General features: G+C 47.4%; 63 protein-coding genes (2 of these 63 only partly in view). 18 read left to right on the top strand and 45 right to left on the bottom strand.

What is annotated here, in order from left to right; all coding sequences use genetic code 11:
• The 5 genes from OS112_07515 to OS112_07535 all read right to left on the bottom strand — a co-directional run.
• A protein-coding gene (locus OS112_07515) for an ABC transporter permease (GenBank protein ID WAC04308.1) crosses the window boundary here: on the bottom strand, nucleotides 1–151 show its 5' end (the start). It extends 605 nt beyond the left edge of the window; 151 of the gene's 756 nt are visible here — the first part of the coding sequence; it begins with the start codon at nucleotides 149–151; its stop codon lies off the left edge, out of view.
• A complete protein-coding gene (locus tag OS112_07520; GenBank protein ID WAC04309.1) occupies nucleotides 148–1,077 on the bottom strand; it encodes an ATP-binding cassette domain-containing protein in 930 nt (309 codons plus the stop codon). The genes OS112_07515 and OS112_07520 overlap by 4 nt, the downstream gene beginning before the upstream one ends.
• A gap of 15 nt (nucleotides 1,078–1,092) precedes the next feature.
• Nucleotides 1,093–1,389 carry a hypothetical protein gene (locus OS112_07525; protein WAC04310.1) on the bottom strand — a complete coding sequence of 99 codons (297 nt, stop codon included), beginning with the start codon at nucleotides 1,387–1,389 and terminating at the stop codon, nucleotides 1,093–1,095.
• Between the two features lie 70 nt (nucleotides 1,390–1,459).
• Nucleotides 1,460–1,687: a ferredoxin gene (locus OS112_07530; GenBank protein ID WAC04311.1), complete on the bottom strand. Its 228-nt coding sequence runs from the start codon at nucleotides 1,685–1,687 to the stop codon at nucleotides 1,460–1,462.
• A 21-nt stretch (nucleotides 1,688–1,708) separates the two neighbouring features.
• A complete protein-coding gene (locus OS112_07535; GenBank protein WAC04312.1) occupies nucleotides 1,709–2,260 on the bottom strand; it encodes a DUF6448 family protein in 552 nt (183 codons plus the stop codon).
• 95 nt (nucleotides 2,261–2,355) lie between these two features.
• On the opposite strand from OS112_07535, the gene OS112_07540 reads away from it, so the two are divergent.
• The 9 genes from OS112_07540 (at nucleotide 2,356) to pseC (ending at nucleotide 8,589) form a co-directional block, all read left to right on the top strand.
• Nucleotides 2,356–3,042: an NAD(P)/FAD-dependent oxidoreductase gene (locus OS112_07540; protein ID WAC04313.1), complete on the top strand. Its 687-nt coding sequence runs from the start codon at nucleotides 2,356–2,358 to the stop codon at nucleotides 3,040–3,042.
• Between the two features lies 1 nt (nucleotide 3,043).
• Nucleotides 3,044–3,382, top strand: coding sequence for a cupin domain-containing protein (locus OS112_07545; GenBank protein WAC04314.1), 339 nt, complete (start codon nucleotides 3,044–3,046; stop codon nucleotides 3,380–3,382).
• A 97-nt stretch (nucleotides 3,383–3,479) separates the two neighbouring features.
• Nucleotides 3,480–3,728 (top strand): hypothetical protein, encoded by a 249-nt coding sequence (locus OS112_07550; GenBank protein ID WAC04315.1) that lies wholly within the window; start codon nucleotides 3,480–3,482, stop codon nucleotides 3,726–3,728.
• 122 nt (nucleotides 3,729–3,850) lie between these two features.
• Nucleotides 3,851–4,672, top strand: a complete 822-nt coding sequence (locus tag OS112_07555) for a hypothetical protein (protein ID WAC04316.1) — start codon at nucleotides 3,851–3,853, stop codon at nucleotides 4,670–4,672.
• Complete coding sequence (locus OS112_07560; GenBank protein WAC04317.1) at nucleotides 4,669–5,580, top strand: zincin-like metallopeptidase domain-containing protein; 912 nt, start codon at nucleotides 4,669–4,671, stop codon at nucleotides 5,578–5,580. Before OS112_07555 ends, OS112_07560 begins: the two co-directional genes overlap by 4 nt.
• Nucleotides 5,577–5,849: a hypothetical protein gene (locus OS112_07565; protein ID WAC04318.1), complete on the top strand. Its 273-nt coding sequence runs from the start codon at nucleotides 5,577–5,579 to the stop codon at nucleotides 5,847–5,849. The genes OS112_07560 and OS112_07565 overlap by 4 nt, the downstream gene beginning before the upstream one ends.
• Before the next feature lie 9 nt (nucleotides 5,850–5,858).
• Nucleotides 5,859–5,984 carry a hypothetical protein gene (locus OS112_07570; protein WAC04319.1) on the top strand — a complete coding sequence of 42 codons (126 nt, stop codon included), beginning with the start codon at nucleotides 5,859–5,861 and terminating at the stop codon, nucleotides 5,982–5,984.
• Between the two features lie 1,085 nt (nucleotides 5,985–7,069).
• Entirely contained in the window at nucleotides 7,070–7,471 is a 402-nt protein-coding gene (locus tag OS112_07575; GenBank protein ID WAC04320.1) for a WxcM-like domain-containing protein, read from the top strand.
• Complete coding sequence (gene pseC / locus OS112_07580) at nucleotides 7,468–8,589, top strand: UDP-4-amino-4,6-dideoxy-N-acetyl-beta-L-altrosamine transaminase (protein ID WAC04321.1); 1,122 nt, start codon at nucleotides 7,468–7,470, stop codon at nucleotides 8,587–8,589. Before OS112_07575 ends, pseC begins: the two co-directional genes overlap by 4 nt.
• A gap of 38 nt (nucleotides 8,590–8,627) precedes the next feature.
• Here the strand turns inward: pseC and OS112_07585 are convergent, their stop codons facing one another.
• Nucleotides 8,628–10,157 carry a radical SAM protein gene (locus OS112_07585; protein WAC04322.1) on the bottom strand — a complete coding sequence of 510 codons (1,530 nt, stop codon included), beginning with the start codon at nucleotides 10,155–10,157 and terminating at the stop codon, nucleotides 8,628–8,630.
• Between the two features lie 285 nt (nucleotides 10,158–10,442).
• On the opposite strand from OS112_07585, the gene OS112_07590 reads away from it, so the two are divergent.
• Both OS112_07590 and OS112_07595 read left to right on the top strand, forming a co-directional pair.
• On the top strand, nucleotides 10,443–12,242 hold the full coding sequence (locus OS112_07590) for an ABC transporter ATP-binding protein (protein WAC04323.1): 1,800 nt from the start codon (nucleotides 10,443–10,445) through the stop codon (nucleotides 12,240–12,242).
• Nucleotides 12,243–12,337: 95 nt separating this feature from the next.
• Nucleotides 12,338–13,255, top strand: a complete 918-nt coding sequence (locus tag OS112_07595; protein ID WAC04324.1) for an SDR family oxidoreductase — start codon at nucleotides 12,338–12,340, stop codon at nucleotides 13,253–13,255.
• 4 nt (nucleotides 13,256–13,259) lie between these two features.
• On the opposite strand, the gene pseI is transcribed toward OS112_07595, so the two are convergent.
• From pseI to OS112_07695, 20 genes are all read right to left on the bottom strand, one after another.
• Nucleotides 13,260–14,309 (bottom strand): pseudaminic acid synthase, encoded by a 1,050-nt coding sequence (gene pseI / locus OS112_07600; GenBank protein ID WAC04325.1) that lies wholly within the window; start codon nucleotides 14,307–14,309, stop codon nucleotides 13,260–13,262.
• Nucleotides 14,310–14,333: 24 nt separating this feature from the next.
• Nucleotides 14,334–15,368, bottom strand: coding sequence for an ATP-grasp domain-containing protein (locus tag OS112_07605; protein ID WAC04326.1), 1,035 nt, complete (start codon nucleotides 15,366–15,368; stop codon nucleotides 14,334–14,336).
• Nucleotides 15,365–16,051 carry a metallophosphoesterase family protein gene (locus OS112_07610; protein WAC04327.1) on the bottom strand — a complete coding sequence of 229 codons (687 nt, stop codon included), beginning with the start codon at nucleotides 16,049–16,051 and terminating at the stop codon, nucleotides 15,365–15,367. Before OS112_07610 ends, OS112_07605 begins: the two co-directional genes overlap by 4 nt.
• A gap of 13 nt (nucleotides 16,052–16,064) precedes the next feature.
• Nucleotides 16,065–17,000, bottom strand: coding sequence for a class I SAM-dependent methyltransferase (locus tag OS112_07615; protein WAC04328.1), 936 nt, complete (start codon nucleotides 16,998–17,000; stop codon nucleotides 16,065–16,067).
• Entirely contained in the window at nucleotides 16,990–18,036 is a 1,047-nt protein-coding gene (pseG, locus tag OS112_07620; protein ID WAC04329.1) for a UDP-2,4-diacetamido-2,4,6-trideoxy-beta-L-altropyranose hydrolase, read from the bottom strand. The genes OS112_07615 and pseG overlap by 11 nt, the downstream gene beginning before the upstream one ends.
• Nucleotides 18,033–19,349 (bottom strand): aminotransferase class III-fold pyridoxal phosphate-dependent enzyme, encoded by a 1,317-nt coding sequence (locus OS112_07625; protein ID WAC04330.1) that lies wholly within the window; start codon nucleotides 19,347–19,349, stop codon nucleotides 18,033–18,035. The genes pseG and OS112_07625 overlap by 4 nt, the downstream gene beginning before the upstream one ends.
• Before the next feature lie 2 nt (nucleotides 19,350–19,351).
• Nucleotides 19,352–20,629 (bottom strand): GNAT family N-acetyltransferase, encoded by a 1,278-nt coding sequence (locus OS112_07630; GenBank protein ID WAC04331.1) that lies wholly within the window; start codon nucleotides 20,627–20,629, stop codon nucleotides 19,352–19,354.
• A complete protein-coding gene (locus OS112_07635; protein WAC04332.1) occupies nucleotides 20,626–21,612 on the bottom strand; it encodes a Gfo/Idh/MocA family oxidoreductase in 987 nt (328 codons plus the stop codon). The genes OS112_07630 and OS112_07635 overlap by 4 nt, the downstream gene beginning before the upstream one ends.
• A gap of 176 nt (nucleotides 21,613–21,788) precedes the next feature.
• The gene (locus OS112_07640) at nucleotides 21,789–22,739 is read right to left on the bottom strand and encodes a glycosyltransferase (protein ID WAC04333.1); all 951 of its coding nucleotides are present in this window, start codon (nucleotides 22,737–22,739) and stop codon (nucleotides 21,789–21,791) included.
• Between the two features lie 27 nt (nucleotides 22,740–22,766).
• Nucleotides 22,767–24,575: a hypothetical protein gene (locus OS112_07645; protein WAC04334.1), complete on the bottom strand. Its 1,809-nt coding sequence runs from the start codon at nucleotides 24,573–24,575 to the stop codon at nucleotides 22,767–22,769.
• Nucleotides 24,576–24,627: 52 nt separating this feature from the next.
• A complete protein-coding gene (locus OS112_07650) occupies nucleotides 24,628–25,566 on the bottom strand; it encodes a phosphoglycerate dehydrogenase (GenBank protein ID WAC04335.1) in 939 nt (312 codons plus the stop codon).
• Nucleotides 25,563–26,333: a 3-deoxy-manno-octulosonate cytidylyltransferase gene (locus OS112_07655; protein ID WAC04336.1), complete on the bottom strand. Its 771-nt coding sequence runs from the start codon at nucleotides 26,331–26,333 to the stop codon at nucleotides 25,563–25,565. Before OS112_07655 ends, OS112_07650 begins: the two co-directional genes overlap by 4 nt.
• The gene (locus OS112_07660) at nucleotides 26,330–27,082 is read right to left on the bottom strand and encodes an SDR family NAD(P)-dependent oxidoreductase (GenBank protein ID WAC04337.1); all 753 of its coding nucleotides are present in this window, start codon (nucleotides 27,080–27,082) and stop codon (nucleotides 26,330–26,332) included. Before OS112_07660 ends, OS112_07655 begins: the two co-directional genes overlap by 4 nt.
• A gap of 15 nt (nucleotides 27,083–27,097) precedes the next feature.
• Nucleotides 27,098–27,874: an SDR family oxidoreductase gene (locus OS112_07665; GenBank protein WAC04338.1), complete on the bottom strand. Its 777-nt coding sequence runs from the start codon at nucleotides 27,872–27,874 to the stop codon at nucleotides 27,098–27,100.
• Nucleotides 27,843–28,526 (bottom strand): HAD hydrolase-like protein, encoded by a 684-nt coding sequence (locus OS112_07670; protein ID WAC04339.1) that lies wholly within the window; start codon nucleotides 28,524–28,526, stop codon nucleotides 27,843–27,845. The genes OS112_07665 and OS112_07670 overlap by 32 nt, the downstream gene beginning before the upstream one ends.
• 16 nt (nucleotides 28,527–28,542) lie before the next feature.
• Nucleotides 28,543–29,346 (bottom strand): aldolase/citrate lyase family protein, encoded by an 804-nt coding sequence (locus OS112_07675; protein WAC04340.1) that lies wholly within the window; start codon nucleotides 29,344–29,346, stop codon nucleotides 28,543–28,545.
• A 23-nt stretch (nucleotides 29,347–29,369) separates the two neighbouring features.
• Entirely contained in the window at nucleotides 29,370–30,050 is a 681-nt protein-coding gene (locus tag OS112_07680) for a hypothetical protein (GenBank protein ID WAC04341.1), read from the bottom strand.
• Between the two features lie 108 nt (nucleotides 30,051–30,158).
• Nucleotides 30,159–30,764 (bottom strand): SIS domain-containing protein, encoded by a 606-nt coding sequence (locus OS112_07685; GenBank protein WAC04342.1) that lies wholly within the window; start codon nucleotides 30,762–30,764, stop codon nucleotides 30,159–30,161.
• A gap of 4 nt (nucleotides 30,765–30,768) precedes the next feature.
• On the bottom strand, nucleotides 30,769–31,575 hold the full coding sequence (locus tag OS112_07690) for a methyltransferase domain-containing protein (GenBank protein WAC04343.1): 807 nt from the start codon (nucleotides 31,573–31,575) through the stop codon (nucleotides 30,769–30,771).
• 224 nt (nucleotides 31,576–31,799) lie between these two features.
• Nucleotides 31,800–32,864 carry a Gfo/Idh/MocA family oxidoreductase gene (locus OS112_07695; protein ID WAC04344.1) on the bottom strand — a complete coding sequence of 355 codons (1,065 nt, stop codon included), beginning with the start codon at nucleotides 32,862–32,864 and terminating at the stop codon, nucleotides 31,800–31,802.
• Nucleotides 32,865–33,379: 515 nt separating this feature from the next.
• On the opposite strand from OS112_07695, the gene OS112_07700 reads away from it, so the two are divergent.
• Nucleotides 33,380–33,997, top strand: a complete 618-nt coding sequence (locus tag OS112_07700) for a putative sugar O-methyltransferase (GenBank protein ID WAC04345.1) — start codon at nucleotides 33,380–33,382, stop codon at nucleotides 33,995–33,997.
• A 6-nt stretch (nucleotides 33,998–34,003) separates the two neighbouring features.
• On the opposite strand, the gene OS112_07705 is transcribed toward OS112_07700, so the two are convergent.
• The 12 genes from OS112_07705 to OS112_07760 all read right to left on the bottom strand — a co-directional run bounded on the left by OS112_07705 (nucleotide 34,004) and on the right by OS112_07760 (nucleotide 47,498).
• Entirely contained in the window at nucleotides 34,004–34,759 is a 756-nt protein-coding gene (locus OS112_07705; GenBank protein WAC04346.1) for a class I SAM-dependent methyltransferase, read from the bottom strand.
• Between the two features lie 177 nt (nucleotides 34,760–34,936).
• Entirely contained in the window at nucleotides 34,937–36,502 is a 1,566-nt protein-coding gene (locus OS112_07710; protein WAC04347.1) for a radical SAM protein, read from the bottom strand.
• Nucleotides 36,503–36,521: 19 nt separating this feature from the next.
• Complete coding sequence (locus tag OS112_07715; protein WAC04348.1) at nucleotides 36,522–36,998, bottom strand: acyltransferase; 477 nt, start codon at nucleotides 36,996–36,998, stop codon at nucleotides 36,522–36,524.
• 206 nt (nucleotides 36,999–37,204) lie between these two features.
• Nucleotides 37,205–39,097 carry a polysaccharide biosynthesis PFTS motif protein gene (locus OS112_07720; GenBank protein ID WAC04349.1) on the bottom strand — a complete coding sequence of 631 codons (1,893 nt, stop codon included), beginning with the start codon at nucleotides 39,095–39,097 and terminating at the stop codon, nucleotides 37,205–37,207.
• A gap of 83 nt (nucleotides 39,098–39,180) precedes the next feature.
• Entirely contained in the window at nucleotides 39,181–40,116 is a 936-nt protein-coding gene (locus OS112_07725; protein WAC04350.1) for a GDP-mannose 4,6-dehydratase, read from the bottom strand.
• Complete coding sequence (locus tag OS112_07730; protein WAC04351.1) at nucleotides 40,113–41,102, bottom strand: SDR family NAD(P)-dependent oxidoreductase; 990 nt, start codon at nucleotides 41,100–41,102, stop codon at nucleotides 40,113–40,115. The genes OS112_07725 and OS112_07730 overlap by 4 nt, the downstream gene beginning before the upstream one ends.
• A 100-nt stretch (nucleotides 41,103–41,202) precedes the next feature.
• Nucleotides 41,203–42,285: a glycosyltransferase family 4 protein gene (locus OS112_07735; protein WAC04352.1), complete on the bottom strand. Its 1,083-nt coding sequence runs from the start codon at nucleotides 42,283–42,285 to the stop codon at nucleotides 41,203–41,205.
• A gap of 11 nt (nucleotides 42,286–42,296) precedes the next feature.
• Nucleotides 42,297–42,998: a methyltransferase domain-containing protein gene (locus OS112_07740; protein WAC04353.1), complete on the bottom strand. Its 702-nt coding sequence runs from the start codon at nucleotides 42,996–42,998 to the stop codon at nucleotides 42,297–42,299.
• Between the two features lie 21 nt (nucleotides 42,999–43,019).
• Nucleotides 43,020–44,108 carry a DNA topoisomerase IV subunit A gene (locus OS112_07745; GenBank protein WAC04354.1) on the bottom strand — a complete coding sequence of 363 codons (1,089 nt, stop codon included), beginning with the start codon at nucleotides 44,106–44,108 and terminating at the stop codon, nucleotides 43,020–43,022.
• Nucleotides 44,101–45,903, bottom strand: a complete 1,803-nt coding sequence (locus OS112_07750; protein ID WAC04355.1) for a DNA topoisomerase VI subunit B — start codon at nucleotides 45,901–45,903, stop codon at nucleotides 44,101–44,103. Before OS112_07750 ends, OS112_07745 begins: the two co-directional genes overlap by 8 nt.
• Nucleotides 45,890–47,146 (bottom strand): histidine--tRNA ligase, encoded by a 1,257-nt coding sequence (gene hisS, locus OS112_07755; GenBank protein ID WAC04356.1) that lies wholly within the window; start codon nucleotides 47,144–47,146, stop codon nucleotides 45,890–45,892. Before hisS ends, OS112_07750 begins: the two co-directional genes overlap by 14 nt.
• Before the next feature lie 37 nt (nucleotides 47,147–47,183).
• Complete coding sequence (locus OS112_07760; GenBank protein ID WAC04357.1) at nucleotides 47,184–47,498, bottom strand: ABC transporter permease; 315 nt, start codon at nucleotides 47,496–47,498, stop codon at nucleotides 47,184–47,186.
• 51 nt (nucleotides 47,499–47,549) lie between these two features.
• Between OS112_07760 and larB the strand changes: the two genes are divergently transcribed.
• The 3 genes from larB to OS112_07775 are packed head-to-tail and all read left to right on the top strand — an operon-like array spanning nucleotide 47,550 to nucleotide 50,180.
• The gene (gene larB, locus OS112_07765) at nucleotides 47,550–48,326 is read left to right on the top strand and encodes a nickel pincer cofactor biosynthesis protein LarB (GenBank protein WAC04358.1); all 777 of its coding nucleotides are present in this window, start codon (nucleotides 47,550–47,552) and stop codon (nucleotides 48,324–48,326) included.
• Nucleotides 48,323–48,829: a nicotinamide-nucleotide adenylyltransferase gene (locus OS112_07770; GenBank protein ID WAC04359.1), complete on the top strand. Its 507-nt coding sequence runs from the start codon at nucleotides 48,323–48,325 to the stop codon at nucleotides 48,827–48,829. Before larB ends, OS112_07770 begins: the two co-directional genes overlap by 4 nt.
• A 55-nt stretch (nucleotides 48,830–48,884) precedes the next feature.
• Nucleotides 48,885–50,180, top strand: coding sequence for a hypothetical protein (locus OS112_07775; GenBank protein WAC04360.1), 1,296 nt, complete (start codon nucleotides 48,885–48,887; stop codon nucleotides 50,178–50,180).
• Between the two features lie 217 nt (nucleotides 50,181–50,397).
• Here the strand turns inward: OS112_07775 and OS112_07780 are convergent, their stop codons facing one another.
• A complete protein-coding gene (locus tag OS112_07780) occupies nucleotides 50,398–50,583 on the bottom strand; it encodes a hypothetical protein (GenBank protein WAC04361.1) in 186 nt (61 codons plus the stop codon).
• A 109-nt stretch (nucleotides 50,584–50,692) separates the two neighbouring features.
• Nucleotides 50,693–51,442, bottom strand: coding sequence for a metallophosphoesterase (locus OS112_07785; GenBank protein WAC04362.1), 750 nt, complete (start codon nucleotides 51,440–51,442; stop codon nucleotides 50,693–50,695).
• A 216-nt stretch (nucleotides 51,443–51,658) separates the two neighbouring features.
• Here OS112_07785 and OS112_07790 point away from each other — a divergent pair, with 216 nt between their 5' ends.
• Nucleotides 51,659–52,132, top strand: a complete 474-nt coding sequence (locus OS112_07790) for a hypothetical protein (GenBank protein ID WAC04363.1) — start codon at nucleotides 51,659–51,661, stop codon at nucleotides 52,130–52,132.
• A gap of 216 nt (nucleotides 52,133–52,348) precedes the next feature.
• On the opposite strand, the gene OS112_07795 is transcribed toward OS112_07790, so the two are convergent.
• The 4 genes from OS112_07795 to OS112_07810 form a co-directional block, all read right to left on the bottom strand.
• Nucleotides 52,349–52,624: a hypothetical protein gene (locus OS112_07795; protein WAC04364.1), complete on the bottom strand. Its 276-nt coding sequence runs from the start codon at nucleotides 52,622–52,624 to the stop codon at nucleotides 52,349–52,351.
• Nucleotides 52,624–52,857: a hypothetical protein gene (locus tag OS112_07800; protein WAC04365.1), complete on the bottom strand. Its 234-nt coding sequence runs from the start codon at nucleotides 52,855–52,857 to the stop codon at nucleotides 52,624–52,626. Before OS112_07800 ends, OS112_07795 begins: the two co-directional genes overlap by 1 nt.
• Nucleotides 52,858–53,632: 775 nt before the next feature.
• A complete protein-coding gene (locus OS112_07805; GenBank protein ID WAC04366.1) occupies nucleotides 53,633–53,953 on the bottom strand; it encodes a hypothetical protein in 321 nt (106 codons plus the stop codon).
• A gap of 208 nt (nucleotides 53,954–54,161) precedes the next feature.
• Nucleotides 54,162–55,331 carry a redox-regulated ATPase YchF gene (locus OS112_07810; protein ID WAC04367.1) on the bottom strand — a complete coding sequence of 390 codons (1,170 nt, stop codon included), beginning with the start codon at nucleotides 55,329–55,331 and terminating at the stop codon, nucleotides 54,162–54,164.
• 93 nt (nucleotides 55,332–55,424) lie between these two features.
• On the opposite strand from OS112_07810, the gene OS112_07815 reads away from it, so the two are divergent.
• Both OS112_07815 and OS112_07820 read left to right on the top strand, forming a co-directional pair.
• Nucleotides 55,425–56,015 carry a hypothetical protein gene (locus OS112_07815; protein WAC04368.1) on the top strand — a complete coding sequence of 197 codons (591 nt, stop codon included), beginning with the start codon at nucleotides 55,425–55,427 and terminating at the stop codon, nucleotides 56,013–56,015.
• A gap of 2 nt (nucleotides 56,016–56,017) precedes the next feature.
• Nucleotides 56,018–56,857 carry a hypothetical protein gene (locus tag OS112_07820; protein ID WAC04369.1) on the top strand — a complete coding sequence of 280 codons (840 nt, stop codon included), beginning with the start codon at nucleotides 56,018–56,020 and terminating at the stop codon, nucleotides 56,855–56,857.
• A gap of 451 nt (nucleotides 56,858–57,308) precedes the next feature.
• Here the strand turns inward: OS112_07820 and OS112_07825 are convergent, their stop codons facing one another.
• On the bottom strand, nucleotides 57,309–57,399 hold the final stretch of the coding sequence (locus OS112_07825; GenBank protein ID WAC04370.1) for a mechanosensitive ion channel. The gene runs 767 nt beyond the window's last position; the window shows 91 of its 858 coding nt (coding positions 768–858); the start codon falls outside the window, past its right edge — the gene reads right to left on this strand; its stop codon occupies nucleotides 57,309–57,311.

The following is a 57,399-nucleotide window of genomic DNA, read 5'->3' on the forward strand; positions in this document are numbered from 1 at the left end:
GCCGGCCCCCCATCAGGAACGCAAGGAACATAAAGAGCGGCATGAAGACCCCGAAGATGAGCACCGGGCCTTTCATGTAATAGATCCGGATATCCTTCTTTGCGATCGCCCAGGACCGCCGCACCTGTTCCGATAATCCCGCGGGATTCATAGTTTTCCTCCCTTTGTCAGCCGGAGAAACGCTTCATCGAGCGACGGGGCCAGCGTGTTCAGCGTGACGATACCTGCACCCTGCTGCCGGCTGAATTCCACGAGCGAACGGATAACGACATCCCGGTTCTCTGCGGTAACCTGCCACTTGTCCCCGGTCCGCTCCGCACTGGTCACGCCGGCAATTCCTGCAAGGGCATCTGCAGGCACCTCACGGTTAAAGCTCACTTCGATGGTGTGCAGCCGGTTGATCGCGGCTTTGAGTTTCTCCGGTGCATCGATAGCCGCCATCGTCCCAGCCCGGATAATGCCGACCCGGTGGCAGAGCCGGTTTGCCTCCTCCATGTTATGCGTGGTGAGAAAAATTGTCGTGCCCTGTGCGTTCAGGTCGCGGAGCAGGGCGAGGATCATCCGGGTGCTCTCGACATCGAGGCCGCTCGTGGGCTCATCGAGGAAGAGGAGTTCCGGTTCATGGATCAGTGCCATTGTGAGGATGAGCCGCTGCTTCATGCCTTTGGAGTACGCCTCCACCTTCTGGTCCTTGCGTTCATGGAGCCCTACCATGCCGAGCAGGTCGTTTGAACGCTTCTCTGCCCGGGTACGCGGAAGACCGTACAACTCGCCCATCAGCATCAGGTTCTGCCATGCGGTCAGGTCCGCGTAGGCGTTCGATGTCTCCGGCACGACGCCAAATCCCTGTTTTGCCAGGACAGCCTCGGCCCGGATGTCATGGCCGAGAATGGTGGCGGACCCGGCATCGGGCGGAATGACACCGGTCAACATCCGTGTCGTCGTGGTCTTGCCCGCCCCGTTCGGGCCTAAAAAGCCGAAGATCTCTCCCTTCCTGACATCGAACGAGATATGGTCCACGGCAGTGTTCCTTCCAAAACTTTTCGTCAGCCCTGAGGCGTGGATGACATCGCTCATGGTTCGTTCATCGCCTTATACGTCCTCGCGGATACCGAGCAGGACCATCCGCTGATCACACCGGATCCCCCGGTTCTCATCCTTTTTCACTGAGACGAGATTGTGGGGTTTGACAGGATGCTCTGTCGTCCCTGCAGTGATGACGCCCTTGCCCTGCAGGACAACGAATACAACAGCATACGGTTCCGGGTGGGGCGCGATAACCTGACCGGTCTCAAGGCCGACGATGACAAGGTTCGAACCTGCGGTCTTCATCAGGTCTTTTTTGACCGGGCCTGTAGCGGAAAATTCCGCCAGTGAGCATAAATCCATTCTTTTCACCACAATGCTATAGCAAGGTAATTTACAGCACACCTGAAATATCCTCACATTGAAGACTTCGTCAGAGTACTTCAATTTTGATGATTTGCACAGGGCAAAGATCCGCAGCATCCCGCGCACAATCGTTCAGATCCGCCGGAGGATTACCCTGTGCAGGATCCCCGTTGAACCTGAATCTCTCAATTACCTGGCTGAACGTATCGTCAGGGTTCTGCTCGAAGAAGCCCGGGCAGGTGTCCCAGCAGGAGCCGCAGCTTACGCAGGTTGATCGATCAATGGTGACGATCACGACGCCCCTTTCCTGAAAAAATCAATGGTGGTGGGAGCCCCCTTCCCCGGTCTGGTCTTCGCCATGGCCGTTCCCGCCTTTTACATTCATGTAAAGGTGATGGGAATAGACGACCCATCCGATGAATGCCTCGATGAATTCCCGGCCTGCAGCAACATCGTCCACATCGTAGTTCTTCTTCTCCATGACGTGGCGGAAACGATGGGTCAGATCTTCCTCAACGGTCTTCAGGATAACGTCAATTGTCTCCTTGGGATTGCCGGTCTCGATTGCCTTCTCCGCTTTCGGTACGACCGGGCCCTCGCTCAGTCCCGCGGGTTTCATTCCGGTATATGATGCGCCCTCGCCGGCACGATGGAGGCGGATGGCGGTCTCGAAGAACCAGTCATCGGCAACATCCTGTGCATCCTTCCCGGCTTTTCGTGCACGCAGGGTCCGGGCAAATACCTCTTTCAGTTCCTTCTCGGATTCCCTGGGAATCCAGATCAAAACATAGTTGAGATTCCCGGTCTCCAGCGCTTTCTTTGCGGCCTTGACAACAGGCCCGTCCCTGGTATCGCAATGTGGTGGCATTTTCTCATACCTCCTCAGGATCACCCGTTCATGGGTACCCGGACACAATAAAGATAATCCCAAACGGAGAAGGGGATCGTGAAGGTGGGATGAACATGGCAGATCCAAAAGGAGCGATCCGGCAACGGGACGGGATGACCTATGCGGTCACAACCCGGATCCCGGCAGGAATTGTGACCCCGGATGACCTTGAGACAATCGCAAGGGCCGGGCGGAAGTATAAAGTACCGATGCTCAAGATCACGAGCGGCCAGCGGATCGCGCTCATCGGCCTTGAACCGGACGATGTGGAGAGGGTGATTGCGGATCTCGGCACCCTTGCAAAACCCGAGACCGCACCCTGCGTCAAGTTCGTACAGGCGTGCCTCGGCACAGATATGTGCAGGTACGGTAACCAGGACTCCATCAGCCTTGCCAAATCTGTCGATGAATTGTTCAAAGAGCAGACCTTCCCGGCTAAGATCAAGATCGGCGTCTCGGGCTGCCCCCGGTGCTGCGGTGAGAGCCATACCCGGGACATCGGGATTATGGGGACGAACCGGGGCTGGACAGTCTTCTTCGGTGGCAACGGGGGGACCCGGCCGCGGTTTGGCAACCTGATCACCAAAGGCCTCACTGCAACTGAAACGCTGGACTGTGCGCAGCGGCTCGCGGAATATTACCGTTCTAACGCAAAATCGCACGAGCGGACGGCCCGGTTCATGGAGCGTGTCGGTATGGAAACGCTCAAATCCGAACTGCTGACATTACTTCCCTATATTCAGGTTGAGAAGGCGAAATGAGATGAAAATCACTGAAGTTGCAAAGGTCGTATCAGGCCCGAACCCGCACCATGTGGATGCACGGAAGATTTATGACACACCGCACGCGATGGCGGTGGTCATCACGCTCAAACCCGGAGAATCGTTGAAGAAGCACATCACACCTGTTGATGTCTTCTTCTATGTGCTGGAAGGGACCGGCATTGTCGAGATCGGCAACGAGCGGGCAGCGTGCACGAAGGACATGCTGATTGAGAGCCCGGCGAAGATCCCGCACCGCTGGATCAACGAGAGTAAAGCGGTCTTCCGGGTCCTTGTCGTGAAGGTCCCGAAGCCGACAGAAGAAACGAAACTGCTCTGAAGAAACACCTTTTTAAGCCGGTCCGCGGAGCGGGTGCGAGTGCGCCAAAGGTGCACGAAGCAAGCGCAGCGGGGCGGCGATCGATATGCGGAGCCCTTTGGATTCGGGCCGGGACGCAGTACGGTCGAGACTGTTCGTCTCCGCTGCACTCCGGCTCGCTGGCGCTCACCTCCGTTCCGCTCCGCTCACAGACTCGCCCTGCTCTTTTCCCCGGTTGATGCGACACGATGACGCCCCCGGCTTGTCACTTCGTTCCTGCGCCGGCGGCTACCCTTTGCCCGCTCCTCGCATCATGCTTCGCATCGTGCTCGTCGCTGCTGATGCGACAACCTCAGACGCTCGGTGACTCACTCGCACGACGCACAGGGGCTCGGACTCGCTGCGTCGCAGCTCGTTACCTTCGCGCCCTGTCGCGGTGCTCGTTCGGGCCGCTGGGCCGTATTTCCCCGCCGCCCGTGCTTTGTTCGCTTGCGGGGATGGGCAAGCATCCCCCCGCTCACAACCCTCCGGGCCGCACTCCTCCCGCCCCTGAGGGGACGGGCAGTCGGGTACGAGAGCCCTGCCTCCGGCAGCAGGGAGCGGGTCCGGGAGGGGAGGACAAAGCGACGGTTACCGAACGCCTCAGCGGGCGGTCGCTCGCTTTGTCGGGCGGGTCCTGTTCTGGCGATCGCGGGCCGGCAGGACACCGGGGATCTCCTGCAGGCGCGGGCGGGTCATGGCCACACGGCGCGGTTACAGGGCGTCCGCGACGACCTGTCGCGCTGTGTGCCCGGGCGGGCCAAGCGTGAACAATTCTGCGCAAAATCGTTATTTCGTAAATCGGACAACGCAGCGCCTTTACTTTCACCATGCGCACGGCGGTGGCTTATAAGCGCTCACGTCGATAAATGTATGGTGAAAAACACCATGAGACCAACAACACAAGAAGATGTGACCTTCGAGCACATAGGGGCTGCGCGCCTCTACAACGGCTCGGTCCGTATCGATGTCAAGACCATGCAGGCGGTTATCCCCGCCGGTGAGATCCGCAGGCTCGAAGAACGCTGGCCCGCGACGGTCTACGACATCTCGGACGTAATGAAGAACGTGGACGCGGCCCCGGTCGGGAAGGCATGGATCACCCGGTCCGGCAAAGCGGTGATGATCCTCATCAACGATGTGCAGTATGTCTCCCCGCTCGCACAGGTAAAAGGCATGCTCAAGGGGGAGCGGAAATATGCGAATGTCTCGGCCATGCGCAAGGCCCGGACTCTCACAGCCTCACCCGGGCCGGAAGGGGTGCCCGCATGAAGGCCGCCGATGTGAAAGCACAGATCAACGAGCGGATCATCAAGGCGCTCGCCGAAGGAAAGATCCCCTGGCTGAAACCGTGGACGGAGAACGGCCCGCGCAACCTCTTCAGCGGCAGGGCATACACCGGGCTGAACCGGTTGATCCTCGGGCTCATCCCCTATCCTCTCCCCTTTTGGGCAACCTACCGCCAGTATCTCGCCGCAGGGCTGCAGGTCCAGCGGGGAGAGCACGGATTCGGGATCATCTACGCAGGCCGGACGGTCAAGACCGAGACGGCGACCGATGAGAATGGCGAGGAGACCGAGAACAAGAAACAGATCCGGTTCCTCAAAGCCTTCGTGGTCTTCAATGTCGCCCAGACCGATTACAAGGAGAGGGGCTACAAACTCCCCGAGGTAAAGGACAAACCGCAACTCCTCGGCTGCAATGCCGTCATCCAGGGCTATACCGGCCGGGAAAAGATCCCCGTCACCGCAGGCGACCGGGCCGCATACAGTCCGGGGACGGATGCGATCACCTGCCCGGAGATCGGCCGGTTCAGGACCTCCGAGCACTATTACGCGACGATGTTCCATGAGTGCATTCATTCGACCGGGCCCCGGCTGAACAGGTTCAGGCGCACCGATCCGGTCTGCTTCGGCTCCGACACTTACGGCCGGGAGGAACTGGTCGCCGAGATCGGGAGCGCCTACCTTGCGGCCCTCACCGGGATCGACTCCTCGGCCGTGATCCGCAATCAGGCAGCCTACCTCCAGAACTGGGCAGCCGCGATCAAGGCCGATGCCGATCTCGTGATGTATGCGGCGGGCCGGGCAGAGAAGGCAGCGGATTTCATGATCGGGGCCCCGGCCCCGGTCCCTGCCGGGGCAAGCGGGACAGATGCAGCGGGAGGGGCAACGGCATGATTAAAACCATTTTTGATGCCATGCCGGTCAAGGTCCTCGAAGAACTCGAACGCATCGAGACCGCGATCCCTGACATGGAGCACAGGGCATTTGTGCTGCAGGCCAATGCGCAGGATCTCCGCATGCAACACGATGAGATCATCGCATCGTGGAGGGCACGGGCCGAGCGGGAAGGGCTCGACAACCTGATCGCGGAACGGCAACGGCTGGAGATGATCGCATGGGCCTGCGATCCCCTGCCAGCAGGGATCCGCACAGCGGGGCCGTGAGGCGATGGCATGCGGATCAGCAACAAGATGCTCAAGCAGCACCGGCGCAACCAGATGACGCTTCCCGGGATGCTGAAAAGCCTGTGGCGCTGGCTGCGGATGGGCCTGAAAAGAGTCTACCTGCGCTATGTCTGAATGGTGGCCCGGACAGGGACACCATGAGACCAATCAAAGAGCCCTGCCGGGTTAGTACACTATCGACGCCCGGCAATATCTTTCTTGGCAACGTCGGCCCGCCCGGCCTGCCTGCGACGGGCCGCGATCCCGCGTCCCGTACCCGCGTCAGGCCCGCCCGCCCATCGGTTCATCGGGGCCTGCTGTACGCTCGTCGCGTCTGCGGACTCGTCCCTACGGACTCGTCTCCGGCCGCTCCTCGCTGCCTCTCACTGATCCCGCGGACGGGCGGAGGGACGAGCACGGCCGCATGCTCCCAGAAGGGAGCCTCTCGCAATAATCAGCGAAGCCTCAGCTGAGCTGGCCCGGCCGCAGCGGCCCGAGCGAGCGGATGCGAGCGAGTCACTGAGCGTACTACATGCAAGGATTAACAGCGACGAACACGATGCGGAGCATGGTGTGAGGAGCGGGCCGGGGCAGCAAGCCCTGAAGCGAGCGAAGCGAGTGAAGGGGTGCGTCTCCGTCTGCCCGATCAACCGGGAAGAGCAGCGAGGTGATGTGAAGCGAGAACGAGCGAGCGCGGATTTGTTGGTTGTGCGCCCGCGAGGATTCGCGAATATGACCGAGTGTCAGTATATCAGCGAGGGAGGCCCCGGTTACAGGGCGTCGGTGACGACCTGTCGCGGGCCGACCGAAGCGCCCTGGACACCGAAGGTCTTTGCAGGGCCCGGGGGTAAGTCTAGGGAAGCCCACGCGGCAAGGGGCGGGGCCCCGTTAAGCGTTCCGTAAAACGTCCGAAATGACACCCTGTTCTGAATGACCGGAAGAAGTTTAAAATTGCAGAGCGTATAGTAAAACAAGTAATCACTATCGCGAAATTTCCTCAAAAGCGCGATTAGTGTCGGATTTGAACATAAAGTCCCAAATCACGGCTGGGGCTTAAACTAAAATCAGATGTTTCTGAATGCGGTACCTGTTGAGGCCAATTTCTCTCTAATCCCTTTTTCCCGTAATCTGCTTCACCCAAGCCAACCTTCCTAATTTATATCCTCGTCCGGTATTCAGGGTAGATTATTTCCGCTTGACAGAACAACATTTTCTTATACATGATCTTTGAAAAATTGCCACGTGTAAAGCATGTGCGGGATGATGGCTGGCTGTGTGAGCTGATCTCCATGAACTATCATGACCAGCCTTTTTCTGATATTCATTCCTACATCGTATCTATAGTTCCACACCAGACAAGGGCAAACCACTACCATAAAAAAAAAGAGGAATGGATTGCTCCTGCAGCAGGAAAAATTGAGATCGCTCTTGAAGATATCCGCTCCAAAGAAACTCAACAGATTGTGCTGGATACAAAAACAAAAGATTATTCAATAATTCATATCCCTCCTTTTATTGCACACTCAATCAAGAACACCGGGAACTGCGAAGCAAGCATTATCGTGTTCAGCAAAACCCCTGAAGATAAAAATGATACCATTCCCTACGAGGTCAAGGAATGATCCCTTACGGACACCAATCGATTGAACAGGATGATATCGATGCAGTTGTCAGGGTCTTGAAAAGTGACTGGCTGACTACAGGACCGGCAGTGGATGAATTTGAAAAAAAACTCTGTTCATATACCAAGGGGAAATATGCAGTTGCCGTCAATAGCGGGACAAGCGCGCTCGATGTTGCAGTCCAGGCACTGCAAATCCCACAGGGATCTGAAGTAATTTCGACCCCATTCACATTTGCTGCGACAAACAATGCCTTGCTTTACAACGGTCTGAAGCCAGTGTTTGCGGATATCCGGAAAGATACACACAACATAGATCCTGACTGTATTCGCAAAAAGATTACCCCCAAGACAAAAGCGATTATTTTTGTCGATTTTGCAGGACACCCATGTGACATTGACCAGATACAGGAGATCGCACAGGAACACGATCTCTGTCTTATCGATGATGCCTGCCATGCTCTTGGTGCATCATATCATGGTAAAAAGGCCGGCACATTTGCAGATGTCAATGTATTCAGTTTCCACCCGGTGAAAGCGATTACCACCGGTGAAGGGGGTGCAATACTGACGGATAATCCTGATCTTGCTGAACGGATGCACCTGTTAAGAAGTCATGGCAAAAAAGACTTCAAGGAGCAGGAGAATGAGGAGCAGGCCTGGAAATATGATATGGTCCTCCTTGGGAAAAATTACCGGATGAATGATATTCAGGCAGCTCTTGGCATATCTCAGTTGGCTAAACTTGACCGGTTCATTAAGAGAAGAAATGAACTTGCATCCCGTTATAACAAATTACTCAAAGAAATTTCATTCATTGATCTGCCGGAAATAAAAGAGGGAGTTATCCATGCATGGCACCTTTATACAATTTTACTCAATAGTGTCGACAGGGACACGTTTTTCAGATTCATGAGGAGAAATGGAATCGGCGTGAATGTCCATTACATCCCGACATACCGGCTCACGTATTACCAGAAACTACTCCATACAAATCCGAAAAAATTCCCGGTTTGTGAAGACGTATTTCACCGGATTATCACCTTACCATTATATCCTGGCATGAATGAGGATTCGCTTGAATATGTGACCGAAAGAATTCGCACGTTCAAACTATAAATTTACGGACTGATAGATATTTTAAAAGTCAAAGAAATTTATCCGTCTGAAGAGATCTTCACCGTCCCTTTTTTATTGAGTTCATAATCAATAGTTGCTTTCCTGTACATTGGGATTATTTTCCCCAGAAACCTGCGCAGATCGAAATATCCATTATATAAAAATGGGACAAGCCTATGATGCACTATCGCCCGGATTATCGGAATATGATAATTACTATCAATTTGTCTCTTGTTATCCTCAAGGGCATTTTCAACCACGATTTTCATCATTTTCACAATAACATCTGGATATGGGGTGAAATTGATGCTCAGTTTCACCGCGTCTCGATCTGATATAAAATCAAGATAGGCATCCTCGTTTCTGATCAGCCCGTTTTCAATACACCAGCGGAACAGTCTTGACCCCGGGTATGGAGTGGTGATAAATACTGCACTATCGGTGATGCGAGCGTCCCTGATTGCATTTATTGTATCTGCAATCGTTTCACGCGTCTCACCAGGACTGCCAACCATGAAAGAGCATGCAGGAGTAATATCTGAAGCACCAATTAGTGAATAAGCACGGATATTAATATCCCGGGTCATGCGTTTACCCAAGATATTGAGAATATAATCGTTGCCGGATTCAAATCCGTATCCCAAGGTGAAGCAGTTGGAATTTTCCAGAATTTGGATCAGTTCCGGAGTGATGTAATCTGCTCGGGTGGAACACTGGAAATATGCATCAGGAAAATTACTGTTCATTGCCTCAACGAATTCCTTAGCCTGTTTTGTATTGAATAGGAAGAGGTCCTCCCCCATCTGGAATATTCTCACACCATAGGTGTTGTAAAGGACCTCAATATTTTTCATGATATAGTCAATTGAATGAACGTGGAAGCCCTTGTGCTCAAATTCATGAACACAGAATGAACAATGATCAGTGCATCCTCTCGCACCGATAACGACCAGCGCCCGCATCGGAGGGGAGGTTTTCTTTGTTTTTTTCAGGAATGCATCCAGCTTTGGGAATTTTTTGGTGACCGTGACATAATATTTCATATCAACAAGATCATAGGCCGGAAGTGGAATTTCATCGATTTTTTTGAAAAAAAGATCTCCGGGATTTGAAATAATTTCTCCATTTCTTTTATAAGACAAGGCAGGGATTTTTCCAACAGGGAATTCACCTGATAGATGATCAACCAGACCTGCTATTTTCAGTTCACCATATCCGGTAATTACATAATCCACCCCGACATGGTTCAGAAGCAGGTTAACATTATCAAGAGCGATATGCCCCCCAATGACAACCGGAACTGACGGGAATGACTGTTTTAAACCTTTTACCAGTTTTTTTACAAAACGGTACGCGGTAATGATCGCACTGACCCCGATTAAATCCGGATTAAATATTTTCAGTTCTTTAATTGTACTCTCATTTGACTGACGGGTTTTTGCAATATCGATTATTTTTATTGTATGACCCAGATTTCTAAGGTGCGATGCCAGGTACATGATACCAAGCGGAGGAATGTAGTTTGGGGCATAGGTGCGAGAGGGGGTGCTGATGAGAACAATTTTCATTAAATGATATTATCGTGCCAGCGTATACCTTTTTTTGGTTTTTCAACCCGGGCATCAGCAGTTTCAACCTGCTCGAAAATCATGAATATAAAATTTGAAAAACAATACTCCGCTGATGACCGGCTCTGAATCCATGCCATATCCATTATTTAATTAGTCAACAGGTTTAATAGTAAAACAATACGTCAGCACCACATACCCGCTTGCTGTATTCCTGACGGTTGCCATGAACCTGAGTATTGAATCAGAAACATTTTGAAATAATCAAAACAAACGGGATGCCGGATGGATACTGATCAGAAATCGTTTTCTGTAATCTGGTATTTTCTTTCACCAAATAAGTTGAGGTTATTCGGTCTTTTCATTATCGGAATAATCGCTGCCCTGTTAGAGTTTGTCAATATCGCCCTGCTCTACCCGATGCTCTCGATCAGCACAAACCAGCCGTTCCCGCAGGATAGCTTAATATTCAGGGCTCTTTTCATTTTGGATAGCGTATTTGCGTATATACTTCCCGTCAGGGACCAGCTGGTCGAGATTTGTATTCTATTCATAATTTTTGCAATATTTTCATGGCTGGTTGGCCTACTCTATATAAAGTACTCATCAAACCTGATCGCCGATATCACGGTAAATACAAAGACACAGGTGTTCAACTCGATCATTGATGCCGATTACCAGTATTTTGTTGATCACAAGCAGGGCGATATCATATTCAAGACGCACCGTGCTCCGGCTTATGTTAGTGAGGTACTGAGCAACCTGACAAAACTGTCAATCGATATCCTCCTTTCAGTCTCCACATTCCTCCTGCTCGTATCGATCTCGTGGAAAGGGGCCTTTGTGCTTCTTATCGGTGGCGTCATCTATTATTTATTTACCCGATATCTGAGTTTGAAAATTTCTTATCTGACCGGGCAGGGGAGGTATATTCTTGGCCAGAGAGAGACGGTGATCCTGAACGAATCGATTTCCGGCTCTAAACAGATCAAGGCATTTGATGTCACGGGAGTCTGGAAGAACCAGTTTAAGGAGACATTAACAGATTTTTACAACCTGTGGAAAAAAGATTATTTCTGGTCGCAGATCCCATCGATTACACTGTATTTTTTAATTTTTTTTACCATCGGTGGTGTAATAATTATTATCAAGATCTACTATACGTATGCATTCATTGATTACCTGCCCCTGTTGGGCACATTTTCATTAGCAGTGCTCAAATTATTGCCACGAGTTGCGAATTTTGGCAATTACCAGATGGGGATCATGGGTGCCCTTCCGAACCTGGTTGAAGTGAAAAAGGTTCTGGAGGATCAGTCATATTTTACAATTAAAAACGGCAAGCGCCCGTTCAGTCAAAAAAACCCCGGTATTATTTTTAATGATGTCAGTTTCAGCCATAAGAACAGGGATGAAATATTCAAGGGATTGCACCTCTCCATTGAGCCAGGTAAAACCACGGCGGTTGTTGGTCCTTCCGGTTCCGGCAAATCGACCCTGATAGATCTCCTCTTACGGTTATATGACGTTGATGCCGGGGCGATCACAATTGACAATATCAATATCAAGGATTATGACCTGCATTCTCTGCGGGGAAAAATCGGGTTCGTCAGTCAGGAGACCTTCATATATAACGCGAGCGTGAAGGACAACATCACCTTTGGACAGGAATACAAGGATGATGAAATCATACAAGCCTCACGCCTTGCCAATGCTTATGAATTTATCCAGCAATTGCCTGAAAAGTTTGACACGCTGGTCGGGGACAGGGGCGTAAAATTATCCGGTGGCGAGCGACAGAGAATTGCAATCGCCCGTGCAATGATCAGGGATCCGGAAATATTAATTCTCGATGAAGCCACAAGTTCGCTCGATAACGTGTCTGAAAAGGTAGTACAGGATGCCATCAACAACGTGGCAAAAAAATGCACTACAATAATCGTCGCTCACCGGCTCTCGACAGTAAAAGATGCAGATATTATTTACGTTCTTGAAAATGGCAGGATTGCAGAGAGTGGGACACATGATGCCCTGATGAGCAATAAAGGAAAATACTGGGAGTTATATACCCGACAGGTTGAATGAGGATAAAATGGAAAAAACGAATGATAATTGTCCATCAGGTCTTTATCTGAGAGTGAAGATTACCATAGAGAGATAGATACCGCGTGAAATTACCTATGATTAAAATTCTTATTACCGGATCAAATGGGTTTCTTGGTTCGAATCTTGTCAGTTATTTCTCACAAAAATCAAATTATAGAGTGTTTTCAACTTCCCAGAAACGATCTGTTGACCCGGAACTGAATGATTTTATTCAGGGAAATCTGTTGGATATATCATTTGTTAATCATCTTTTTTCTACGGTGCAACCGGATATCGTAATTAACACTGTCAGCCTTGTTAATGTGGACCAGTGTGAAGAGAATCCGGATCTTGCAAATGCTGTAACGGTGGTCACAGCAGAAAACATTGCACAGGCATCAGATCGCTATCGCTGCCGCCTGGTATACATATCGACAGATCATCTGTTTGATGGTAAAAAATCGATGTATACAGAGGGGGATATTCCGGCGCCGGTCAACATATATGGGAAAACCAAACTCCTTGCCGAAAGGAGGACATTGAAGCATGTTGCAGACACGGTCATCGTCAGGACAAACTTTTTTGGATGGAGCCCACCTGAACACCCTCCAACATTCGGTGAATGGGTGTACAACAACCTGAAGGAAAAAAAGCCTATGACCCTCTTTACCGATTATTATTTCACTCCAATAGAGGTCACATATCTTGCGGAAGCAATTGAGACCGTTGCAACATCATCCTTCTCAGGAATCATCAATATTGCCGGATCCGAGCGATGTTCAAAATATGAATTTGGGATTGCGCTCGCTGAGGAGTGCGGTTTTGATTCTGGTCCGATTACGCCTGCCACCATTGAATCAGATTCGTTCAAAGCCCCACGTCAGCAGGATTTATCGCTTTCAACAGAAAAATTCAGAAAATTATTTAATAAGGAATTATTTGCGTTGCGTCAAAGTATCAAAAAATTCTGCAGGGACAGAGAAAACAAGGATATGCAAAATAATAAATTATAAGGTGTTATTCAACCAAATCCCATGACAATGGTGTGCCTCTTTTAATATCTTTTTTTGCCTTCTTTCCGATAATCTGATCCTGATATTTTGGAGGTAATCCATGTCCTGGCCGTATCGAACGTACATTATGTTCAGAGAGAATTTCTCCTCTGGCAATATCCCGGACCACAAAAAGCGATCTTCGGTATAACCGGCTCGCTTTTTCGTGTTCAGTCACTTCATATGAGACTTTTCCAAGTGCACTTTGGGTTGTCCGCACCGCATCAACCATTGCCTTGAATTCCTGCGGTTCAAGAGAGAATGCACTATCCGGTCCCGGTGTGCTCCGGGAGAGGGTGAAATGCTTTTCGATGATGCAGGCACCAAGCGCAACTGCCGCTAACGGAACAGCAATTCCCAGCGTGTGGTCGGACAACCCAACCGGAACATCGAAGTATTCTGCCATGTGGGGAATAGTGCGCAGGTTCATCTCTTCCGGAGAAGCAGGATATGCACTTGTGCATTTCAGGAGGGCGATTTGGTTATTCCCCGTCTCGCGGACTGCATTGACAGCGTCCTCAATTTCCAATAACGTTGCCATCCCGGTTGAAATGATGACCGGTTTACCGCAACCGGCAATTTTTTTGATTAAAGGGATATCAACAACTTCAAATGATGCAACCTTGTATGCGGGTACATCCATTTTTTCGAGAAAATCAACAGATGTTGTATCGAACGGTGTAGAGAAGAGATCGAGCCCGATATTATTTGCGATTTTTTTCAGTTCCGGTTGCCATTCCCATGGCGTGTAAGCTTCATTGTAAAGTTCATAGAGATTCTTACCTTTCCAGATTAAACCATCACCGATCTGAAAATAATTTTCTCTACAATCAATAGTCATCGTATCGGGAGTGTAAGTCTGAATTTTTACTGCATCAGCTCCGGCATCCTTCGCACTCCTGATCAATTTTACGGCTTGATCGAAATCCTGATTGTGGTTTGCAGATAATTCGGCGATGATATAGGTCGAAGTCCCGGGTCCAACCAATTGTTTGTTTATTTTTAATGCATTCATATCAACACAATGCCGCTTCTTTTCTCAGGTTTTATCATATTTCTGTTTTTCCGGCATCCATTCAGGAATAGTTTCAAATCCATTTCCAAAATCGATAAGTTCGGATATATATCTTTTAAAACGGACTCTTCGGGTGGATGATCTCCCGATATCCACTGATCCCTTTAAGACGAGATCCAATGACCATTCAACATCGTTAAACCCGCAAATAGCTCTTGCTGCAGTCAGACTTGAAAATCGCGGATTTACTTCAAGTAATTTCACGCCTTTGGAACTTTTCCGGACCTGAATGTTGATACTGCCATGCGGTGAAATGATCCTTGCGATGTTTTTTCCGTACTCCAGAACATCAGGATCATCGCAGGTTTCCGCATACCATGATGCCCCGGTCAACCCGAGTGATCTCCGAAAGGCTATAGCTTGGATCTGTTGATCATCTGAAAAAATTCCAATAGAATATTCACCGAAATCATCATCTATGTATTCCTGAACAAGGGGGAGATCACAGTAAAGGAGGGCAGTTTTCAATTCTTCCGTATTATTCGCAATATGCACTGATTTTGATCCTCGTGAAATCCGCTCTTTAACAACTACCGGGTATCCGGTTTTTTGAATCAGTTTTGATACAGCCCGAATATTTTTTCCATCGGCATACAATGCAATGTTGATTTTTTTATCCAGGGCTTGCATGCTTCGGAGTTTATCACCGTATGTTCGTATGATCGATGCATTCTGACAAATGAACGGTATTCCATTAGGTAATTGTTGTATATTCCCGAATTTACTTAAAAAAGAGATTTCCTGTTCACTGGCAGGAATGAATGTATCGATACAAAGATCCGAACAAAGCCCGTCAATTTCTTTGACATAACTTTGTTCCGTGGCTGGCGGAACAACCTGAAATGAATCAACAAATAATTTTCCGATCCCGTTATCTTCAATGTCACACCCGTGACATGCAATTTTTCGTTTGCTTAATTTTAAGGATTTTACAATGGCCTGCCCGACATCCCCCCCGATTGCACTTACCAAAACCTGAAGTTGGGATTTATCTTTCATTGAAGTACCTGAACCAGATATGCATTCTCCGGATCATGGATCCGGGCATCCTCTATTACCTGCCGTGGATCGTATGAAACCCTGAAAAACTGTACGTCTCGTGAAGATATATCAAGTTCTGCAAAACACGCACCTTTTTTTCCATCACGGGGCTGTCCGACCGACCCGGGGTTGATGATTAGCTTTCTACCGATATGTTTAACCATGGGATAATGAGTATGCCCAAGCAGGATGATGTCATCATTGCAGGACTCGAACCGGTTCCAATCGGAAAAATCAGGATAGACACGTCCATTGAGAGGATCCCAAGGAGATCCGTGTATGAGGGCCAGGGATACTCCGTCAATGTTGAGATGCAATTGCACCGGGAGAGCAAAAAGCCTCTCTTTTGAAGTTACAGACAATTGCTCTGCCGAACGCTTCAGAGCGGAACCGAATGCTCTTTGATAATCATCAGGGAGTGAGTCTGAAGATAATAAGTCAAGAAGGATCTGATCGTGATTTCCACGGACACTAGTCACCATATCTGCTGGCATCATTTCTATGCATTCGTTAACAAAGGAGTAATAACCTGCAAAATCCCCCAGAAAAAGGATACGATCCACCCGCTCAATCAGACAGTCAAGCACTACCTTTAACGCGGAAGAATTCCCATGAATGTCAGAGATCAGACCCAATTTCATTTCAAAGTCCCGTTCAGTGTGTGTCCGTATTTTTCAGTTGTGCATATACCAAACAGCACCGTCCAAGAGAATGCTGTGCAAAACAGGAATACAAATTGCGTCGCAGCGAACATGGTATAGCCATTTCAAATAATTTTCTTTTCTGATGACACATGGATCCAACTTTTGGATCTCTGATATAATTGTCCCCCATCAGAAGGAACAATTCCATAGGGAAGTCTGTTGTCTTTTCAATTACAGAAAAATCCTGTGATTCAAGAAATTTTTGAAGAGAATCCATTGAGAAATAGTTAATGTGGTCGGGAATGGACGGCCACCAAGGGTCTATTTCGAGATTTTCCTGCGCAGTCATCTGAAAAGATGAAAAATCATTTGGTACATTAACGAATACAATTCCACCAGTTTTTAATAGTCTTTTGACGGTATTCATCATTTTCTGTGGATTTGTAGCATGTTCAAGAACCCCAAACAGGGTCACAACGTTAAAGAAATGCTGGTAATTCGGGTACTCCGCAATAAAACCATCAAGCGTACTATTGAATACCTTCATATTCTGGATTTCATATGCAGCATTCTCAGAAGGTTCAATACCGACACAGTCCCACCCCATCTTGTTCATGTATTTTAAAAAATAGCCTGATCCACAACCGATATCACAGATTTTTCCTGATCCTTCTGGAAGATATTTGGAAAGTATTTCATTAACATCATTGTAAAGGGTGGCATTCATCCACTGCATTTCTGAATCTGCTTCATCGCCACCATCAAGGTAGTGTTTTAAATTCCTTCCTTTCGCCCCCCGCCTTATCTGGTCAAAATAAGTCCTCTTATAATAATCATCGATGTCCTGATCTGAGGGGATGGGATCAAGATGTTTATAGCCACAGACATTACAATCGATGATTTTCTGACCATTTTTCTGATAAATAATGGTACCTTCATGAGGCATTTCGTTCACCAGTAATACATTCAATTACACGCTTACTGCCACCACCGTCAACCAGAATCCTTCCTTTCTCTGCCATTTGCTTACGCAAATCTTCTGACTTAATAACATCCATTAGTGCCAATGAGATATCATCTGGTTTTAGTTTTTCAAACCAGCCGAGATTCTTAATAACACCGAATTGATCTAGTATTTCCGAATTTAAAACTTGGTTTTGTGCATGATTAATTGTGATACCTGGCAGACCCATAAACGCCAGTTCAAGATTTGTGCTTCCCCCTGCAGATATCGCAAGATCTGCCCATGACATCAGTTCTGGCATATCTCTGGCATTCACAATTAGATCTCCAGTGAAGTGACTCGAAATGATTTTTTGTTGCATTTTTTGATTGTTTGGATTATTTTTTGCAACTATTACTTTTACCTCAATCCCATTAACAGTTACACTTCCCAAGGCGTCAAGTACCATTGATGTCACATTTTCTGGGTCTGAACCACCCAGAGAGACGAGGATTTTTTTTGCTATCCGGGGTATACGCCGGTGCCAATTTTTCCATTTTAAAAATTCCTTTCGGATTAAAGCAAATTGCGTACCGAGGATCAATTTTGTATATACCGCTCGTTTTTTGTAGTAAGTATCATTTGCATATATATTCTGATTCAAAACAAGATCAGCAGAATAATAATCAGCATGCCCAAAATCATCAATGAAAAGAATTTTAAGTCCATTATCCTTTAATAAACGCTGAAATTCTGCATCAAAAAGATATCCATCAACAACAACCCACTCTGCTCCGTTCTGCTCTGCAATTTTACCGGTCTTGTAAGCATCTTCATGACTTCCGGCCTTGGTTGAATGATAGATAATGTCCATACCATCAGCATTGATCGACTCTTCTGCTGAGGGGGTGGTGCCTGCCATAACAAATGTCACTTTCCCACCCTGCTCCTGCCATCCCTGTGCCACTGCAAGACACCGCATCACATGCCCGGTGCCAATCGCTGTGCTGGCATCTGCACGGATAATGAGATTGCTCATGTCAATCGGTGGAACCCGGAATGTGCCGCAGGTCCTTTAAGCATACTCATAAGTGTGCCTTTATCTAGAGCTTTAGAAATGGAGATCATCGTATCCCCGGTTTCATCGAGATACCTCTGGATATGTGCATCCGTGTGAGCGTAACTCGCATCGTATGATTTTCCGGCAAGGAATCCCTTCTTTAGCATATTCTGAGTGAACAAAGTCTGTGCAGCCAGACTCTGGTCGCATTTAAATGAAAAATGACTTAAGGGGGGAATGCCCCCCACATCCAGTTCAAGTCCTGCAACTGCAGCCGCCTTCTTCCAGCCTTCCTGCACTTTCCTTCCGGATTGTATCAGCTGGTCCGGAACATTGCACCGCTGATATTTTGCTATCGTTGCCAATGCAGCAACCGGTCCGATGCGCTCTGTCCAGTAAGTGCTGCTGATGAAGGTGTCCTGAGCTGCCTGCATAGTATCCTCCTTTCCGATGATTGCCGCCATCGGATACCCGTTACTCATTGCCTTTGCGAATACAGCAATGTCGGGTTTGAGGTTATACAACATATGCGCACCACCGGTTGTCAGCCGGAACCCTGCAGAGACTTCATCAATAATTAATACCGCCCCTGATTCTTCTGCAACTTCCCGGACTTCTTTTAGAAAGCCCGGATCGGGTTCGTGGTCCTTGGTGGGTTCCATAACGATCGCCGCCAGTTCATTGCTGTTCTGTGACTGTATTGCACGCAGTTCCTCAGGATGATTATAGCGGAACGGTAAGGAAGTCCCTAAAAGTCCACGGGGAACCCCGGACGGGTCCAGTCCCGGGAGAAGATGCCCGTCAAGAGCGCGGTCGTTTGCAAGATTTGCAGAAAGGTACCAGTCATGCCACCCGTGGTAACCGCAGAATGCAATCTTATCTTTTCCCGTTTGGGCACGTGCGATCCGTACGGCAACCGCCATCGCCTCCCCACCACAACGGGTATAACGGACCATTTCCGCCCAAGGATGGAGTTTAATCAACACTTCAGCAAGTTCCACTTCCTCAGGGCAGTTCAGGGTGCACATAGACCCGTTTTTTATTGCTTCCGTCACAGCTGAGTCAACATCGTCATCGGCATAACCCAGCGGGCAGGCACCAATGCCCATGATACACATGTCGATGAAGTGATTCCCGTCAAGATCCCAGACTTCATCCCCCTTGGCACGCTGGTAATACGAAGGCCATAAATCCGGCAGGAACTGTTCGCTGCGTTTGGACAGGAGCTGGTTCCCGCCGGGGATTATTTGCTTTGCTTTTTTCCAGAGTTCCGGACCTTTATTTAAGTGCATCACTATTCACCGGTTTTGTCCTTGGTATTTAATATACTCATTATGAATTTCTCTCGATCAGGGGCAGCATTGACGCCTGTCAGAGGTTCGGTCTTTTCAATACCGAAACCGGCATTTTTATAGCAGTTGATTGCTGCCATATTCTCTGATACCACCCCCAGGCAGATTTTATGAAGATTCATTGTGGAAAATGCATAATTTACAACAGATTTCACTGCTTCTGTGCATATGCCTTTGCCCCACCACACCGGATTTCCAATCATAATCCCGATTGTTGCCTCCTTTTTATCAAAAAATATTGGTTCAAGTTTGACATTTCCTATATGAATATTTGTTTCCTTTAAAAAGATTCCAAAAAAAACACATTCTCGACTTTTCCACTTTTCAGCAATATACAGTTTCAGTTCATTTACCGATGTGTGCTTGGTTTCCAGAAACCGGTTTACTTCCGGGTCATTCAGCCACTGACAATAGGTCTCAGAGGCGTCTGTGGGCAGAAGCTGTCGTAAATACAGGCGATCTGTCCGCAGTACAACACTTTTTGCATCATCAATCAAGGATATGAAATATCCTTCATTTGATGCAATATGCTGATTGATGGTGAGAAGATCCGGATGCGTATTAAGATAATCGAAAATATCCTCCAGTCCGAAAATATCGGTTCCTATTCCTTCGAATAGTTTACTGATAAACAAAAAATCTTCACGGGTATCCAGAGTGAACCGGTAAATCGGATATTTTTTTGGAGCATACACATTTTTCTTTTTCATGGAAAGACTATTGCGGATATATGGGGTTACGTGCTCCCTTTCAGAGCCCAGTTTTGCATTTTTCCAGGCATCCTCAAGGGATTGAAATGAGAACACCTCAATGTCAAGACCATCTGGATAGGTATATTCCAGTGTGTTCGTAACATAATCATACCCCCCTTTACGGTATTCCCCGATAACATAATCGATAACCCGGGGGTCATGCAATGGACAGTCTGCCGTTACCCTGACAATTTCGCTGATGGCATACGATTTTGCACATTGGTAAAAACGGTCAAGCACATCATTTTCCGACCCCCTGAAAACTGGGATTTTCTGGCGATTGCAAAAATCAACTATTGCATCATCTTCGGATTTTTTTGTCGTGGCAACGATTGTTTTATCAAGATATGCAGCTTTTGAGACGCGTGATATCACGTGCCAGAGAACCGGCTTGCTATGAAGATCCAGCAGCACTTTTCCCGGTAGCCGGCTGGATCCCATCCGTGCCTGGATAATTGCACCGATCATTTGGGGAATACACCCTCACTCATACTCTTTGCTTCAAGAGCAATTTTTAAAATTTTTGCAGCATTGACGATGTCGGATTCCGGAATGGTTCTGTTTCTGATACACTGCATAAACATCTGAATTTCCTTAATATAGAGATCATTGATATCAAAGCGATCCTTATACGAGAATATATTTTCTTCACCATTCTTGAAATCCACAACCCGGTCGCCAAATACCCACTCGGTGGTACTACCGTCCCGGTAACATATTTTACATTTTCTGGAGTATCGTTTCTGCAGGTAATCCGAATGAATCGTCACCAGTTTATCAGCATATCTGAAATGAAATGACGCGGTATCTTCTACATCGATCTCAAAGTTGCTGTACTGCCCGAAAGTGCAGAGCACTGAGTCCGGATAGCCAAAAAGCCAGCAGGCATAATCAAGTTCATGCACATCGTCAAGGATAATGCCTCCACCCATGGATCTGTTTGCGCTGTATACTTTCCGGTAGTCAACTCCGGGCCTCCAGGTCGGCATGTGCGATCCTGACTCAATCTGGGCGAATGCAACTTTTTTTGGATCTACGTTCTCTTTTAAAAATACGAGTCCTGATTCAAAACGGAGATTAAAACCCCCCATGGTAATTAATCCCTGTCTCGATATGGAAGTGAGCAGCTCCGGCACTCCTTCGTAAGTGTGTGACAGTGGTTTTTCAATAAAAAAATCCAGACCCGCATCGACGACCTTCTGCGCAACAGGGATATGCAGGTGATTCGGGGTGCAGATGAGTGCCGCATTATAAGATTCGTGCTTCAATGCTGCATCGAGATCATAGACCGGGGCATATCCCTTATCCCTGCAAAGTACGGTCAGATTTTCACGTGCCACATCATGAATGCTGACTTTTGCACCCAATTGGGCACAATTTTGTGCATGACGGCGCCCAATCGAACCGGCACCGATGATCAAAATTTTTGGCCTGTCTTGCTGTTCATCCATCGAATGATTCCTCATGAAGATAACAATATTCAGATTCTATTTTGGTTTTTCTCAACAGTACATTGACGGGTTTTGTCATAAATTAATAGCTGGGAAAAATTATAGTGAAAAAACCTATGACGATAAGTCATTTTATCAACCAAAAGTAAGGTTGATAAAAAACAAAGAGCGGCAAATTATGCCTTCCTGAAATTTTCATCCACTTGCACAAGATCGCCGCGAATAATATGATAAATCCCTTCAAAATTCCCCCGCGCAACCAAGAAACCATTCCGGTTCCTCTCCCACACGCTTTGTAACAGGTTGAGCAGAACCTCGCCAATTGCAGACCAGTAAAACAGCACTACTGACAATTCGGGATTTTTCTTCACAAAGTGATAGCGGTTGATGACTGCCATTTTTCCCAGCGTTATATTCTTCGCGGGGTTAAACGGCGGGGGGTTATGTGTGACCCTTGCTTTATGAACAACGAATAATTGGTATTTTTTAAACACACGATAACTAAACTCTGCGTCCTCATGATATGCCCAGCCGGAATACCATTCGTCATATTTATAACTGTTCAGGATTTCCCGCCTCCATATTGTCGCTCCGCCGCAGAGCCATTCACATGGAATATCCTGGCTGGCTGGAAAGGCGCTGGTGCAGAACCCGGACCTGAGCACTTTTCCTGATACAGGGTTACCAATGCAAAATATTCTCCGGATTATCCCTGACAGCGGCTTCTTTTCCGGAATATTGATTATGTTGAATCCGACCCCCCCCGTATCCGTTGGACACTGCTCCCAGAAACTGAGCATTGCTTCAATTGCACCCGGTTCAAGCTCAATGTCGTCGTCAAGGTAACCGCTCAGCGTGATATCGTCATGCAGTTGTTTTATCCCTTCATTCCTCTGTCTGGTCAGCGATGGCGGGGAGACATGAATATAGGTATCATCGCTGGAAAGATACTCCCGGATCTGTGATTCTACCGGCTTATCACTCCCGTCGACGATCACCACTTGGGAGGGCCTGATCTCCTGCGCATTGATCGTTTTTAATAATTTAATCAGTAATTCCGGCCGGTTCCTCGTAGGAACAATCAGGGCCAGCCGGTGTCTGAAATCGGTCTTATTAGGAATATTCATACCATCCTGCAATTTGATTAAAAGAATTCACATGAGGAATTCCTGAAGCCGGTCATCAGTGATCCTGGCAATATACCGGTCGATAAATTCCTGGGATGCCCGGAGTTTTGGTATGTATTCTGCCGGGTCCATTGCGTACATCATTGTGATGGCGTCTGCTAATTCCTTTTCTGTGCGAACGGTCCATGTAAGGCCTGAAAAATCGAACAGAGGATTGACACTGATGATGTCAGACTGTGCCACATAGAATACCGGTATTCCCATTTTCAAAGCTTCCAGCGCGAGTGTGCTCCCACGGTAAATTACAGCATCAGTGGCGTCAAGATCCGCCCGAACCGAATCGTTTTTTGAGATTGAGAAATTGCTGCACACCCCAGCATCAAAGACAAGATTTTTTTTGAAATCCCGGTAAGGCAGCGCCGGGTGGGGACGGATGACAACCTGTATAGTATCGTTGTCGTGTAGTGCTTTAAAGGCAAAATCTGAAAGATTTACGGATTCGGTGAGGACTCCTTCCGGGGTTACAAGCACGGAGTTATGGCGGATCCGTTCTTTTGCAGCAAGGGAAAACAGATGAGCAAAGCGAAGCCCGCAGCCGGCTTTCACCCGTTCTGGATCAAAATTACCTTCATGGATCAGGAATTCACGGGTCACGTCACCAACCGTAACTATCCGATCCGGCATGGGGATGAAATCCTTTTCCCGGCTGCTGATAATCATGTTTAGGGAGGATTTCGAGAGTGCCGCGTGCTGGTAGCCGATAATTTTTGTAGCAGGAGAAATGTCTCTCAACGTCCCAAAGCACACTTTTTCCCATGGATTGTTCTCATAGGTTGTTGTAAATGTGTCAACCGTTATCGTTTTCACAAGTCCTGTAATAATCGAAGAATAAATATACTGTTCAAAGATGTGAAGACGAAACTCCTTTGCCAGTTCCTGTCCGACAACCCCGGTCACATCAAAACCACAACACATGATCCGATCAGTGAGCACAATCCGGTTTTTCCTGATTGCGAGGAGGGCATGGATGGGATCTGCAAATGATAAAAAATATTCTTCAGGAATGATAAGATGATCCTGCTCACCGGCAATTTTCCGTGCAATTTCACGGTAATTGCCGATTGCTCCCGCGAGAATGAGCACGTTTTTATAGCGGGAAATGAAATCGGGAAGCGTCCCGAAAAATGAATCATGGTATTTACTTCCCATGATTGAACGTTCGTAAAATCCGGATCGGACTACGTAATATCGGCCGTCCCTGTCGATCTTTTCCCGTACGCGACGGGAAAAATACCATCTCGAGATGAGGATCTTTCCCCATATCCTGAATACGAACCGGACCCGGCTTGTGATCCCGGAGAATGCATCTGCAGCTGCATGAAAAAAGGATTCAAAAAAACCGGTATGACGGATAAACCTTCTTGAGTGCTCTTGGCAGTACAGTTCAAGAGAGGGAAGAATTGTCGGGGGCGGGTTGATGATAATCAGATCCCTGTCTTCTCTCTTTTCTAAAAACCGTAATAGAGATACAAGAAAAAAGATGTCGGGCAGCAGCTGCGAGATGAACTTGTTCTTTGACGAAACAAATGTCGCCCACCAGGTGCGGGAATGGTATTGTTTCCCCAAGCCGCCGATAAGGTCAATATAATTTTTCACATATTCCTGCCGGAACTCCTCATTCTGGATCAGATCAAGGGGAACCTCACGGGCACCGCCCGATGCAAGCAGCGTGATGAGCGGTGCACTTTTTTCGCCGGGATACAGAAAATCTGGATTTTTGTACCTGCCCAGTATATCCTTTACTTCCCGTTCATTTCGTGCAATTATTACATCCATATGCATTCCGGTAATCTGGACAGATTTGAGATTGTGTTTGGCCGTCGGCAGCCTACCGCCAAATCGGCAGGTTAAGGTTGTTTAAGAGATTTTCAACCGACTCACGCTCCATTTCAGCCCGGGACTCCTCCGTCAGGGTTGATATATGCGGGGTGAGTACCACATTTTTAAGCGTGCGGAGCGGACCATCGTAGGGTTCATTTTTAAAAACATCCAATCCGGCACCACCAAGTTGCCCGGAACGGAGATTTTCATAAAGGGCGGTTTCATCAATGACCTGTCCCCTGGACGTGTTGATAATAATTGTCCCTTTTTTCATTGTTAAAAACTCTGACGGTCCCAACCTGAACGGGTTTTCAGATGAGAGGGATACATGGAGACTGATCACATCGCTTGTTGTGATTAGGGTTTTTAGATCCACGATCCGTACTCCGTGCAATTCAGCCCATGAATGATCCGGGTAGAGATCATACCCCATGACATCCGCATGGAAAAGCCTGATATATTCTGCCACCTTTTTTCCGATTCTTCCAAGCCCGATAATACCGATCTTCCGGCTTGAAAGGTTATGCCCGGCCTGTTTATTCCATTGCCCGGACTGAACGACTGCCGTATGGTATGTCAGGAGGCGCAGAAGATCAAAGATCATGGCAATTGTCATTTCAGCAACGGGTTCGACCACAACACCGGGTGTATTCAGGATGGTAATTCCCTGTCTGCGTGCATACTGCTGGTCGATAGTATCCGTGCCAACACCGCTGCGGCTGATGCATTTCAGCTCGGGCAACTGCTCGAGAACTTCACGGTCATAGGGTTCAACACCGGCAATAATTCCCTGGCAGCCATGTGCAAGCTCAATTATTTCATCACGGTTGAGCCGGTGGCCCTTTCTGTTGTACACGATTTCTGCACCGGACTGTTCAAGCATCCTCACCGGCATGTCTGAATACTCCCCGAAACTCTGGAGTGCCACGAGAATTTTCACGGTCATAGGGAGAGGATCCTTTCGTAATATTCACGCTGCACAGGATCAGTCCTGAGAACATGTTCGACGACCGCAACATCATCCGGTCGGTCCACTCCATGTGTCTCGTCGTTGATTATTACGCTCCGGATTGAAAACCCATGTTCCAGAATTCTCAGGAAGTCAACTGATTCGGCAACCTCCAGCTGAGTCGGTGACAATGCCGTAAAGGTTGACAGGAAACTGCGGGAAAATGCAGAAACCCCTGTCTGTCGGTAGCAGGGGGCATGGTTATCGACACGGAAATAGGGTATGGGAGCACGGGAAAAAAACATGATGTTTCCCTGCAGGTTGACTGCAGCCTTGACGATATCAACATCATTGAGATCGTTCCGATCCCTGATCAGTGATATCAGGTTGGTGCAGTTCACGGACGGATCGGAAAAAAACGGATCAATGAGTTGCCTGATAACCCCGGGCATGAACAGGGGCTCATCCCCCTGTATCATGACAATAATGTCGGCGTCCACACCATGGGCCGCTTCTTCAACCCGGTCCGTGCAGCGCTCATGGGTTGATGCTGTCATGATCGCTTTTCCCCCGTACCGGTGAACTGTATCCATGATTTCATGATCACAGGTCGCAACATATACTTCATCCACAGCATCTGAAAGCAGTACCCGACGCCGAACATGCTCGATCATGGGCAGATCGAGGATACGGGAAAGCGGTTTGCCGGGAAACCTTGAGGCAGCCATCCGGGCGGGAATAATCACCGCGACCTTTTTACTCATTGCGGCAGCACTCCGCAATCAACATTGATGCACTGGCCGGTAATCGCGGATGCCGCGTCAGATGCCAGGAAAAGACATGCTTTGCCGATCTCCTCACCAAGCGGAAGCCGCCTGAGCGCAGCATTTTCAAGGGCGAACTTTTCCAAATACGCCTGAATATCCCCACCTGCAGCCGGAGAATGTGCATCCTGCAGGGCTCCAAGAAGACCCGGCGTGGAAATATATACCGGGCAGACCGCATTAACCCGGATTCCCCGCGGCCCGATTTCCTTTGCCAGTGCCTGGGTAATTCCGTTGACACCGAATTTCGACGCGCAGTATACCGAGTTGTTAGCACTCCCGCGCTTTCCGGCAATACTTGAGATATTGATGATGGACCCGTTTTTCTCAAGGTGACGGGATGCTACCTTACAACCAAAAAATACACCTTTGAGATTGGTATCGATCATGGTATTCCAGAAATCCTCGTCCACTTCCCCGACCGGGCGCCATGCAGAAAATCCGGCACAATTGATATACGTATCAAGCTGCCCGGTCCATGCAAGGGTCTTTTCCACAAGCCGGATTATTTCGGATTCAGATCTGACATCCGTTTTAAAGAACCGTGCCCGTTTACCAAGCTTTTCAGCAATCCTGGTATCTGTTTGGGCACCAATCGTCACATGATATCCATGCTCATAAAAAACCCGCGTGATACTCTCCCCGATTCCCCGGTTTCCACCTGTGATAATAGCTGTTTTTCCTGTCACGATCTATCGCTTCCTTTAAATCGTCATCGCGGTAAATCCGCCATCCACCGTTATCTCGGCACCCGTCACGAAGGTCGCTGCTTCTGATGACAACCAGAGAACGGCCCCGCACAGTTCATCCGGCCTGCCGTACCGTTTCATGGGCGTATGCCCGAGAATCGCCCGGTTCCGGTCTTCATCGATGAAATGCCTCCTGCTCCATTCCGTGGGAAAAAATCCAGGCCGAAGGGCATTGACCCTGACATTGAACGGGGCCCATTCACGGGCAATATTCTGGGTCAGGTTCCTGATGCCGGCCTTTGCCACAGAATATGTGAACGCTTTTGAGAGCGGCGGACCGGCCGAGGCTGAAGAGATATTAATGATCGATCCTTTCTTCTGGTCGACCATGTATCTTCCAAAGACCTGACAACCGAACAATGTCCCTATAAGATGGACATCAAGAATGGCATGCCATTCCTCAGCAGTTATGTCAAAGAAGGGTGTCGGTGCATTGATCCCTGCTCCATTAATCAGGATATCAACATCGTCAAACTCAGATAGGATTTCTGCCAGCACGGATTCATGATTTTTCTTGTCCGTTACTTCAAGAAGGAATGGTGAGGCGATCCCCCCCCATGACCGTATGTCATCCACAACCGCATTGATACTTTTATCGTCACGGTCAAGGATGGCCACCTTTACTCCAGCGTGTGCAAGGGAGCGTGCCATTTCGCTACACAGGTACCCACCGGCCCCGGTGATTGCGGCAACCTTGCCTTCAAGCCCGAATAATTCTGTCAGATAATCCATCGCGACCACCATTCATCAGGTTTTTTACGATATATGCTTTTATTTCATATAAATCCTTGAAACATAGAGCTGGGACATCGTGGAAGTCATACCCGCTGATCCTGCCGATGAAAATGCACCCAGATTCCCTGGCCGAAATGTAATCCTCCCTGCTGTCACCAATGAACAGGATCTCACCGCAAAAGGCATTCTCCCTGCGTGCAATTTCTTTTAACATGATTGCCTTTTTCATCGGGGCCCCGTACACTTCCTTAAATATACCGGCAATACCTCTTGCAGAGAGAATCCGGGATAATTCATCGAACGGCGTCGCTGATGCGAGATAAAATGGAATTATTTTATTAAGGTCTGTTATCATATCGAGAGCCCCGTTCACGTAGGGGCATTTGGTAATTTTCTCCCGGGTCATACGTGCATATTCATCAGCCCATTCCGCTGCCAGATTCGGGGAATAGTGCTCGTGCATTATGTGTTCCATGATGTAGCGGAATTTTTCATGACGGCCAACCGCATTATGTGCCCTGTGATATTCCATCACCTGATCATAAAATTCGGGATATGCAGAAAAAAGATCAGAAAAAGCCTGATGCTTTATCTGGTTTGATTCGACAACAACACCGTCAAAATCGAGTACAATTGCCCGGATTGCCATGAAGCCCTGATTCTCGCTATTGTGCCTGCCTGATAATGTTCCCCATATTTTCACTCCATTTCCAGAGCAGGAATACATCGGACGCAAGGACAATTAATGTGTAGCCGGCGTCTTTTGCAGTCTTTATAGATTTCAGATCGGGTTCTGTAAGCTGGGTTCCACAGGCTTTATTGTGCCCTTTACAGGCTGCAATAACCTTTTTTCCTGCGGCAGTCACGAGGGGGTTGTCCAGTTGTCCTGGAATCCCCAGTGATCCTGAAAGATCGTAGGGACCTATCATCGCCCCATCAACCTGATCGCAGGAAAGGATCTCGTTAATGTTATCGACTCCTTCAATGGATTCAATCTGGACAATGACAGTAGATGCAGAATTCCATGAGTTTACATATTCATCAAAATCAAACCCATAACCCTGCGCACGTGAGATCCCGAAACTGCGCTTCCCCAGAGGGGAATACTTGGACCAGCGGATAATGTCCTCAACGTCCTGCGGTGTATCAACCATGGGAACAATGATGCCATCGGCTCCCGAATCGAGCAATCGCTTGATCATCTCCATATTATGGGAGGCAATCCGCGGAAGACAGAGAACCCCGTTTGCATGCGACGCTGCTATGATCCTCTGGGACTGTTCCTGACTGATGGTGCTGTGCTCTATATCGATTCCGATAAAATCAAATCCCGCACGGGTCATAATCTCGGTGATCTGGGGATGTGCAATAGAGGTCCATCCGCCAAAAACACATTTATTGGTGCGTAATTTCGATTTGAATGTTGCACGGGCTTCATTCAGCTGTTTTAAGGTATTCATTGCTTTCATGATTATCAGAGAGAGAACAAATATTAGAATTCATTTTTCGCAGCATCGCGGAGAAACATCTGTACAGTCTCTTTTGAGTAAGGGTGCACAATCATTCCTTTGATGATATCAGGAGTGACAGTGACGATATCTGCCCCGGCTTCTAACCATTCGATCACATTGAGCACTTCGCGGGTCGAACCAATAATAATCTTTGCGGGTAGCTTCTGATAATCGAGAACTTTTCGCAATTTCCGAATCTCGTCACAGCTGCTATATCCCATATTGTTCACCCTCCCGCCAAAGAGGGAGACATATGTTGCACCGGCCATTGCGGCAAGCAGGCACTGCTGGGCACTCATCATGGCAGTGGCATTCACTGGGATTTTGTAATGTGACTGGAGTTCATGAATTGCTGCAAGATTTTCCAGCTCTCCCTCGGGGCCATGGATGGTAATTTTTACATTGATATTTTTTGCCCACCCAGCATATTCCCGGGCCTGCCGGATCATCTTTTCGTAATCGTTCGTGGTGACCTCAACAGAAAGTGGATATGGATCAATTAAACGGGCAATTTCGATCGAACGCTGTTTTATGGCTTCCTTCCCGCCGGTTATCCCGTCCTTTATGAGGATGGTCGGGTTGGTTGTCACTCCCCGTATGATCCCCATTTTCATATATTTCTCAATCTCACTGATGGTCCCGGTATCCAGAAATATTGCCATATTTAAACCTCTCGTTTCATTAGTATTTTTATAGCATTGTTAAATTATTTTCCGGTAAAGAACGTTCATAATAAAAATCAGGAAGATATTTACGATTTACAAAGGAAATCAGGCTTTTTTCTGGGTTGACTCCCACTTGTTTTCGATCACTTTCATACGGGGATCCGAGGCTATAAGATGCCACAACACTCCCTGGAATGCCTCTGAATGAGGGGTGATCGTCTCGGGATTAACCGTAGGAATGATGACACACGCATCAGCAACCTTTGCGGTATAACCACCATTTCTTCCAACTATTCCGAGAATCTTTGCTTTCTTCTGTTGTGCATACTCAAGGGCCCGGACAATGTTTGCACTGATATTTTTCTCAAGATTGCCACCACCAACGGAAAAAACGAATACTGCATCACTGGATCGCAGGTTGCTCCCTTTAAGCCATTCTGAAAAAACCGTATCCCATCCTTCATCATTGGTCCGTGCCATCAGCTCAGATACGTTGTCAACCGGAGAATATGCTTCAAAACCAGCAAGTTTCCTGAAATCATTCACTGCATGGGATGCATTTCCGGCACTGCCACCCACACCAATGAAAAAAATGCGCCCCTTCTCTTTACGAACCGTTTTTAAAACCCGGATTATTTTTTCAATTTCTGCGGTATCGATCCTATCGACAATCTGTTTGACTTCATCAAGATACTGTTCTGTGTAGGACATTATTTCACACCCCCTTCTTTTTTGCAGCAATTCGTACAAACGAACTGAGCTTATTGACCTGGAGGAACGTCTGGAAATCCTTTTTTAATTGTTCATCATCGCGATCGAACATCGTTTTAATGAAACGGGGGAATCCTTTGTTAGGATCCCTGCGGTACGCCTCCTCAACGATGTTAAAATCCAGCATTCCGGGTGTGCTGAACTCGATGAGCTCAAATCCATGGCGTTTGAAAATTATCTGCAGCCCTTTCTGGGATAACACGTTGATCCGATCGAGTGGAAACACACTTTCGGAATGGTTCCAGAGCACCTGAAGATCAAAACCGCTAATCGAAATAGTTGTGATAAAACAGAGTCCGTTATCACTGATCATTTCACGCATCCGCGTCATCAGCGCATCCACATCGCTTGTGTAATCAATCACTTCGAAGGCTGTGATGATATTGGGTTTCTGTCCCGGCTCTTTCTGCATATCGTCTTCCCGCACAATCCTTGTGTTATTTTCAGGGCTGGTATACTCCTCAAACTCTTCCGGGTCAAAATAGGGGTTGACGATTATCTTGCCGGAAAAATTTTTGTTTTTTGCAAGTTCACGGCTGTAACTGATATTTTTTGAATTGATATCCGCAACAATTTTCTTTCCGGACAGATATTCGTCGGCCGTATCAAGGATCCACTGGAACCTCGGGATGTAAATCTTCTCCTTTCTTTTTTTGTCCGTGGTCTTTGTCAGCGTTTCCTGCCAGTAATGCGATGATCGGGATGCAAGGAAGTGGTTCCTGATCTCACGGTCGTCCGGTCGCGGGGACATATATACTGTACCACAGTTGCCGCATTCAAGGTACCCGAACCCAAATTTTTTAAAGGCCTTTTTTGTTAAACCGGATCTGCATGCCGGGCAAACGACATTTTTAAGACTTTTTTTGTTTTTGAACTCTGATTTCAGATCCGCCATGTTCAGTGAGAGGTACTGCTCAAATATCCGGTCTGGTTTGAATTCTCTCTCCTTAGCAGTATCAGTGAAAACTACATTTTTCATATGGTTTTATCCTCCTTTACGCTAATGGCATTCCCGTCAACAATTTTCTCATCCCGGTAAAGGGTATCGATCAACTCCATCACCCGCAGGGCATCATATGATGAGCTGTTATCGACTTTCTTGTTCCGGAGGATATATTCTGAAAACTGTTCCACCTCAATGGACCAGGACAGATCCTGGTCGAAATAAATCACCTCTTCACGGGGATTACCCAGAGCAAAAGATTCATCCTCGAACTGCCGTTTGCCGACAACAAGGGTTTCTCTGCCGTAACTGCCGGTTTTTGAGAGCAGCCCTTGCACAATCAGGTAGGCCTGCTCGAGAAATATTTCAATCTTGAAGCAGTGCTTCCATAAGGTAGCTGATGAATGGAGGGTGGCCACCTGACCATCCGAATTCCTCATGAACACAAACGCGTTATCCTCGACATCTGCTTCCCAGAACATCCGCGAGAGAAATCCCTTAATCTCCTGATAATCCCCGCAGAAATAACGGAAAAGATCGAGCATGTGGATTCCCTGGTCAAGAAGAATGCCACCACCGGATATCTCTTTCTGGTTGCGCCACGATGAAAGGTAATTTTTCCCACCGGATTTGCCATATGTGCCTTTCAGGAAGAGTATCTTCCCAAGCCGGCCGCCTTCAATCATCTTCTTTGCTTCAAGAATTCCCGGATGATAACGGTGATTGAACCCGAACATCAGTTTGAGATCCGGATTATTTCTCTCGGCTTCGATCATCATCTTAATATCATCAAGATTTTTCCCGGGTGGCTTTTCACAAAAAACATGCTTTCCGGCATTCAGGCTTTCGACAACAATGGTCGGTGAAAACGAGTTAGGAGTACAGATAAAGACAAGGTCAATGTCCGTTTTTAACAATTTTTTATAATCGGCATATCGTTTACATTTTATCGTATCATCCGTGGCCATCAGATTCTTGTTGGTATCACAGATTCCCGCAAGCTGGAGTTTAGGATTCTCTTCGACAATTTTTTTTCGGATTTTACCCATATAGCCGTAACCAACGATCCCGGCTTTGAGTTTATTTGATTTAGTCATCAGAGATGGATACTCTCCATTTTCTAGTATATTTTAGTGCGACATTATTTTAGGTTTGTGAGACTTCCTGTTTTGAATGCGACATAAAAGGAGAATGTCCTAATAGCATCTTGATAAGGATTGTGGTTACTCAAAAGATTTTAAGTTGCGACAATCATATGTGAGATAGATTTCAGATCCAGGGGGATTCTCTGACCATGTACGATGCCATTTTATCAATATTGTATGATAAATATTTTCTTTCGTTTTCCGGACATTCAGAGGTCACATCGAGTCACTGGCAGCAGGTTGGATCTCAGCAGGTAACAAAGGACAAGGATCTCTGGCTCGTCAAAGGTCAAGGATTTGGGAATTTTCTGGACAATAATATAACGAACCAAATCTTTCACGCACCGGAACTGATCCTCTCGGCAAGACTGTTGCAAACCCACCATTGTCCTCAGAAAATCTTTCAGGCAGGAAAAAGGGTTGCAGATTCACAGAATCGCCTATGTGAATTTGATTGTGTCAAACAGATGCTTTCGGTGTCCGCGATTATACAACAACTGAAAATTGACCTTTCATCCGAACATCCCTTTACTGATAAGGGAATAACGGTTGCCTGTGTCATTGGCGATGGTTATGGATACTTCACTTTACTTTTAAAAGCCCTTGACCCGGATCTAAAAATCATCACGGTGAACATTGGGAGAACATTGTTGTTTGATGTCCTGTTTGTAAAAAAAGGGCTGCCACAGGAAGAATCGCGCCTGATTGATGCCTTAAACTCGATGGATCCACTGGTTTCCCTGAATTTTTGTGAAGCGGAACAGTACGAGCTCTTACACGGTATGCCTATCGATCTGTTCGTCAACATCGCATCCATGCAGGAAATGAATCCTGTTGTAATAAATACCTATTTTGAGTACATGAGAGCGAGCAGGTCTGAAAAGGTATTTTTTTATTGCTGCAACCGGATTAAAAAAAATCTTCCGGATGGCACCATTACCCAGTTTTCTGAATACCCGTGGGGTGATGCCGTCATTCTTCTTGATGAACTATGCCCGTGGTACCAGGAATTTCCGGTGACAACTCCCCCATTCTGGAAAAATTTCGACGGCCCCACCCAGCACCGGTTTGTCAGATTAAAATAAGGGTGCCTATTTTTTTTTCATAACAGAACGGATCCACCACCTGTCAGGACCTTCCTCATCAAACCGGTAGGTTTCGAACAATTTTTTCCTCATAAAATCATCTGATTTTTCAGGAAACAGTGCCGTAAATAACCGGGACTCTGCTCCGGAAAGGAAGTTACGGATATCTTTAACAAGTTTTATCCCGTCCTGTTCTGCAATCAACAAATCCCGCAGCTGGCCATAACCCGTCTGATGAATGACCGAAAGACCGGTTTTATCAGCAAGTGCTAAGAGGCTTTTTTCAGTGTACACCACGACATGCGGTTCAAGGAGTGATTTAAATGTGTCATCCCGTTCGGGAAGATCAATGAATACGTACCCGCCCGGTTTGACATGGCTGATAATGTCTGACAGGAACGGCAAGGGATCAGGAACATGCTCCAGGACATAACAGATAGTCACAAGGTCAAATTGCCGGTCCCCAATACTGGCAATATCGGGAAATCCTGAAATCCCCCTCTTTTTTAACCGCTCAAGATTTTCCGGGCTGGGATCAGTTGCAAAAAAAGCAATCTGATCAAATCCCTGTTCTTTGAAGGCTTCATAGAGGAGACCATGCCCGCTCCCAACATCCAGAATTTGCGCATCGCCAGGGAGACGAATATGCCGCGTGATATATCTGACTCGTTCTTCTGCCTGGATCTTGTAGACAATCCCCACATCTTCAGATGTCGTCCAGACTGTTTTATAGTAAAGATCGAGATCCGACTTGGACGGCATCGGATGGATAAAAATCAGCTTGCACTCCGAGCATTCGTAAAGATCCCTTTCTCCAAAGAGAGGATTTTGGTTTTTATAGTGGGAGATATAATCAACCCGTGTCTTCTTCTCACACAACGGACAATAAAGATGCATCAATTTCATTCTGGCTTCTGCATGTTTTTTGCTTTGATCCTGCTACTTTGTTGACAGATAATGTTCTTTAAATTTTAAAGAGAATGTTTTGAAATCCCTCTTCTTTAGATAATTAAGAGCGCTGATAGTATGCGAAACAATCAGGGGTCGTCCTACACCAAATATTTTATTGAAAATAATTGATTTGATATTCAGATAATTAAGAAGGATTTTTGATGTGAATGAATCCGAAAAAACGGCTTTTTTTACAAGCGTTTCGTTTGCATAATTATTGACAATTAACCATATTATGTTTTTCAGAATTTGAAGTCTGGAATAGGGGAATAATCTGGATTTAAAACTCCAGTTCTTTGTAGTTCTTTCAATTAATGCATCCATATTTGAATCTGATGGTTTTATGTGGTGGTCTTCAATTGCTTTCAGGGTCAACGGGTAATTGGGAAAATATTGCATTGAGTAAATATTGACCAGCAAGGGATGTGGTAAATCATACAGCAGTTTGATAGTGTCTTCCAAATCTTTCTCTCTTTCGTAGGGGCTATCCAGAATGAAATCATATTTAACATTTAATTTCCGCGAGGTAAATTCCTTAACAAGAGCAATAATCTCTTCATTTGTTCCGGGTCGATTATATATCTGGTTTCTTACATAATCCGAACCAGACTGGATCCCGAAAAGGACCGTGTCCAATCCGGCAGTAACAAGTATATCCAATATCTCCGTGTTCAATGATTTGGGATGGTACATAACGAAAAAAGGCAATCCGATCTCGTTCTTATATTTGATTGAAAAATCCGACAGCCACACTTTATCAAGCGAGAATCCATCATCAGCAAAAAGAATATATTTTGTATTGCCTTTAGTCTTTGATAAGAATTGCTTGATCTCAGAGATTACACAATCCACAGATTTCCTTCTTGTATAAGAACCCAGAGGTTTATATAATGATTTCAAAATACTATTTACACAAAATGAGCATTTCCACGGACACCCGCGGGATGATAAGATATAATAATTCGAATCCAAAAGAGTGGTATCATTTTTCGAAATATTATCATTATCGATAAAATAGTAATAGTCACTTCCATATAGCGGATACGGCAAAGAGTCCAAGTCCTGGATCAGAGGCCGGAGAGGATTTTTGATAATTTCGTTGTCCTTTTTAACCCATAAATTGTTGATATGGTCAAAAGATTTTCCATCTCTTATTGCTGTGACAAGATCAATAAATGCCCCTTCTCCCTCACCAACACAGATAATATCTGTATCATCAACACAACTATCGGGGTATATTGTCGGATGTATCCCCCCCCAGATGATTTTTATTTCAGGATTTTGTGCTTTTATCAGTCTTGTTAATTTTCGAGCAATTTTTAAATACGGTGACAAAATCGTAAAAGAGACAATCGCAGGATTCAACTCTTTGATCAAATCAAGAAAAAGGGTTTCTTCTTTTTTGCTGGGGAATTCAAAGGTGTTGGTATCACAATTTTTCAGAAATATTGTATACGGTCTGATTCCATCGATTTTTTCAAGCAATGGGTGTAAAATCCTGACCGGAAAATTCTGATACCGGTATAATGCTACAAAGACAACAGTAAGTGTCATGAAACCTCCAGATGCATCATCATGATCTCTCTCCAATTTTTTTTGCCGGAACTCCCGCAACTATCGAATATGGTTCAATATTCTTTGTTACCACCGCTCCGGCAGCAACTACAACACCGTTTCCTATGTTAACATCCGGAAGAATAATAGCATTTGACCCTATCCAGACATCATCGCCAATGATAATTGTACCGCTTGAATGTCCTTGGTTTATTATTAATTCATCTCGTTTTTTATAATTGTGGTTTGCTGCCCGTATTATTACATTTGATGCAATGAGTACGTTGCTCCCTATTATTATCGTTCCTCCACAATCTGCAATAACCATAACATTTGTACTCAATCCTACATTATCCCCAATAGTGATGACCGCATTTTGCCTTCGTGCTAAAATCCGGCAGAATATATCGTGTCTGAAGTTTTTGCCGACTTTTATGTTACCTTCTATCCGTGTGGTCAATTTATCAGCGATTTTTCTTAGGATCGTATCAATCATAATCTCACCGGTGAACTGATTATTCCAAGTATATTTATTATGGCATCGCGCTATATTTCCACATTTTTTTAGAGAGACTCATTGACATGTATGTGATAATAATAACACTTAAACGGATTAAAACATGTGCGGGGCGGGTTATTTTTTTCCATCGGCCTCCATTCATATCCAAATAAACCTCTTAGCTCTTCCTAGGAATCATTATTTTATGAAAGTAATAACGTCTGCAGCCGATCTATCGCTTTCATATCCAGGTACTGGTCAATTTCACCTTTTACGTATCGTTCGAGAAATGCTTCGAACTGCTCATTGGTGATTTCATAGAGCCAGTACCGAACCAGTTTTTTCAATTCCATGTAATCATGTGCAACAAAATTCGGATAGCGGTTGAAGTAATATTTTCCCCCGATATCACGACCGGCGACATTATAATAAATTGATTTTACTTTCGCACCCAATGCCTCAGCATTTGTCGATGTATAGGCAACCGATATTACAAGATCGGAAAATGCAATTACATCAGTTGAAAAAATGCAGTCAGTTTCAGTCTTTCTCACAACAAGACAACGGGGATGGTTTTCGAGTTTCTCATACACCGGGGCGAGCTCCGGAGTTGCAGATAAGGGCTTTTTTTCCTTAAAAATTATATTTATATTGGGAAACTCATCAAGAAGCATGAGTATCTCTTCACCAAACCGTATACCATCGCTCACGGTATTAGGTGCCCAGTCTGCAAAACTGTTATCAAATATTCCAATGATTGTTCCCTTGAGTCCTTTTGATTGTATTTTTAAAGACAATAAAGAGGGTACTTTTCCTTCACGAATCTCCCTGATCCTTTGTGATGCCAGCACCCCGACAGGCACATAATACCCGATTGAATTCCGGTTATTTGAAAAATATCGAATTATCTTATTTCCAAATACAACAGCAAAATCTGATTTCATGAATGTATGAACAGTCGCTATAGGAACGGTTTCATCATATCCGCTGACATAATCGGCCGCGGAATTGTCCGGATATACATACCATGTCCTGCATCCGTTCCTTGAGAACAACAGGCTTTTCGAGATCGTATCGGGCAATAAGATTGAAATGTTATTTTTAATTTTATAGCAATCAAAAAAAATATTCCATTTGATCACATCGGTAAAAATTCGTCGGTTGGTCCGAATTATCACAGCATCTTCACGAAGTGAATGATAAAGGCATCGTATCCAGGCCGGAAAAGTTTTTGTCAAAAAGGGCATTAAAAATTCTTTTACACTTAATTTCTCTCGTTTGTGTAAAAAATCAAATGTGATAAATCCCTTTTTTTCTATATCTTTGGCAAAACTGGCATGGGCAGTTTCATCAATGAAAAGACACTGGTCCCGGGGGAAAGCATACCGTTCGTCGATGAGATAATCGATATAATGATGATTATATCCGAAGAGTGCAGGGAGATTCGCGTTGATTCCCACATGGAACTCTTTTGATGTTTTTTTCCTGAAGGTGAACCATTTGACTTTCCTTATAAGAATTACCATAGGGTAGAAAAAGATGAAAAAATCCCTGAATTGAGAGATAAAATTCCGGATTTTTACACCGGCACCAGAAACATTAATTATTTTTTGATTTGTAAGTAAAGAAACCGAAAAATCTGAATATATATGATAATAACGTGCGGGATAAAACGTGACTTCCTGTAAACTCATCTTGGAAATCTCATTGATTCGCAATTGATTGTCATATATTTTCTGGAGATCAAGAAGCAGCTCCTTTTTATACATATATAAAATTTCATCGGAATTAAAAAGGCGCCGGGAAATTTCGATTGATTTGCATTCTGAAAAATATCGATCAAATATATAGTCCAAGTGTTTATGCGCGTATACCCCGGCATCCATAAAAAAAGTATAATTAAAAATCTGTTTTGACAAATTGACCAGTCTTTTCTGATCAATAGTATCTTTTATTTGAGACTTTTTTACCAGCGCGTCGTCGATTTGAAAATAATAAATACAATATCCATTTTTAAGATACTGTTGCACATAGGGATAATATGCATTATTTATTTCCTCAAAAATCACTATTTTTCTGGTTTCTGGATCTGTCATTCTGACTTCCTTTTAACAGAATTATGGACATATCTTTTTCTGCCATTGATACAGCGTCACCTCTTTTTTTAAAAATACGCTGCTCATTGATCTCTGATAAATGCCTTCGTCTTCTCAATCCCTTCATCCAGCGAGGTCTTTGGCTCCCACCCAAGCAGCCGTTTTGCTTTAGATCGGTCACAGATAAGTTTCGGAATCTCGCTCTGCGGGTGGATGTGCTTAACGTGTTTAATCCTTGATTTGTCCTTACAGATCATGGCCGCAAGATCATTGATTGTCACATCTTTTCCGAATCCGGCATTAATGATTTCCCCGGTACACCGGTCGCTCATCGCTGCACGAACAACAAAGTCCGCACAGTCTTCCACATACATCAGGTCTCGTGTCTGGGTCCCGTCACCGTATATATTAAGTACGCCTACGTTCAGTTCGTTCTGGATAAAAACCGAGACCACGCCACCTTCACCCGTGGTCTTCTGGTAGGGACCATAGGTATTGAAGGGACGGAGAATTACGGTCGGAAGACCATAGGCATGGTAGTAGGACTGTACCATGTTCTCACCGGCAAGTTTTGCGCCGGCATAAGGAGATGCAGCTTTTGTGGGATGCGATTCGGATATTGCGCTACCGCTAAATGCTGCAGTGTCGTACACCATGCATGTGCTCATGAACACGAACCGAGCATTGATTTTTTTTACTTCTTCGAGAAGGTTGAAGGTGCCGATCACGTCATTTTCAAACACCTTGCGGGGATTGTCAATACTCTCCTGCACGATGATATTTGCAGCAAGGTGGATGACCACATCAAATTTTTGTTTGAAAAGCGCAGAGAGCATCTTTTTGTTCTTGATATCCCCGACTTTAACTTTGAGATAAGGATTTTTGGAGAATTCAGAAAGGTTATTCAGGCTGCCGTTGGAGAGATCATCGAGCACCCCTATGGAATGCCCGTCATCCAATAATCGCTTAACTACCCAGCGACCAATAAAGCCAGCGCCACCGGTTACCAGCACCTTCATATGCCTGCCTCATCCAGCAGCCCTAGGATCTCCCGTTTTGAAAGTGTTTTCATCTGTGCTGAATTTTTTATCGCAGTGATCCGGGAATACCCGGAATAATTAATGTAATCGATCATCTTCATCTGCGGGAAGATGACGTACATGTCCTTTCCTTCATATGCCCGTGACATCTCTTCTTCGGTCATGATCTCCTCGTACATCTTCTCGCCGGGCTTTTTTCCGATAATCTCCTTTTTCGCATTCCCGTACTTTTGGATCATCGCATCGGCAAGGTCATTGATGTTGACTACCGGCATTTTAAAGATAAAAATTTCCCCGCCTTCTGAGAGGATACCGGCTTTCAGGACGAGATCGATTGCAGTATTCCGGGTAATCATGAACCGTGTCATCGCAGGATCGGTGATAGTGACCTTATGGTCATTCTGGATCTGCTGTCTGAACAGCGGGATAACCGACCCGCTTGTGCCGACAACATTACCGAACCTGCAACAGGAAAAGATGGTGGTTCTTGCACCGTAATCATTGGCAGCAGTCATCAGTTTTTCAGCGAGCAGTTTTGTAGTACCCATGGTGTTCGAGGGATTTGCCGCTTTATCGGAACTCGTGAAGATCACTTTTTTCACGTTCTGGCTGATGGCGGCCTGTATCACATTCGCTGTCCCGATAATATTTGTCTCAACGGCATCAAGAGGATTGTATTCGCATTCAAGGACATGCTTGTATGATGCCGCATGAATAACAATATCAATTCCTTTCAGGGCATATTGTAACCGGTTAAGGTTCCTGATGTCCCCCAGAAGGAACCTGACTTTTTTTGCCGTTTCACCGGCAAACTTCTGTCTTAAGTAAAAAAGGCCGTTCTCATTGTTATCAAACAGCCGTATAACCTTGGGATCATACTCCAGCAGCTTTTCAATGAGTGCCTGCCCGATACTACCAGCAGATCCAGTGATTAAAATGCTTTTATCCTGATAAAAATTCTTCATCGTAAACCTGCGATATGATTTTCTATATGTTTCTCTGAAATTGATAAAATTCTTTCCTGTGATACATACCAATGGTGGCAGAAATATACTGCATGCCTTATTACCTGATCAGCAACCTGTGGACATTAATCAGCTGTTCTATCAATATACGGTGATCATACCGTTCAAGCACTGTGATTCTGCCCTGCTTCCCCATCTCTTCGCGCGACTCCGTATTATTGTGTATCCAAACAACAGCATCATGCAGGGATTTTACATCCAGTACAGGAACGATAAGTCCGTTTTTTCCGTCTTCAACAATCTCAGGACACCCCCCAACATCTGTGGTTATAGCCGGGATGCCGCAGGCAAATGCTTCCATCACCGATGTCGGAACCGCCTCTGTGTGAGTGGGTAATACAAGACAATCTGCGGCATTCATCCATGTTCGCACTTCTTCAGGGATCTTTTCACCGACGAATCTGCAATTATCAGGATACACAGGAACACTCCTACCTGAACCGACAAATATGAACAGGAGATCCGGGCACTGCCGTGCAACTTTCAGGAGTTCATTGATTCCCTTTGACGGGTGAAGTCTTCCTACGAACAGAAAAATGGTCGCTTCTGCAGGGAGACCAAGAGATTTCCGTGATTGTTCTTTAGAGCCGGGTGAGAAGAATTCTGTATCAACCCCGGTATGGATCGCGGAGATGGTCTCAGGGTTACCACCGATATCAATAAGGACACGCCGCATCTCTTCACTCGCTGTGACAACATGCGCCGCATGCTTCAGCATGGCGTGGGTGAGTGCCATGTTGAAGCGGTTTTTGAATGGATAAATCCGGGCATCATCCCCATGGAACTTGAGAACAAGCGGAACATTCTGCCTCCTGAAATAGGCAGGGATCAGGCTGCTATGAGGGATATATTCCGCCTGAAGAATATCCGGAGTTGTATCCCGTGCCAGAACCATTGACTGATAGTAAAACGGCACATAGCCAATGACTGATGAAGAACTCTTGACGGCTTTTTTTACAGCAATGCCACGGGTTTCAAGGTCCCTGACCATCTGCCTGATGAAACTTCCCCGCCAATCGCCGTCATATGCCGGATACATGTTCGCAAAGAGGCCGAGAGTGTAGTGTGTCACTTGGTCACCCCATTGATGCAGATACTTTTTTTGTGTTCCCGCAAGGTGCATTATCCATAAGCTCACTTCACCAGAACGAGTAGCGAATATCCGCCAAACATTCTCACAGTAAAGTCCTGGGCAACTGGAAATAATAACCGCCTCGGGATTTTCAGGAGCCGATCCTTCATACCATAGTCCCTTGGCAGGGAATATCCCGCAGTATAGGAATAATCGATTATCTCATAACCGAGATCGCGCAATACCTGCAGTGCCAGATCCTTTGAAAAGAAATGCAAATGACCGACTTTTTTCCTCTGCCCGAGTAAAAATTTCTGGTGCATCACTGCCAAGACGAACATCTCAAGGGGGATATGGAGAATCTTGTACCGGCTTTTTTGTTTTAATTCGCGGAGGAACTCTAAATAATCTTCAAGATGTTCAATGAGATCGATGAGCAGAATAAGATCACAGTTAGTTCCCCTTTCCTCTGTGAAATTTTTGAGGCGGAAGCACAATCGTTCATTTTTCCGCTGCTGGCACAATTCGTATGCCTGCGGGGAGATCTCGTAACCGGTAAACATGCACGAAGACGGCATCAGTTTCTGAAGCTGGTTCAGTATTTCCCCGGAGCCGCACCCCACTTCGCAGATGGTCTTTGGTTCGAGCCGGTGCTTCTGAATTATCTTAAAGATCAGGTCCGCTTTCCAGGGAGCATCCTCCACATCCCACGTGGGATTGTGTTTTTGGTATTCACCATCAAGGTACATGTCACCGACGTTCATCCTGCCTCCCTGAAATTTTGATTAAATTATCCCCATCTCACTCAACCGTGCCGGCAGATACTTCTTTGTCACAAAGTCAAGCCCGCGGGCAGCGAACGCCTGCTGTTCTGACTTCAGTCCCATATCAATCTGCAAATTTATCTGTTTTTTCCAGTAATCGTTGGCAAACCGTGGATCGGTCAGTTCCGCATTCAATGCTTCCACATCTTTCTCTGACAGTTTATCGGAAGGAAGGTTGTAGTCACGGATATCGCTCGGCTGTAACCCCAGGAATTGTGCCTTTGGCGTTGCCAGCATCTCTGACATGTGGGCGCTCTTGATCGCCCCGTACGCAACCGAAGCATAAATCCGGTATGACCACGGGTCCCCATCCGTAAAAACAAGGACCGGGAGGTCCCATGTTGTGCTGATCTTGTTGAGCATTCTCCGGGTTGAGCGGGCCGGCTGACCTTTCAGGTGGACGAGTATTGCATTGTACTCTTCATCAAACCCGTTCTCGATCAGCCGGTCATACATACCGCCGGTTTCCAGCGCGATTACAAACTTCGCATCATGGTCCACAAACTCGATGTTTTCAACATTGTTAGGGATCGTATATCCTGCCTGCCCGACATCATCCTGGCAGTGAATTGATCGCAGTCCCCTGCGCGTCTCTTCCTTAATCCTCATCGGGCCGTAAATAGACGCCCCATTCTCCTCTGGGTGGAGGTGGAACCCCTCGCGCGGGACCTCGGAGATGATCTCGAGGTCTTCGATAAGGAAATTACTTTCCTCTTGCGCGCCGAACTTTGCCCGCTTCCAGCCTTCAGAAATGTAATACATCTCTCTTAACGTTGAAGAACGGTTCTCGATCAGCTGCTGCTTCACAAAACCGATCACGTACGCCATCTTTAAAAGATGCGTCGCGCTCTTCGCGGTCGCCGCTGTACGCAGGCTCTCTTTGTCCCCGTACTTCCAGACCTCGCTTGCATCATCGTACTCGATATTGTATTTCGTGCGCGTCGGAAGGGAGATAGAGGGGATCTCACCTGCCTTCATCTGGTCGTACCATGCCGAGGCAATGGCAAGCAACGCTTTCATCGACTTTTTGTCAAGCTCGTCTTTAGACATCGAGATCCACCACCATTTTCTTATTGTCTTCGATGCCCCTGATGTCCAGCATGCCCCCGCCTTTACCACTGTATGTAACACGCCATATTTTCTGGGGCGGGACAACAACCTTCCAGACTTTTGTAAACTGTCCTTCCACATCGGTCACGAAGTCAGGTTTGGGGCTTGCACCGGCAGCATTGTCATGCGATATGTCATACACAGAGATCTCACCGTCATGACCGGCATAGTTTATGACCTCGATGATCACGTTTCCATCGCGCGTCGATTTTTTCGCGATCAGCTTGCGCATGAGTTTTCCTTCAATCGGAGATGTTTCGACAAGTGGTTTTTCCACAATCTCGCTGACCTTTGCCGCAAGCTCCGGAATGATCGCGCACACCGCACGCGCCCTGTCCTCGGCAAGCTTGTTTTTGTCCCTGCGGGAGAGGAAATTCTTAAGGTCACGCCCGAGGTCCTGCAGGGCGAGCACGATCTCTTTTTCGATCTCGGGAATGCTCGCGATCGCGTCCTTACTCTCGCTGGTGAAGGGAACGTTTGTTGATGCGACATGGACAAGGATCAGGATTGGTCCGACTGGCAGGCCCTGCTGGGAAATGTTGTATGCTTTCCAGTTAACATTTGAAATACATCCCGTAATCGCGCATGCGCCCTGCTGGTACATGAGGGGAACGCGGTTTGCAAACCGGAGGATTATTGCGTTACCTTCCGGCGGCAGTTTACCCCCGTATCCTATTGCTGCCTCAACCATGAACGAATGGCCGGAGAAGACCGAGCTCGGGCGGGTACGGGCAGCAACAAAGTCCATCTGGAACTCCTTATCCAGCCCGCGGCGTATGAGTTCCTCTCCAATTGGGGAGAGACACTGTGATGACGGGGGGGCGGGGACCGCAACTCCCTGCATTGCCCCATGCAGCGCCTTGAGGTGATCAGTTGAAAGCCCCTTTACCTTAACCGTCCCTTTCAGGCCAGCCTTATCACACATCTCCTGCGCGGACTTCTTGCCCACCCGGCTGAAACCCTCCACAAGGAATTCGAGGAGTTTTTCTTCGCTGGCAGCCGCCATTCGCTTCAGCTGCCCGAACTCAATCCCGTGCGGGTGCGGCTGGATTGCCTCGGGACATGCAATCACTTCCTGGCTTACCCGCTCAAATGTGAACGATTCATCATCGAGCTCCACCCGGAACCGCGCGTGGGGGTTCACAATCGAGGTGTACCTGAGATACTCAAGGAGCTTCTTCTTTGCTGACATTGTGCTCTTGAACTCAATCTGCACACGCGTCCCATGGATCCGGTCCCAGTCATACTGCTTCTCTGAGATGATGTCAGGTTCGTTGGTCTCGATTTTTATCTGGATCTCGAATCTGGATGCAGGTTCCTTCCCACCAGTGCGCGAGATGACAATCGTGGGAACGCCGCTTGTCAGCTGAGCGTAGAGCACTGCTGCCGAAATGCCAATCCCCTGCTGCCCGCGCGTCTGCCGGATCTGGTGGAACCGTGATCCATAGAGCAGCTTGCCGAACACAAAGGGAACCTGGGCAGGCACGATCCCGGGGCCATTGTCTTCCACGATAATCCGGAAGATATCGTTGCCGGTCTTTTTGATGCTGATATAAATATCAGGGAGTACCTGCGCTTCCTCGCAGGCGTCAAGTGCGTTGTCTACCGCTTCCTTGATGGTGGTAATTACGCCGCGGGTTGGTGAATCAAAACCCAAAAGGTGTTTATTCTTCTCGAAAAATTCTGCGACACTGATGCTGCGCTGCTGCTTGGCAAGCTCGTCAGCGAGCACCATGTGCTGACACCTCGGCGATTGCCTCTTTTAGTTCCATAATTTTCTGCTCGCCGGTCTGAAGGTTCTTCACCGTCACGTTCCCTTGCTCGGTCTCGCGCCTGCCAATAACAACAGCAAAATCAGCCGACTTTGATGCATGGGCGATCTGGGCGCCAAGCCCGCGCTCCATCAGGTCCATCTCTGCCCGGATGCCAGCTGCGCGGAATGCGCGGGCAACTTCCAGCGCGCGCTTCCGGCCCTCATCCGTACAGATAACCGCTACAACCGTGTCTTTTTCGTGCTTTAAATCGCCAAGCGAGACCATGACCCGGTCAAACCCGATTGCAAACCCGCATGACGCGGCATCGTCGCCCCCGAAGAGATGAGCAAGGCGATATGCCCCGCCGCCGAGGATCTGGTTCTCCGCACCCAAGTTCGGTGCAAAACATTCAAAGACCATTCCCGTATAATAATCGAGGCCCCGAACGATCCCGAAATTCAGGCTGTATTTGACGTCATATGCATCCAGCAGATCGAGTGTCTGCCCGATGCGCTCTTGTTCCGGGATCATGCCGGTAATCCCCAATACCTCATCGAGCGTCCGGGCTTCTATTAAGTTTTTTAAATTATTTCCGAGATCGTCAAGGAGGTGAGGGTCATCGGCAGTTTTTTGCAGGGTACGTATCGTCGCTTCCAGCTCGTCAAAGTTCCTCTTGTCAAGGTGCGCCATGATCTGCCGTTGGGCAGTGAGACCGAGACCATGGAGCAGATTTTTTAATAACGAGAGGTGCCCGACCTTGAGGTCATATGAAACTCCTGTCGCGTTGAGCATATCTGCGGCAAGCATGATCACCTCGGCATCGGCAAACGCGGTATCCGCCCCGATCAGTTCGACACCGAACTGCCAGAACTGCCGGTACCGCCCTTTTTGCGGGCGTTCGTACCGGAAGCAGTCGGCATAATAACACCAGCGGATGGGTTTTGGCGCAACCTTCGCCTCGTTGACATACATCCGTATGACTGCAGCCGTGATCTCCGGACGCAGTGCAAGCTTCCTGCCTCCTTTATCCTCAAACACGTACATTTCCTCAACGATGCCCTCTCCTGACCGCATGGTAAAAAGTTCAAGGTCTTCAAACTCGGGCGTACAGACTTCACGATATCCCCAGCGGCGCGCAACATCGCGCAGGCGCCATTCGATACTCCTTCGCGTTTCCATCTCATCTGGTAAAAAATCCCGGGTCCCTCGTGGTTTCTGGAGCATTTTTTTAAATCCCTATTGATTATTATTTCCCGCTACATTATTTCTTATTCGCCCTGTTGACCGGTGCACTGCCACAAAAACGCTGGAAAGCGCCTTGGCCACCCCAGACCTTTTCCCGGAGCATCTTTCCCTGAAGGTAGAGCGCGGCGAGGATCAGCCCGAGGCCAAGCAGTTCCATCATGAATATACCGCACGCTAACCCGAACATCGATAGAGCCCCGTACGCAACGCCCCGGTATGCAGCTGCCCTGTACCCGGGAAGCCCTGTCCGGTAATAGATGCGTGCGTCGCGCAGCCATAGGAAAATGACAGCAGCAGTTCCGAGAAATGCCACATAGACGAGGTATGTCATGGCAATGAACTAAATTATTATACGCCACTCCATATCTGTATTATTACAACAATGCCGCCAAATCCAAACCTCAGAGATCTGCTCGCACGCTACAAAAGAGGCGAGATCTCGCTTGATGATGCTGCAGAAGAGATCGATGGGCTTCGTCTCGAAAAAGTCGGGGAGTTCGCATGCATCGATATCGGGCGGGTGGTTCGCTGCGGCATGCCCGAAGTAGTCCTTGCAGAAGGTAAGACACCCGATCATCTTGCCGGGATTGCAATCCGGCACGCACATGCTGCGGGACGTTGTGTTGTGACCCGGATCAGTGCAGCGCAGGCAGAAAGAGTACAGGAGTGCGTCCATTCCACGGGACTTGCGTGTGAATACCGTGTGGAAGGGCATGTGCTTATTGTTTCGAATGGTAGTGCGCCGAGGCTGACAGGAGGTATCGTCGCCATCATAACTGCTGGTACTTCAGATATCTGGGTTGCGGAAGAGGCGAAGATCATTGCTGAGGAGATGGGGTGTGTTGTCCGTACAGCCTATGATGTAGGCGCTGCTGGCATACACCGTCTCTTCCCTGCATTAAAACCACTTCTTGATGCGCACACATTTATTGTCTGTGCAGGGCGTGAAGGGACCCTTCCTGCTATTGTTGCCGGACTGGTTGACAAACCGGTAATCGGAGTACCTGTCAGCTCGGGATACGGATACATGGGCAAAGGAAGGGCTGCACTTGCAAGCATGCTCCAGTCATGTTCCGTGATTGCAGTTGTCAATATCGATGCGGGCTTTGTAGCGGGATCTTTTGCTGCACGCATTGCAAATATGGGGGTACGACCATGAAAAGGGGATTTTATATCGGAAGGTTCCAGCCATACCATAGCGGGCACCAGTCGGTGCTCGAACATATTGCTGAAGAGGTAGATGAGATCATTATCGGTATCGGAAGCGCCCAGCTCTCCCATACGGTTGATAACCCGTTCACCGCGGGAGAACGCGTGCTCATGATTACGCAGGCACTTACAGCGCTTTCCTGCCCGTTCTATGTCATCCCCATCGAGGACATAAAAAGAAATGCGCTCTGGGTCGCCCATGTCCGGTCCATGACTCCTCCGTTTGATCTCTGTTACTCGTCAAATCCGCTTGTCGTGCAGCTTTTCAAGGAGGCGGGGATCAGGGTCCTGTCACCGTCAATGTATGAGCGGGATACCCACAGCGGAACCGAGATCCGCCATCGCATGCTCACCAATAAACAGTGGAAAACCCTTGTGCCACCTGCGGTTGTTCAGGTGATTAAAGAGATTGGCGGTGTAGACAGACTCCGTCGGATTGCACAGGATGACTGAAATAAATGTATGAAGGGAGCGGCGCAAAAAGCAACCGACGAATTGGGGGATTTGTATGCTCGAAGGATTGAAAAAGATCTTCCAAAGCAAAAAACCCGACCCACTTATCATCAGATTTGAAGATATCCCTGTATATCTTGACAAACGTAACCATGCGATTACCGGAATTCTCCAAAAAGATGCTGATATACCGATGCAGACAATCCGTGCGGCGGTTCATGACCTCGGGCATATTGTCCAGATGCTGCATGCTGCAGAGTTTAATACCGGGATCCACCCGAAGTTAAAAAGTATCGCAAAAAACACACTTCCCCAGTATGCAAAGGCAATGGAGACAGCACTATCAAAACCGCTTCCTGACGATGTTGAAGAGTTCTACACTGCAGCAACCGAGATTCTTAAAGTGTGCATCAACAGTTCGCACAGCCAGGGAAAATACCTCCAGACCGTATTTCCTGAAGAGATGAAATCCGTCCGGACCGGGATCGACGCAATCGGGCGGGAGATCAATACGATGACCAGGTCCCTTGCTGCATACCGAAAAGAACTGGCGTTTATTAAGGAGGCAGAGAAAACGCATCGGGCGGTTGTGGATATTTATACCGACACAGAAAAATCTCATACAAAAGAGAACCGGATCGTGCAGAGGATCACGGAGATCCAGAACCGGATCGAGACGTGCAGGCAGGAGATCCAGAGTCTGGAAACCGATGATGCACAGCATACGATTTCAGAACAGAAGCGCGACCTTGAGATACTGACAAAAGAGAGGGAGAGAATCGTAAGGAGGTATGCGGTTCTCTCCATGACTGCGGCTCATGTGCTGCGAAAAGCAGAAAAAATCGCTGTTAAACAACACAATACCCAAGATGCAGTGGTTCTCCAACATTCCCTTGATCTTCTCTCAGATCATACAATTCCTGACATCTCCGACCTCACGTCTTCTTTAAGTTCTGCCTGCTCTGTCGCTGAACGCATGATCGGGAAAGGTGAGGTGGTCCTCAAGAACAAGGAAGAGCGGGCACTTTTTTCTGACACGGCTGGTTTCGTGACTGAGATCAGTGCCCTTTCAAAAGGATATGCAGAACAGGCACAGCAGTGCGATGCAGCAGAACAAACACTCCGTGTACACCCGATCATTGTCCGGTCTCAAAATCTCGTACGGGAAAAAAATCAGCTGGAAATTGTCCTAAAAAAAGAGATCCAGTCCCGGGTAGAACTGGCCAACTGGCGAAACGATCTGGAAAAAAGTATCCCTTCGCTGCAGCAGAGTCTGGAAAAAACGTTAAGGGATCTATCCGGAAGCGACGTGCAGCTTCAGTATCCCATGACCATTGCCTCTTCACCGTGAGGGGGCGGTGAAGATAGAGGATATTAATACTCTTCGAATTCGGTTTCATCCGTGAGGGTGAATTCCTCATCGATGCGCTGGATTAACCGGTTGAGGGTATCACGTGTGATATCTTCTTCAAAGACCATCTTGGTTATGATTTACCACCTGAATACGGCCCTGTGTTCTCTGCTTTACAGCCTGCGTTCACCATTTTGCAGCATAAAGATTTTTCATGTTATTTATGCGTGAAATCTTCAAGCTCGCGCTGATCATCAGGGAATTCCGAAGGCCAGCCATAGCAGTCACGCAGCATTCTTGCAATGACATCGCTGATGGTCATCTTCCCCTGTTTCAACGTAAGCAACGCCTCATACACGTCGGGGTCAATCTTAATGGATCGCCCCATACCTGCACGAGGCATGATTACCACTGGGTGGTCATCATTTATAAACATTCCCTAAAACAGGGAAAAATCAATTGGATCTTAATAATACTCCTCCGTCCTGTCCCTTCATCCGATACATCCATTTTCAGATGACCCGGATAAAGTTAAAGGATTTAAAATCAGTAAAAGCAAATTCCATGTGCTCGCCGGAGCATGCTCCGATACGCATGAGCGACGGCATATCAAGCGACACCTGTGCTACCTGAAGGCCATTGAGATCCTGCCCTCCGTTCACGACCGCTGAATACTCCAGGGCGGTTTTTTTTATCCCTTCGGGTGTTTTCTGGCAACAGAGGGATGTATGCTGGTGCCCGCAGCACATGTGGACAAGGCCGCGTGAGCGAAGCGCTAAAAACGCCATCTCGGGCGTGTAATGATAACCGGTAAAGAAATCTCCTGCCACACGATCGAGTCGCTGCCAGCACTTGAGGTGAAGTGTGGATGAGTCAAGGTCCAGCGGCCCCCCATGTACAAAGAGCATATCGCTGCAAACCCATTCCATCGGGATCCCGGTAAAAATGGAGAGCAGGGGCGACCCACGGATTTGTTCATGCCGGTAGGTGCTCGCTGCATCGCTCCCGCTCACCTGTATCCCATTCAGGAACGCATGGTCATGGTTGCCCATGATCGATACCAGCCGGAATTCTTTTGAGAGCGTGTGGATAATCTCAAGAGCTTCTCCGGGGTGATTACCACGGTGGAGAATATCTCCAAGGTTCACAACGCCATCGATGGTGCCAAAGTGATTGGAGAACGCCGGTTTTTTGATCCACATACGAAGTGCTGCTATGGCAGATGCATCAGCGTGCACGTCAGAAAATACCACAATGCCCATAACGGTTGATAATTCTTTGGCAGTGCATATTCATATAAACAAGGGATCCGGGATGTGAGACGGGACATCTGCCAATATCATTTTTTTTAAGACGGTGCAAAACGGATATGTTCATAGCATATGGATTCAAATATTTACTGGAAATATCGATAAACACGGGTAAAAGAGAATATTAAAAATGGTTTATCTGGTGATGCACAAGGAGGATCAGATCCCATGGAAGGATTTCTTCGCGATTATATCGAAAGAATAAAACCGGATTTTAAGAATATCTCCCCAAATGTTTCCCACGAGATTGCATCCGCTTTCCTCACATTCAAGTTCGGGCTCTACCAGAACACGATAAAGGAATGCAGGCTTGCACTTTCCCAGCTCCCCGATGAAGGGACATTTGGTGCTTTAAGAAAAGCCCTGCAGATTGTCCAGTTCAACGCAGAAAACCTTGAAAACGGATTGGTTATTGCTGACACCAGGTCATCTTTTTCCGACACCGAAAAAAAGATTTTGGCGATAAATCCTCCACGGGACAAAATCGAAGATCCCGCTTCGCTGGAACTGGACAACGCCCTTATCCTGATTTACGCCGTAGCAAAGAACAATTCAACCGATGATGAACAAGCGCTGGACGAACACCAGAAATTTGTTGTAAAGATCCTTACTTCCTACAAATCAGCGCTTGGCATTGTATAGGCCCCTCGCATACTGGCTGGTATCGGCATCGGGGAAGGTGGCTTTCTTTCATCATCGGAATTTTTCTGCAGGCGACGCTGGTTGCGGTGATGTAGTGGAGCGGCAAGTGGAAGAAGGTGGTGCTGGGATGAGAAGACGGCACATAAGAACGAGGAATTCCGGAATTTTTTTGAATAGAGCAGTTGTCACAAATTATGTATCCATGACCTGAGGAGATCAATAATCCATGCCGGTCTTTTTTCTCCGGATCGAGATCACCTCAATGATCAGCCGGTTGTGGTGGATGAAGAACGTGACCCGGTAATTGCCGGAGCGCATCCGGTACCGCGGAATATCTTTTAGCGAATCTTTGACTTTCCGGACATCGTACCGTTTGTAGTCAAGATTCTCTGCGAACCCTTCAAGGTCGTCCAGAACGCGGGCGATGAGTTCTTTTGGGATAATGGCGATCTGCTTCTCTACGCGGTGCGGGATCCGGATCTCGTACGGCATCAGATCCCCAGCTCGTCCCTGACAGCCTTCAGCGACTTTACCCGCCCGGCCCTGATATCTTCCAGGCTTGCTTTCATGTCCTCGATCTCCTCATCGGACAGCGGCTCGTCGTCATACGCCATCGTCACCAGTCGTCCGATCACATCCTCGTAACTTTCCTTTTTATGATGCTTCAGGTCGTCGAGGAGCTCCTTGGTCTGGTGCGAGATCCTGATCGTGGTCATGGCGGACATATACAAATGTATACACAGGTATATGAGATATACATTTGCGCCTTCACGTGAGTGCAGGTATTGCAGATCCCTAGACATCCGATCTCTCCGACGGTAACATCAGGGGATGATCTTCCTGCCGGGCGATTCTGTGCCCCTGAACAAGTCTTATTCCGGAAAAACCAAGTCTTATTCGCTTGAAAACAGGTCTTTTTTCGCACTGTACCGACGGTGTTCGAAAATGCTCTTTTAGGTCCTTTCCAGTGGCGGATCTGCGTTCAGGTTACCTATGGTATGGTTGAAACGGGAAAAACCCCACTTTTCACCCTGAAGTCCGGATTTTTCACCATCGGACACCGACGAGGATTTTTGGTATAAGTCAGGCAAGTGTCTGACAACCCACACGTACGGGGAGCTATGAAAAGCCTGGGAGAGAGCAGTACTTTTCCGGCCGGCACTCTCCGACGGTGGCAAAATCCGGAGCGTGTCCCCGAGGTATCATCCGTCCCCGGATTCCGGGCATAATTCGCAAAAAACCGGGCATAATTCCCGCTTTTCCATCATTTCTCCGACGTAAAAATCAGGACGCAAATAGCGCTAATTGCGGGCACGATCTCAGGCCGGATCGTATATTGGGATTGTGGAAGGCGAAAGATGATGCGTTTTAGGGTGTTATTGCTGTTGCACAGGAAATGAAGGTTGTTAATATGGAACTTCCATCAAAGCAGGAGAACTGAATTATTGTGCATACACGAATTTAATAAATTCTAAAAAAATGAGAGATCAGGAGTTGTTCTCATAGCGAATCGATGCTGATGCCTGAGAAGTCCTGTGCCATCTCTTTGATATCTTTGACCCCGAAAGCGGTCTGCACGGCGTTTATCTCCAGCTGAACCGCCACATCGCAGACATAATCGAGGATATCGACCGAGAGCTCTTTTTTGATCTTGCTCTTTTTAATCTGGTCGAGCAGGTGCGCCATCTTCTCCGGGCTTTCCATCCGGAGCTTGGCAAGGCTCATGACACACATGTAGATCCGGGTTAAGTTCCTGTCCGTACCGGTGATGGTGTCAAAGAAGTTCTTAATCACCTGCGCCTGGTATATCTCTCCAGCCATTACCCACCTCCTACCTTGTCTTGAGGGTAATTTCTTTGTTATTAATCATCTGCTTAAAAGGCTTCCGGTAAAAACGGGGTTTGAACGGGAAAAACTGCAAAATTTTGGGATTTTTTTAAAGAACGCGGCGGATTTGTCAGACAAACGGATGACGATCGTCAGACTGCACCCGAAACCCGCCGCACCAGTATCGCTTGCGGCAAATGGTCTATTTCGCCGCGCTCACGATCTTGATAATGTCACCGTCTTTTAACGGGTGACTCTCCTTGATCCGCATCTTTGTCTTCGCATCGATCGCGTACAGGAATCCCTTGCCGATATCCGTGTGCACCTGGTATGCAAGATCATGTGGCGTGGAACCTCTGCGCATCAGGAAGGCATCCGGCAGTACATCCCCCTGCTTGTTGCAGAAATGGTTCTCATCCTCCACCGGGTAAACGACAATCATATCGAGGAGTTCGAAAACAGCACGGTTGATCGCCTGCTGGACACCGGTGCCTTTGCACTGTTTCATTACTTCCGCAATCTTTACTAGACCGGCTTTCTGGGCAGGAGAGAGCGAAGCTTCATTGGCAACCTTGAACTGCTCATCGCCCGGCAGGTACTGTATCACATGGGCAGCCGCCGCATTGCGCAGCGCCAGCTCTGATGCCGCGCTGGCAAACGCAACCTTCTGTGCGGCAAGTTTTATGCGCAAAGATTCAGGCGCCTCATCAAACTTGTTACCCACGACCAGCATGGGTTTTGAGATCTTCACGATCTCTGCACAAAGCGGGACGAGATCTTCAATCGTCGCATGTACAAGATCAAGTTTGAGCTTCAGTTCCACGTCACGCACATCCTCGGTCGTGATACCAAGGCCGGTGAACGTCTCGGCAATGCCCTGCTCTATCGCGGCACCCTTCCCCTGCGACTGGCGGTTGATCCGGGTCCAGTGCTTGTCGAGGATCCCGTGGACCCACATCGTCATCTCAAACAGGAGGAATTTGACATCCACTTCCGGATCATGGTTGCCGACACCCACGGGATTTCCTTCGCTGTCCGTCCCGCCGCTTGCATCGATGATGTGCAGGACTGCATTTGCCTGCCGGAGGCTGTCGAGGAACTGGTTGCCAAGCCCCTTGCCCTTGTGTGCGTCAGGCACGAGCCCGGCAACATCGATAAGGTTGACAGCAACGAACCGGTTGCCATCTGTGCAGTGCCTGCACTTGACCTTCAGGTCAGCACAGGCACACTTCGTCCGTATATAGGCAACGCCAAAATTCGGGTTGATGGTAGTGAAAGGGTAGTTGGCAATCTCGGCATGTGCCATTGTGGCAGCCTTGAAAAAGGTCGATTTTCCGCAGTTGGGTTTTCCTGCAAGCGCTAAAGTAATCATTGATCTTCCCTCTTTTGATATTTACTATGGGATACCGGAAACATGCAATGCAATCTGACAAAGCTTTTCTTGCCTGTTTATTAAAATGTAAGTATGGCGTTTGTTCAAAAATCAATATTTTATTTTGATAACCCCGGGGAATCAAATACCGATAACGCAATCCGTTTCGCTATAAAGCGTGCAAATGAACTGGCAATTAAAAAAATTGTTGTCGCGAGCACATCCGGTTCAACCGCAAAAAAATGTCATGAGGCGCTGAAAGGGACGGGACTCGATCTTATCGTAGTAACCCACGTCGTGGGATTTTCCAAACCCGGTGAATGGGAGTTTGATGCAGCGTCAGCCGTCCAACTAAGGAAGGAAGGTGTTGTAATTGTCACTGGTACTCATGCATTGTCCGGCCTTGAACGGGTAATATCGAGGTCACCGAGGATAGGGGGGGGTTCGCGCACTGAAGCGATCGCCGAAGCACTCCGCCGCGTGGTCGCTGTCGGGTTGAAAGTTGCGGTGGAATGCGTCCTTATCGCCGCAGATAATGGAGCTGTTGATGTACATGAGGAAGTAATCGCATTAGGGGGGACGAACAGCGGTGCGGACACGGTCTGTGTCATCCGTCCTGCACATACAGCAAACTTCTTTGACCTCCAGGTACGGGAGATCGTTGCCATGCCACGGGTTCGCTGATCATGTCACTTGCCGCACTCAAAGATACTGTCGATCTTCTCACAAGGGTACCAGTCCTTTGGATCCCGGGGTTTGTCTGTGGGATCCTTGCTGCCTGCCTCTGGCTGGTTCTGAATATATCCGGCGCTTTTTTGGCCGGACGACTCCTTGTCATTTTTCCTCTGGTTTGCCTGTTTTTCATCATCGGTATGCTTTCTGCAGTTCACAAGAGAGGGGCTACGTTTAAGGAAATGCTTGCCGATGGCACCGGCTATTATTTCCGGGTGCTCCTTCCCACGCTGGTGATTGTGTTTGGCATTGTCCTTGTTTTTATCATGGTGATCCTCACCCTCACCCTGTTCGGTCTTAAGCCGGACGCAGGACTGCTCACGTTTCTGGTCTTTGGCGTCGTACTCCCGACCGTCATCCTCACCTTATTTTATGACACAGCCGTAATTTTTGAGGGAAAAAAGGTGTTTGAATCTCTTGAGCGGAGCATTGAAGTTGTGACGGCTAACCTTGGAGATGTGATCCTTTTTATGAGCGGTTGTCTGCTGATCTTCTGTTCCATAAGCTTCGGCATGATGGTTTTATGGACTTCATTTCTTGCTGACCGTCTCGAGCCTATAAGCCGGTTTAATGAGACTCAACTCCAGTCGTTTACATCGGACCAGTTCATTGTTATGATCGGGCAGGATGGCATCTGGATCACCGCGCTTGTTATCTTTTGCTATATGACGCTACTTATTCCTGTCCTGTACACGTACAAAGCCTGTTTCTACCGGCTGGTTTCAGGAAAAATTGCACAAGTCCAGCAGCAGGTTGGTGAGTTTGACAGCAAGGGACGCTGGTACAAGTACTGAGACCCGCATCAGAATTTTTTTATATTTTTTTTGGTGAACCGGCTTTTCAAAGGGACGACCACACATCCGGCCTATGAATCGTTTACATGCAAGACGAGCCGGCCGGACCTTTTTTAGGATCCGTCAGCATTGGAACATGATTCGCCGTGACAGGACCAGTTCCTGTAACCGATTGACATCGAAAATATTTTTGCTGTGCAATTTATCGGGGGCAATGTAACTCAAAGACATCCCGACAGATGTCTTCTCGTGCTCCTTTACAGTCGCATCTCGAAGATGTCTTGAAAGCAGGATTTCTTCTCAAATCTATCGTTCTTTTGGAGAGCAGACATGCCGGAACCATTCTGATGGTTTCTCCAATCAATCCTCCCTCTGCAACGATTGACTCCCCAAGGAACGTAAAAAAAGGTGGTTTTCCAGAGCCAAAACAGGAAAAAAGGGTATAGATTGATTAATGCACTGAAGGCTGAACATTCGTGCCGTCCGAAAGCGGGACAAACGCCGGCAGCCGGATTCCCACCCGCTGGAATTCTGCCAGTGCC

Source organism: Methanoregula sp., from assembly GCA_026625165.1.
GTDB lineage: Archaea > Halobacteriota > Methanomicrobia > Methanomicrobiales > Methanospirillaceae > MVRE01.

Coding starts and splice junctions, on each gene's coding strand:
- pseC (WAC04321.1), top strand. CDS start 7,468: ATGATCCCTTACGGACACCAATCGATTGAACAGGATGATATCGATGCA.
- OS112_07615 (WAC04328.1), bottom strand. CDS start 17,000: ATGCCTCATGAAGGTACCATTATTTATCAGAAAAATGGTCAGAAAATC.
- OS112_07780 (WAC04361.1), bottom strand. CDS start 50,583: ATGCCTCGTGCAGGTATGGGGCGATCCATTAAGATTGACCCCGACGTG.
- OS112_07675 (WAC04340.1), bottom strand. CDS start 29,346: ATGAAAGCAATGAATACCTTAAAACAGCTGAATGAAGCCCGTGCAACA.
- hisS (WAC04356.1), bottom strand. CDS start 47,146: ATGCTCCAGAAACCACGAGGGACCCGGGATTTTTTACCAGATGAGATG.
- OS112_07665 (WAC04338.1), bottom strand. CDS start 27,874: ATGGATTATCTGACAGAATTATTCGGGCTTGAAGGCAAGGTTGCCGCA.
- OS112_07610 (WAC04327.1), bottom strand. CDS start 16,051: ATGAAATTGGGTCTGATCTCTGACATTCATGGGAATTCTTCCGCGTTA.
- OS112_07810 (WAC04367.1), bottom strand. CDS start 55,331: ATGATTACTTTAGCGCTTGCAGGAAAACCCAACTGCGGAAAATCGACC.
- OS112_07625 (WAC04330.1), bottom strand. CDS start 19,349: ATGCACTTAAATAAAGGTCCGGAACTCTGGAAAAAAGCAAAGCAAATA.
- OS112_07575 (WAC04320.1), top strand. CDS start 7,070: ATGATCTTTGAAAAATTGCCACGTGTAAAGCATGTGCGGGATGATGGC.
- OS112_07790 (WAC04363.1), top strand. CDS start 51,659: ATGGAAGGATTTCTTCGCGATTATATCGAAAGAATAAAACCGGATTTT.
- OS112_07535 (WAC04312.1), bottom strand. CDS start 2,260: ATGCCACCACATTGCGATACCAGGGACGGGCCTGTTGTCAAGGCCGCA.
- OS112_07775 (WAC04360.1), top strand. CDS start 48,885: ATGCTCGAAGGATTGAAAAAGATCTTCCAAAGCAAAAAACCCGACCCA.
- OS112_07645 (WAC04334.1), bottom strand. CDS start 24,575: ATGGATGTAATAATTGCACGAAATGAACGGGAAGTAAAGGATATACTG.
- OS112_07590 (WAC04323.1), top strand. CDS start 10,443: ATGGATACTGATCAGAAATCGTTTTCTGTAATCTGGTATTTTCTTTCA.
- OS112_07680 (WAC04341.1), bottom strand. CDS start 30,050: ATGGCAATATTTCTGGATACCGGGACCATCAGTGAGATTGAGAAATAT.
- OS112_07635 (WAC04332.1), bottom strand. CDS start 21,612: ATGGATGAACAGCAAGACAGGCCAAAAATTTTGATCATCGGTGCCGGT.
- larB (WAC04358.1), top strand. CDS start 47,550: ATGCCGCCAAATCCAAACCTCAGAGATCTGCTCGCACGCTACAAAAGA.
- OS112_07705 (WAC04346.1), bottom strand. CDS start 34,759: ATGCCGTCCAAGTCGGATCTCGATCTTTACTATAAAACAGTCTGGACG.
- OS112_07795 (WAC04364.1), bottom strand. CDS start 52,624: ATGCCGTACGAGATCCGGATCCCGCACCGCGTAGAGAAGCAGATCGCC.
- OS112_07585 (WAC04322.1), bottom strand. CDS start 10,157: ATGAAAATTGTTCTCATCAGCACCCCCTCTCGCACCTATGCCCCAAAC.
- OS112_07805 (WAC04366.1), bottom strand. CDS start 53,953: ATGGCTGGAGAGATATACCAGGCGCAGGTGATTAAGAACTTCTTTGAC.
- OS112_07685 (WAC04342.1), bottom strand. CDS start 30,764: ATGTCCTACACAGAACAGTATCTTGATGAAGTCAAACAGATTGTCGAT.
- OS112_07690 (WAC04343.1), bottom strand. CDS start 31,575: ATGTCCCCGCGACCGGACGACCGTGAGATCAGGAACCACTTCCTTGCA.
- OS112_07740 (WAC04353.1), bottom strand. CDS start 42,998: ATGAACGTCGGTGACATGTACCTTGATGGTGAATACCAAAAACACAAT.
- OS112_07520 (WAC04309.1), bottom strand. CDS start 1,077: ATGAGCGATGTCATCCACGCCTCAGGGCTGACGAAAAGTTTTGGAAGG.
- OS112_07770 (WAC04359.1), top strand. CDS start 48,323: ATGAAAAGGGGATTTTATATCGGAAGGTTCCAGCCATACCATAGCGGG.
- OS112_07565 (WAC04318.1), top strand. CDS start 5,577: ATGATTAAAACCATTTTTGATGCCATGCCGGTCAAGGTCCTCGAAGAA.
- OS112_07570 (WAC04319.1), top strand. CDS start 5,859: ATGCGGATCAGCAACAAGATGCTCAAGCAGCACCGGCGCAACCAGATG.
- OS112_07670 (WAC04339.1), bottom strand. CDS start 28,526: ATGGCAATCCGGGCAATTGTACTCGATTTTGACGGTGTTGTTGTCGAA.
- OS112_07545 (WAC04314.1), top strand. CDS start 3,044: ATGAAAATCACTGAAGTTGCAAAGGTCGTATCAGGCCCGAACCCGCAC.
- OS112_07815 (WAC04368.1), top strand. CDS start 55,425: ATGGCGTTTGTTCAAAAATCAATATTTTATTTTGATAACCCCGGGGAA.
- OS112_07605 (WAC04326.1), bottom strand. CDS start 15,368: ATGAAAGATAAATCCCAACTTCAGGTTTTGGTAAGTGCAATCGGGGGG.
- OS112_07700 (WAC04345.1), top strand. CDS start 33,380: ATGCTTTCGGTGTCCGCGATTATACAACAACTGAAAATTGACCTTTCA.
- OS112_07695 (WAC04344.1), bottom strand. CDS start 32,864: ATGACTAAATCAAATAAACTCAAAGCCGGGATCGTTGGTTACGGCTAT.
- OS112_07640 (WAC04333.1), bottom strand. CDS start 22,739: ATGAATATTCCTAATAAGACCGATTTCAGACACCGGCTGGCCCTGATT.
- OS112_07595 (WAC04324.1), top strand. CDS start 12,338: ATGATTAAAATTCTTATTACCGGATCAAATGGGTTTCTTGGTTCGAAT.
- OS112_07540 (WAC04313.1), top strand. CDS start 2,356: ATGGCAGATCCAAAAGGAGCGATCCGGCAACGGGACGGGATGACCTAT.
- OS112_07655 (WAC04336.1), bottom strand. CDS start 26,333: ATGAGTAAAAAGGTCGCGGTGATTATTCCCGCCCGGATGGCTGCCTCA.
- OS112_07745 (WAC04354.1), bottom strand. CDS start 44,108: ATGTCTAAAGACGAGCTTGACAAAAAGTCGATGAAAGCGTTGCTTGCC.
- OS112_07710 (WAC04347.1), bottom strand. CDS start 36,502: ATGACACTTACTGTTGTCTTTGTAGCATTATACCGGTATCAGAATTTT.
- OS112_07785 (WAC04362.1), bottom strand. CDS start 51,442: ATGGGCATTGTGGTATTTTCTGACGTGCACGCTGATGCATCTGCCATA.
- OS112_07730 (WAC04351.1), bottom strand. CDS start 41,102: ATGAAGAATTTTTATCAGGATAAAAGCATTTTAATCACTGGATCTGCT.
- OS112_07630 (WAC04331.1), bottom strand. CDS start 20,629: ATGATCGGTGCAATTATCCAGGCACGGATGGGATCCAGCCGGCTACCG.
- OS112_07760 (WAC04357.1), bottom strand. CDS start 47,498: ATGACATACCTCGTCTATGTGGCATTTCTCGGAACTGCTGCTGTCATT.
- OS112_07800 (WAC04365.1), bottom strand. CDS start 52,857: ATGTCCGCCATGACCACGATCAGGATCTCGCACCAGACCAAGGAGCTC.
- OS112_07720 (WAC04349.1), bottom strand. CDS start 39,097: ATGACAGATCCAGAAACCAGAAAAATAGTGATTTTTGAGGAAATAAAT.
- OS112_07750 (WAC04355.1), bottom strand. CDS start 45,903: ATGGTGCTCGCTGACGAGCTTGCCAAGCAGCAGCGCAGCATCAGTGTC.
- OS112_07560 (WAC04317.1), top strand. CDS start 4,669: ATGAAGGCCGCCGATGTGAAAGCACAGATCAACGAGCGGATCATCAAG.
- OS112_07650 (WAC04335.1), bottom strand. CDS start 25,566: ATGACCGTGAAAATTCTCGTGGCACTCCAGAGTTTCGGGGAGTATTCA.
- pseG (WAC04329.1), bottom strand. CDS start 18,036: ATGAGCAATCTCATTATCCGTGCAGATGCCAGCACAGCGATTGGCACC.
- OS112_07735 (WAC04352.1), bottom strand. CDS start 42,285: ATGCACCTTGCGGGAACACAAAAAAAGTATCTGCATCAATGGGGTGAC.
- OS112_07715 (WAC04348.1), bottom strand. CDS start 36,998: ATGATTGATACGATCCTAAGAAAAATCGCTGATAAATTGACCACACGG.
- pseI (WAC04325.1), bottom strand. CDS start 14,309: ATGAATGCATTAAAAATAAACAAACAATTGGTTGGACCCGGGACTTCG.
- OS112_07725 (WAC04350.1), bottom strand. CDS start 40,116: ATGAAGGTGCTGGTAACCGGTGGCGCTGGCTTTATTGGTCGCTGGGTA.
- OS112_07820 (WAC04369.1), top strand. CDS start 56,018: ATGTCACTTGCCGCACTCAAAGATACTGTCGATCTTCTCACAAGGGTA.
- OS112_07525 (WAC04310.1), bottom strand. CDS start 1,389: ATGGATTTATGCTCACTGGCGGAATTTTCCGCTACAGGCCCGGTCAAA.